General features: G+C 68.9%; 50 protein-coding genes (1 of these 50 running past the window's edge). 27 read left to right on the forward strand and 23 right to left on the reverse strand.

The genetic code is table 11. The features are described from left to right. Positions 1 to 116 precede the first annotated feature (116 nt). The 4 genes from EV193_RS19205 (at position 117) to EV193_RS19220 (ending at position 5,190) form a co-directional block, all read left to right on the forward strand. The gene (locus tag EV193_RS19205) at positions 117 to 923 is read left to right on the forward strand and encodes a hypothetical protein (protein ID WP_130345560.1); all 807 of its coding nucleotides are present in this window, start codon (positions 117 to 119) and stop codon (positions 921 to 923) included. Between the two features lie 260 nt (positions 924 to 1,183). Beyond that, a complete protein-coding gene (locus EV193_RS19210; protein ID WP_130345561.1) occupies positions 1,184 to 1,915 on the forward strand; it encodes a hypothetical protein in 732 nt (243 codons plus the stop codon). A 234-nt stretch (positions 1,916 to 2,149) separates the two neighbouring features. Continuing rightward, positions 2,150 to 3,517: a serine/threonine-protein kinase gene (locus EV193_RS19215; protein ID WP_130345562.1), complete on the forward strand. Its 1,368-nt coding sequence runs from the start codon at positions 2,150 to 2,152 to the stop codon at positions 3,515 to 3,517. 83 nt (positions 3,518 to 3,600) lie between these two features. Beyond that, positions 3,601 to 5,190, forward strand: coding sequence for a serine/threonine-protein kinase (locus tag EV193_RS19220; protein WP_130345563.1), 1,590 nt, complete (start codon positions 3,601 to 3,603; stop codon positions 5,188 to 5,190). A gap of 59 nt (positions 5,191 to 5,249) precedes the next feature. On the opposite strand, the gene EV193_RS19225 is transcribed toward EV193_RS19220, so the two are convergent. Together EV193_RS19225 and EV193_RS19230 are read right to left on the reverse strand one after the other, a co-directional pair. Continuing rightward, positions 5,250 to 5,945, reverse strand: a complete 696-nt coding sequence (locus EV193_RS19225; protein ID WP_130345564.1) for a response regulator — start codon at positions 5,943 to 5,945, stop codon at positions 5,250 to 5,252. Further along, the gene (locus tag EV193_RS19230; protein WP_423202188.1) at positions 5,942 to 7,303 is read right to left on the reverse strand and encodes an ATP-binding protein; all 1,362 of its coding nucleotides are present in this window, start codon (positions 7,301 to 7,303) and stop codon (positions 5,942 to 5,944) included. The genes EV193_RS19225 and EV193_RS19230 overlap by 4 nt, the downstream gene beginning before the upstream one ends. A gap of 131 nt (positions 7,304 to 7,434) precedes the next feature. Here EV193_RS19230 and EV193_RS19235 point away from each other — a divergent pair, with 131 nt between their 5' ends. From EV193_RS19235 to EV193_RS19250, 4 genes are read left to right on the forward strand one after another with little or no spacing between them, the layout of a single operon-like run. Then, positions 7,435 to 8,721, forward strand: coding sequence for a PspC domain-containing protein (locus EV193_RS19235; protein ID WP_242613502.1), 1,287 nt, complete (start codon positions 7,435 to 7,437; stop codon positions 8,719 to 8,721). Further along, positions 8,690 to 8,953 (forward strand): hypothetical protein, encoded by a 264-nt coding sequence (locus tag EV193_RS19240; protein WP_423202189.1) that lies wholly within the window; start codon positions 8,690 to 8,692, stop codon positions 8,951 to 8,953. Before EV193_RS19235 ends, EV193_RS19240 begins: the two co-directional genes overlap by 32 nt. 53 nt (positions 8,954 to 9,006) lie before the next feature. Next, positions 9,007 to 10,035 carry a DUF3558 family protein gene (locus EV193_RS19245; RefSeq protein WP_165401413.1) on the forward strand — a complete coding sequence of 343 codons (1,029 nt, stop codon included), beginning with the start codon at positions 9,007 to 9,009 and terminating at the stop codon, positions 10,033 to 10,035. 51 nt (positions 10,036 to 10,086) lie between these two features. Continuing rightward, complete coding sequence (locus EV193_RS19250; protein ID WP_165401414.1) at positions 10,087 to 11,106, forward strand: DUF3558 family protein; 1,020 nt, start codon at positions 10,087 to 10,089, stop codon at positions 11,104 to 11,106. Between the two features lie 3 nt (positions 11,107 to 11,109). Here the strand turns inward: EV193_RS19250 and guaA are convergent, their stop codons facing one another. Next, the gene (gene guaA, locus EV193_RS19255; RefSeq protein WP_130345569.1) at positions 11,110 to 12,654 is read right to left on the reverse strand and encodes a glutamine-hydrolyzing GMP synthase; all 1,545 of its coding nucleotides are present in this window, start codon (positions 12,652 to 12,654) and stop codon (positions 11,110 to 11,112) included. A gap of 269 nt (positions 12,655 to 12,923) precedes the next feature. Here guaA and EV193_RS19260 point away from each other — a divergent pair, with 269 nt between their 5' ends. Then, the gene (locus EV193_RS19260) at positions 12,924 to 14,369 is read left to right on the forward strand and encodes an aldehyde dehydrogenase family protein (protein ID WP_130345570.1); all 1,446 of its coding nucleotides are present in this window, start codon (positions 12,924 to 12,926) and stop codon (positions 14,367 to 14,369) included. Positions 14,370 to 14,460: 91 nt separating this feature from the next. Here EV193_RS19260 and EV193_RS19265 read toward each other — a convergent pair whose 3' ends face one another. Genes EV193_RS19265 through EV193_RS19275 form a run of 3 tightly spaced genes read right to left on the reverse strand, consistent with a single transcriptional unit; the run spans position 14,461 to position 18,577 of the window. Beyond that, positions 14,461 to 16,014 carry an FAD-binding oxidoreductase gene (locus tag EV193_RS19265; RefSeq protein WP_130345571.1) on the reverse strand — a complete coding sequence of 518 codons (1,554 nt, stop codon included), beginning with the start codon at positions 16,012 to 16,014 and terminating at the stop codon, positions 14,461 to 14,463. Next, entirely contained in the window at positions 16,011 to 17,579 is a 1,569-nt protein-coding gene (locus tag EV193_RS19270) for an FAD-dependent monooxygenase (RefSeq protein WP_242613503.1), read from the reverse strand. The genes EV193_RS19265 and EV193_RS19270 overlap by 4 nt, the downstream gene beginning before the upstream one ends. Before the next feature lie 23 nt (positions 17,580 to 17,602). Beyond that, positions 17,603 to 18,577: an MBL fold metallo-hydrolase gene (locus tag EV193_RS19275; protein WP_130345572.1), complete on the reverse strand. Its 975-nt coding sequence runs from the start codon at positions 18,575 to 18,577 to the stop codon at positions 17,603 to 17,605. Between the two features lie 95 nt (positions 18,578 to 18,672). Here EV193_RS19275 and EV193_RS19280 point away from each other — a divergent pair, with 95 nt between their 5' ends. Further along, positions 18,673 to 18,939, forward strand: a complete 267-nt coding sequence (locus EV193_RS19280; RefSeq protein ID WP_165401415.1) for a hypothetical protein — start codon at positions 18,673 to 18,675, stop codon at positions 18,937 to 18,939. Positions 18,940 to 19,022: 83 nt separating this feature from the next. Here the strand turns inward: EV193_RS19280 and EV193_RS19285 are convergent, their stop codons facing one another. From EV193_RS19285 to EV193_RS19305, 5 genes are all read right to left on the reverse strand, one after another. Beyond that, positions 19,023 to 20,174: a cystathionine gamma-synthase gene (locus EV193_RS19285; RefSeq protein WP_130345573.1), complete on the reverse strand. Its 1,152-nt coding sequence runs from the start codon at positions 20,172 to 20,174 to the stop codon at positions 19,023 to 19,025. A gap of 82 nt (positions 20,175 to 20,256) precedes the next feature. Next, positions 20,257 to 20,859 (reverse strand): hypothetical protein, encoded by a 603-nt coding sequence (locus EV193_RS19290; protein WP_130345574.1) that lies wholly within the window; start codon positions 20,857 to 20,859, stop codon positions 20,257 to 20,259. 700 nt (positions 20,860 to 21,559) lie between these two features. Then, a complete protein-coding gene (locus EV193_RS19295; RefSeq protein ID WP_242613535.1) occupies positions 21,560 to 22,837 on the reverse strand; it encodes a hypothetical protein in 1,278 nt (425 codons plus the stop codon). 96 nt (positions 22,838 to 22,933) lie between these two features. Further along, a complete protein-coding gene (locus EV193_RS19300) occupies positions 22,934 to 24,304 on the reverse strand; it encodes a cystathionine beta-synthase (RefSeq protein ID WP_130345575.1) in 1,371 nt (456 codons plus the stop codon). 9 nt (positions 24,305 to 24,313) lie between these two features. Next, positions 24,314 to 24,994: a TIGR00266 family protein gene (locus EV193_RS19305; protein ID WP_130345576.1), complete on the reverse strand. Its 681-nt coding sequence runs from the start codon at positions 24,992 to 24,994 to the stop codon at positions 24,314 to 24,316. A 118-nt stretch (positions 24,995 to 25,112) separates the two neighbouring features. Between EV193_RS19305 and EV193_RS19310 the strand changes: the two genes are divergently transcribed. Further along, a complete protein-coding gene (locus EV193_RS19310; RefSeq protein WP_165401416.1) occupies positions 25,113 to 26,777 on the forward strand; it encodes a DUF6119 family protein in 1,665 nt (554 codons plus the stop codon). Here the strand turns inward: EV193_RS19310 and EV193_RS19315 are convergent. Continuing rightward, complete coding sequence (locus EV193_RS19315; protein WP_130345578.1) at positions 26,765 to 27,016, reverse strand: hypothetical protein; 252 nt, start codon at positions 27,014 to 27,016, stop codon at positions 26,765 to 26,767. The genes EV193_RS19310 and EV193_RS19315 overlap by 13 nt on opposite strands. Before the next feature lie 605 nt (positions 27,017 to 27,621). Between EV193_RS19315 and EV193_RS19320 the strand changes: the two genes are divergently transcribed. The 5 genes from EV193_RS19320 (at position 27,622) to EV193_RS19340 (ending at position 33,098) form a co-directional block, all read left to right on the forward strand. Beyond that, entirely contained in the window at positions 27,622 to 28,167 is a 546-nt protein-coding gene (locus tag EV193_RS19320; protein WP_130345579.1) for a hypothetical protein, read from the forward strand. Next, positions 28,164 to 29,078 carry a class E sortase gene (locus tag EV193_RS19325; protein WP_130345580.1) on the forward strand — a complete coding sequence of 305 codons (915 nt, stop codon included), beginning with the start codon at positions 28,164 to 28,166 and terminating at the stop codon, positions 29,076 to 29,078. Before EV193_RS19320 ends, EV193_RS19325 begins: the two co-directional genes overlap by 4 nt. 335 nt (positions 29,079 to 29,413) lie before the next feature. After that, positions 29,414 to 29,863, forward strand: a complete 450-nt coding sequence (locus EV193_RS19330; RefSeq protein WP_130345581.1) for a hypothetical protein — start codon at positions 29,414 to 29,416, stop codon at positions 29,861 to 29,863. 1,121 nt (positions 29,864 to 30,984) lie between these two features. Continuing rightward, entirely contained in the window at positions 30,985 to 31,812 is an 828-nt protein-coding gene (locus EV193_RS19335) for an SGNH/GDSL hydrolase family protein (protein ID WP_242613504.1), read from the forward strand. 65 nt (positions 31,813 to 31,877) lie between these two features. Then, a complete protein-coding gene (locus tag EV193_RS19340; RefSeq protein WP_130345582.1) occupies positions 31,878 to 33,098 on the forward strand; it encodes an acetyl-CoA C-acetyltransferase in 1,221 nt (406 codons plus the stop codon). On the opposite strand, the gene EV193_RS19345 is transcribed toward EV193_RS19340, so the two are convergent. Genes EV193_RS19345 through EV193_RS19355 form a run of 3 tightly spaced genes read right to left on the reverse strand, consistent with a single transcriptional unit; the run spans position 33,091 to position 34,827 of the window. Beyond that, the gene (locus EV193_RS19345; RefSeq protein WP_278044190.1) at positions 33,091 to 33,627 is read right to left on the reverse strand and encodes an MFS transporter; all 537 of its coding nucleotides are present in this window, start codon (positions 33,625 to 33,627) and stop codon (positions 33,091 to 33,093) included. The genes EV193_RS19340 and EV193_RS19345 overlap by 8 nt on opposite strands. 37 nt (positions 33,628 to 33,664) lie before the next feature. Next, complete coding sequence (locus tag EV193_RS19350; protein WP_130345584.1) at positions 33,665 to 33,925, reverse strand: DUF397 domain-containing protein; 261 nt, start codon at positions 33,923 to 33,925, stop codon at positions 33,665 to 33,667. A gap of 32 nt (positions 33,926 to 33,957) precedes the next feature. Then, positions 33,958 to 34,827, reverse strand: a complete 870-nt coding sequence (locus tag EV193_RS19355) for a helix-turn-helix domain-containing protein (RefSeq protein ID WP_165401418.1) — start codon at positions 34,825 to 34,827, stop codon at positions 33,958 to 33,960. Positions 34,828 to 35,138: 311 nt separating this feature from the next. Between EV193_RS19355 and EV193_RS19360 the strand changes: the two genes are divergently transcribed. Further along, complete coding sequence (locus EV193_RS19360; protein ID WP_130345586.1) at positions 35,139 to 35,504, forward strand: hypothetical protein; 366 nt, start codon at positions 35,139 to 35,141, stop codon at positions 35,502 to 35,504. Positions 35,505 to 35,516: 12 nt separating this feature from the next. On the opposite strand, the gene EV193_RS19365 is transcribed toward EV193_RS19360, so the two are convergent. From EV193_RS19365 to EV193_RS19395, 7 genes are all read right to left on the reverse strand, one after another. Beyond that, a complete protein-coding gene (locus EV193_RS19365; protein ID WP_130345587.1) occupies positions 35,517 to 36,122 on the reverse strand; it encodes a hypothetical protein in 606 nt (201 codons plus the stop codon). 12 nt (positions 36,123 to 36,134) lie between these two features. After that, entirely contained in the window at positions 36,135 to 37,265 is a 1,131-nt protein-coding gene (locus EV193_RS19370) for a hypothetical protein (protein ID WP_130345588.1), read from the reverse strand. A 147-nt stretch (positions 37,266 to 37,412) separates the two neighbouring features. Continuing rightward, positions 37,413 to 37,691, reverse strand: coding sequence for a hypothetical protein (locus EV193_RS19375; RefSeq protein WP_130345589.1), 279 nt, complete (start codon positions 37,689 to 37,691; stop codon positions 37,413 to 37,415). Continuing rightward, positions 37,684 to 38,052 (reverse strand): SAV_915 family protein, encoded by a 369-nt coding sequence (locus EV193_RS19380; RefSeq protein WP_165401420.1) that lies wholly within the window; start codon positions 38,050 to 38,052, stop codon positions 37,684 to 37,686. Before EV193_RS19380 ends, EV193_RS19375 begins: the two co-directional genes overlap by 8 nt. A 161-nt stretch (positions 38,053 to 38,213) precedes the next feature. After that, entirely contained in the window at positions 38,214 to 40,031 is a 1,818-nt protein-coding gene (locus tag EV193_RS19385; protein WP_242613505.1) for an alpha/beta hydrolase, read from the reverse strand. A gap of 156 nt (positions 40,032 to 40,187) precedes the next feature. After that, on the reverse strand, positions 40,188 to 40,661 hold the full coding sequence (locus EV193_RS19390; RefSeq protein WP_479723866.1) for a DUF5956 family protein: 474 nt from the start codon (positions 40,659 to 40,661) through the stop codon (positions 40,188 to 40,190). 251 nt (positions 40,662 to 40,912) lie between these two features. Further along, positions 40,913 to 41,839, reverse strand: coding sequence for a helix-turn-helix domain-containing protein (locus tag EV193_RS19395; RefSeq protein ID WP_242613506.1), 927 nt, complete (start codon positions 41,837 to 41,839; stop codon positions 40,913 to 40,915). 148 nt (positions 41,840 to 41,987) lie between these two features. Here EV193_RS19395 and EV193_RS19400 point away from each other — a divergent pair, with 148 nt between their 5' ends. The 8 genes from EV193_RS19400 to EV193_RS19435 all read left to right on the forward strand — a co-directional run bounded on the left by EV193_RS19400 (position 41,988) and on the right by EV193_RS19435 (position 55,105). After that, on the forward strand, positions 41,988 to 46,316 hold the full coding sequence (locus tag EV193_RS19400) for a tetratricopeptide repeat protein (RefSeq protein WP_130345591.1): 4,329 nt from the start codon (positions 41,988 to 41,990) through the stop codon (positions 46,314 to 46,316). A 208-nt stretch (positions 46,317 to 46,524) separates the two neighbouring features. Next, positions 46,525 to 48,069 (forward strand): PLL family lectin, encoded by a 1,545-nt coding sequence (locus EV193_RS19405; protein ID WP_207222714.1) that lies wholly within the window; start codon positions 46,525 to 46,527, stop codon positions 48,067 to 48,069. A 23-nt stretch (positions 48,070 to 48,092) separates the two neighbouring features. Continuing rightward, positions 48,093 to 49,745, forward strand: a complete 1,653-nt coding sequence (locus tag EV193_RS19410; protein ID WP_207222715.1) for a PLL family lectin — start codon at positions 48,093 to 48,095, stop codon at positions 49,743 to 49,745. A 260-nt stretch (positions 49,746 to 50,005) separates the two neighbouring features. Beyond that, entirely contained in the window at positions 50,006 to 51,958 is a 1,953-nt protein-coding gene (locus tag EV193_RS19415) for a DUF8189 domain-containing protein (protein ID WP_130345592.1), read from the forward strand. Between the two features lie 89 nt (positions 51,959 to 52,047). Then, positions 52,048 to 52,593, forward strand: a complete 546-nt coding sequence (locus EV193_RS19420; RefSeq protein WP_130345593.1) for a YbaB/EbfC family nucleoid-associated protein — start codon at positions 52,048 to 52,050, stop codon at positions 52,591 to 52,593. Further along, the gene (locus tag EV193_RS19425) at positions 52,586 to 52,891 is read left to right on the forward strand and encodes a type VII secretion target (protein ID WP_130345594.1); all 306 of its coding nucleotides are present in this window, start codon (positions 52,586 to 52,588) and stop codon (positions 52,889 to 52,891) included. The genes EV193_RS19420 and EV193_RS19425 overlap by 8 nt, the downstream gene beginning before the upstream one ends. Next, positions 52,888 to 54,471: an ICP22 family protein gene (locus tag EV193_RS19430; RefSeq protein WP_165401421.1), complete on the forward strand. Its 1,584-nt coding sequence runs from the start codon at positions 52,888 to 52,890 to the stop codon at positions 54,469 to 54,471. Before EV193_RS19425 ends, EV193_RS19430 begins: the two co-directional genes overlap by 4 nt. Beyond that, positions 54,452 to 55,105 (forward strand): pentapeptide repeat-containing protein, encoded by a 654-nt coding sequence (locus EV193_RS19435; RefSeq protein WP_242613529.1) that lies wholly within the window; start codon positions 54,452 to 54,454, stop codon positions 55,103 to 55,105. The genes EV193_RS19430 and EV193_RS19435 overlap by 20 nt, the downstream gene beginning before the upstream one ends. Positions 55,106 to 55,387: 282 nt before the next feature. Here EV193_RS19435 and EV193_RS19440 read toward each other — a convergent pair whose 3' ends face one another. Continuing rightward, a complete protein-coding gene (locus tag EV193_RS19440; RefSeq protein WP_130345597.1) occupies positions 55,388 to 56,197 on the reverse strand; it encodes a Bax inhibitor-1/YccA family protein in 810 nt (269 codons plus the stop codon). A 282-nt stretch (positions 56,198 to 56,479) separates the two neighbouring features. On the opposite strand from EV193_RS19440, the gene EV193_RS19445 reads away from it, so the two are divergent. Both EV193_RS19445 and EV193_RS19450 read left to right on the forward strand, forming a co-directional pair. Further along, a complete protein-coding gene (locus tag EV193_RS19445) occupies positions 56,480 to 57,607 on the forward strand; it encodes a polysaccharide deacetylase family protein (protein WP_130345598.1) in 1,128 nt (375 codons plus the stop codon). A 56-nt stretch (positions 57,608 to 57,663) separates the two neighbouring features. Continuing rightward, on the forward strand, positions 57,664 to 57,671 hold the start of the coding sequence (locus tag EV193_RS19450) for an ATP-binding protein (protein WP_130345599.1). It continues 961 nt past the right edge of the window; the window shows 8 of its 969 coding nt (coding positions 1-8); the start codon lies at positions 57,664 to 57,666; its stop codon lies beyond the right edge, outside the window.

Consider the following 57,671-nt stretch of genomic DNA (forward strand, 5'->3'; position numbering starts at 1 on the left):
GCCGTCCCGCGCACGCCAGACAGGTGGTGATGCCGCCGCCTCGGCCGCCGTCGGACCAGCCACCCCGGAACCCTCCCCCCCAGAACCCTCCACCCCGGAATCCGCTGATCGACTCCATGTCGCACACGTCGCCCGGCGGGCTGCGCGGGTTCGATCTCGGCACGGTGCCGGCGTCGGTGACCCCACCGCCGAGCTGGCGGCGGGCCGCGTGGTTCGCGGTGTCGGCCTCGGTGGCCGTGGTGATCGGCCTGGCCGTGGCGGCCGCCGCACTGGTCGGCAAGCAGCGTGAGCCACAGGTGCTCGACGCGCTGCCGGGCCTGCCGACACCCCAGATGCTGAACCCGATTCCGACCGACGGCGTGCTCGAGGGCAGCTCCACCGGCCGGGGTTCGTCCAGCCGGTCGTCGTCGGGTTCGACCACGACGTCGTCGCCGACGGACGACCCGTCCCTGCTGACCAGCGGCTCACCGGGGTCGATCGTGCACCTGCCGGGTGGCGGCACCACGATCATCACCTCCGGGTCACGCCCGACCGGCGGCACCTCATCCACAACGGGCAGCCCCACAAGGCCGGCAACGCCGCCGAGCAGGTCGACCACCAACGCCTACCCGTTCGAGGTCACCGATGCCAAGAAGGTCGGCGACAAGACCGAGCAGTACTACATGGCGGTGACCGACAACCCGGACGCCGCGTACGCCATGACCACCGGCCAGATGCGCAGCGAGGGCAAGGAGGCGCTGCGGAAGAAGTACGCGAACGTGTCCCGGGTCGAGGTGAAGAAAATCATCATCGATCCGAGCACCTCGACCTCGCGCAGCGTGGTGCGGATCGTGAAGAAGGACGGCACGGCCCACACCGAGGAGCGGGAGCTGCGGTTCTCCACCGGTAACGATCCCAAGATCAGCTCCGAAACCGCCCACTGATCGCTCGATAAGCGGTCGATGGGTGATCGGACGCGCTTCGTAAGCACTACTCCTATCGAGTGACACCCCCTGCCGTTCGTCTCCACGATCAGGTGAACTGGCGCGTAAGACTGGCGGCTCGGGTGCCTTTCACGGTTACGTAGTCCCCCGATCGCGCAACGCACGGAGGAAGTTTTCCTGTGGACCGTCCCACTGTCGGACGACGTCATGCCCGCGACGGCTCAGTACATGTCACTGAACTGATCAAGTCGCGGTCGGCCATGACGCGCCCACGCGGCTACCGCACCGGCACGGTGCTGGACGAGTTCGTGGGCGAGGACGGCCTTCCGGCCAGCCATCGCAGGCAGCCGACGACGCACGCCCAGATCGCCAAGCTGGCCGGCATCACCTTGGCGGCCTGCATGCTGTGCGGCTCGGTCGCCGCCGCGTCGGTGATCTCCAGCGACCGGCAGGCCGAGCGGGTCGACGACGTCCGCCAGGCCGCCCAGATCACCGGCGAGCAGGCGCTGCGCCCGGACCTGCTCCAACTCGGCCTGCTCGGCGACGTCGAACGACCGACCTCGTCCGGCCACTCGCACGACCACGACCACGACCACGCGCAGGAAGGCGACCTGCCGGCGCTGCCCGTGCCGCAGAAGCCCAGTACGTCCAGCGCGCCGCCGACCGGTCGTACGGCCTCGCCCCCGCCGTCGACCGTCGAGGTGGCCCGCGACTTCTACGACCGGCTGCGCCGCCGCCCGCACGACGCGATCGGGCTGCTGGCCGGCAACCTGCTCGGCGCGAACCTCGGGCCGTTCGTCCAGTCCTGGCAGGGCGTCCAGCAGGTCGACGTGCTCGACGTGCGCCAGCGGCAGGGCAACTCGGCGATCGCGACCGTGCTGATGCACATGGCCGACGGCTCGCACCTGCGCGTCCAGCAGCTGCTGACCACCTCGGGCGGCAGTTCGCCGAGGATCGTCGGCGCCGAGATCCTGTCCGCCCAGCGCAGCTGAGGCTTGCCAGGGGGCCGAACCACGGGCTTCGTGACGGTGTGTACAGTCGCCTCCGCGTGCACCCACATGGTGGACTGCGTTCGTGTGCGCAGAGTGAGCACCTAGCCTGATGAGGTCGGTGTGCCTGGGGGAAATCGGCGAACGCAGTACGGCTAGTGCGAGCGCCACGGTAAAGGTCTCTGGAGGACCCGTGACCGAGCTTGCGAAACGAACGAATCACGGCGGTGGTTGTCGGTGAGTGAACAGGGGAGGCTCATCGCCGGCCGGTACCGGCTGCTGCACAAGATCGGCAGCGGTGCCATGGGCGTGGTGTGGCAGGCGCAGGACGAGCGCCTGAACCGCACGGTCGCCGTCAAGAAGCTGCTGCTCGCGCCGGACCTGCCCGCCGAGGAGCGGGAAGAGGCCGTCCAGCGCTGCATGCGCGAGGGCCGGATCGCCGCGCGCCTGCACCACCCGAACGCGATCACCGTGTTCGACGTCGTGGACACCGACGGCGTGCCCTGCCTGATCATGGAGTACCTGCCGTCGTCGAGCCTGGCCGCGGTGCTGGCCGAGCACGGCCCGCTGCAGCCGCGCGAGGTCGCCAGGATCGGCAGCCAGGTCGCCGCCGCGCTGGCGGCCGCGCACGCCGCCGGGATCGTGCACCGCGACGTCAAGCCGGCCAACATCCTGCTCGGCGACAACGGCGTCGTGAAGATCACCGACTTCGGCATCTCGCGGGCCACCGACGACGTCACGGTCACCAAGACCGGCCTGATCGCCGGCACGCCCGCCTACCTCGCACCCGAGGTGGCCTGCGGCCGGGATCCGGCACCGCCGTCCGACGTGTTCTCGCTCGGCTCGACGCTGTACGCGGCGACCGAGGGCGAGCCGCCGTTCGGCCTGTCGGAGAACACGCTGGGCCTGCTGCACGCGGTCGCCGCCGGCAGGATCAACCCGCCGTCCCGCTCGGGCGAGCTGGGGCCGGTGCTGGCCGTGCTGCTGGCCACCGAGCCGGAGGACCGGCCGGACACCGCGCAGGCGCGCGACATGCTGTCCGACGTCTCCTACGGCGACCAGCCGAACCTCAGCGGCTTCGCGGCGATCGCGGACGCGCCCACCGCGCTGGCCGACCCGGCCGGCGAGCAGGCCACGCAACTGGTCGACCACGACGCGGCGACCCGGATGGTCGGCCCGGCCGACGCCGGCACCCGTCACGGCGAGCCGGTCCCCTCGGCCGCCGCCGGTGACGAGCCGCGCCGCCGTGCGCGCGGGCCGCTGGTCCTCGCGGGTGTCGCGCTGCTCGTGGTGCTCGGATTCGGCGCGTGGTTCCTCACCACGCGGAACACGGACGCGACACCGGGCGGCACCACGCCGATCAACGGCACGTCGGCCTATCAGCCGCCGGGCGCCGGTCCCCCGCCGGGGCCGACGGAGGAGACGACCACCAAGTCTCAGAAGCCGACCGCGACGACGTCCAAGCGGCCGACGACCAGCTCGGTGCCGACCACCACGTCGAGCGAGCCGGTCCCGACCACCACCACTCCGGACGACCGTCCGACCACGACGACGACCCGGCCGACCACCACGTCGAGGCCGGCAACTACCAGCGGCGGGAACTGACACCGATTGGTGCCCGCGTGCGGCCCAGCTCACCTACGGTGGTGTAATCTCGCGCCGCCTGATCGACCTAACCGGGGTGGACCGTGACTGACGAAGGCTCCCTGGTCGCCGGCCGATACCGGTTGGGCCAGCGCATCGGCAGCGGTGCCATGGGAGTCGTCTGGCAGGCGCACGACGAGCGGCTGCACCGGACGGTGGCGGTCAAGCAACTGCTGCACCGCCCCGGCCTGAGCACCGCGCAGTCCGAGGAGGCGCGGGCGCGCTCGATGCGCGAGGGCCGGATCGCCGCGCGCCTGCAGCACTCCAACGCGATCACCGTCTACGACGTCGCTCAGCACGACGGCGACCCGTGGCTGATCATGGAGTACCTGCCGTCGCAGAGCCTGGCCGCGGTGATCGACGAGCGCGGTGTGCTCAGCCCGGAGGAGACCGCGCGGATCGGCGCCGAGGTGGCCAGCGCGCTGGAGGCGGCGCACGCGGCCGGGATCGTGCACCGGGACGTGAAGCCGGCCAACGTGCTGCTCGGCGACGACGGCAGCGTGAAGATCACCGACTTCGGCATCTCCCGCGCGACCGGCGACGTCACGGTGACCGCCACCGGAATGCTCGCCGGCACGCCCGCGTACCTGGCGCCCGAGGTGGCCAAGGGGCACGATCCGACCCCGGCGTCCGACGTGTTCTCGCTCGGCTCGACGCTGTACACGGCGGTCGAGGGGCGCTCCCCGTTCGGCCTGTCCGAGAACACCTTCGCGCTGCTGCACGCGGTGGCCGCCGGTGCGGTGACGCCGCCGAGGCAGGCCGGGCCGCTCACCGCGCTGCTGATGCAGCTGCTGCGTTCCGAACCCACCGAGCGCCCCACGATGACCGCGGCCCAGGAGGCGCTCGCCGCCGTGGCCACCGGCCGGTCGGTCACCCCGGGCCTGCTCAGCCCCGCCGGCCCGACACAGGCGATACCGCTGGTGCCGCCGACACCCATCCCGCCGCCGACCCAGCCGGCGCACAGCGGGACCAGGATCGACCCGCACCCGTTCGCCGAGCCGCACCCGACGCCTCCCCCGACCCAGCCGCCACACCAGTCGCAGCAGGCGCACGTGCCCTACCACGGGCCGCCGCCCGCCAAGAAGACGAACACCCGCGCGATCGTGCTGACGGTGCTGGCGATCCTGCTCGCCGCCGCGATCGGGGTGCTGGTCGCCGTGCTGCTGACCAACCGCGAGAACGACGCGTCCCCGCCGCCCGCGTCGAGCAGCGCGCCGCCACCGCCGGCCACCACCGAGAAGCGGACCACGACGTCCAAGCCGCCGACCACCACGGCCACGACGACGACTCCGACCACGACGTCGTACAAGCCGACCGCCGCGGACCTGGAGAAGGCCGTCCGCGAGTACTACAGCCTGCTTCTGACGCAGCGCGACGAGGCGTGGAGCCGGCTCAGCCCGAGGGCGCAGCAGAAGACACGCGGCCGGGAGACCTGGGAGAAGTTCGTCGACGGGCTGGAGTCCGCCGAGGCGGGCAACACGCGTGCGGTGGGCAGCACCGTGTTCGCCCAGATCAAGTTCGAGACCAAGAAGGACAAGGAGTCCCGCGAGGGCTACGTGTTCACGATGATCGAGAAGGACGGCAAGATCCTGATCGACGACTACATCCAGATCCCCGGCGGCGGCGAGCGGTAGGTCGTGCCTGATGGATCTCGGTCGATGGGCGACCATGGATCCGTCAGACGCGGCCTGGCTCACACCAGCCGGCGGTCCGACGCCCAGCGGGACAGCTCGTACCGGTTGGACAGCTGGGTCTTGCGCAGCACGCTGGACACGTGCGTCTCGACCGTCTTCACCGAGATGAACAGCTCCGAGGCGATCTCCTTGTACGCGTACCCGCGCGCGAGTAGCCGCAGCACGTCCCGCTCGCGCGGGGTGAGCAGGTCCAGCTCCGGGTCGCTGATCGGCGCGGCGCCGGGCCGGTCGGCGAACGCGTCCAGCACGAAGCCGGCCAGCCGCGGCGAGAACACCGCGTCGCCGTCGGACACCCGCACCACCGCGCGCACCAGTTCCTGGCTGGAGATCGTCTTGGTGACGTAGCCGCGCGCGCCGGCCCGGATCACCGCGATCACGTCCTCGGCGGCGTCGGACACCGACAGCGCCAGGAAGGTGATCTCGGGGTGGTCGGGCCGGGAGCGGCGCAGCACCTCGGCGCCGCCGCCGTCGGGCATGTGCACGTCCAGCAGCACCACGTCCGGCTTGTGGTGGCCGATCCCGGCGACCGCCTCGCCGACCGTGCCGGCCTCGCCGACGACCTCCACCTCGTCGGTCAGCGAGTCCAGCTCGGTGCGCACGCCCGCACGGAACAACGCGTGGTCGTCGACGAGGAACACCCGCACCGGGCGCCGTGCTCCAGACTGTGGCCCTGACTGGGTCTCGCTGTCGCTCACGCCTGCTCCTTCGTCCGTCGTGTCACGCTGGCCCTCGGCATGGTGAGGCCGACCTCGGTGCCCTCGCCGAGCGCGGTGCGCAGCCGCACCTCGCCGCCGTTGCGCTCCATCCTGCCCCTGATCGAGCCGGCGAGCCCATGCCGGTCCGGGGAAACCCCGTCCGGATCGAATCCCCTGCCCCGGTCCCGCACGAACACGCTCACCTGCTCCGGCTCCACCTCGGCGTACACGCTCACCTCGCCGACGCCGGCGTGCTTGGCCGCGTTGACCGTGGCCTCGCGGGTGGCCTGCACGAGTGCCGCCAGCTTCTCGTCCACCTCGCAGTCGCCGACCACCACGTGCTGCACCTTGATCGCGAAGGAGTCCTCGACCTCGCCGCTGACCCTTGCCACCGCCTCGGACAGCGTGCTGGTGACGATCACCTGGGGTTGTCCGGGCGCCGGCTTCACCCCGCCGGAGGACACGCGCGCGCCGTAGCCGGCCGGCCCGTACAGCCAGCCACGAAGCTGCCGCTCCTGGCCGCGGGCCAGCCGCTGCACCTCGCGCGGCGTCTCGGACTGCTTCTGGATCAGCGCGAGCGTCTGCAGTACGGAGTCGTGCAGGTGCGCGGCGATCTCGGCGCGCTCCTCGGTGCGGATGCGGGCGCGCCGCTCCTCGCCGAGGTCGCGCACCATGCGCAGCCACCACGGGACGGTCAGCACCGCGACGCCGACCAGCGCGGCGAGCACCGCGAGCAGGGCGAACTGGATCTGGTCCAGCTTCACGCCGGGTGCCAGGAACACGGCGATACCGGTGGTGACCAGCGCCGCGCCGGTGAGCACGCGGACCAGCGCGCCCCGGCCGCCTCCGCCGAGCACGCCGGACCGCGCACCCGCGCGCCAGCGCCGCCGCTGCGACTCGTCGGCCTCGCGCCACACCACGACGGCGCCGACCATGGTCACCGCGAGTCCGCCGGCGACCCAGCCGCTGACGTAGCCGGACAGCGTGCCGACCGCGACCGCGAGCCCGATGCCCAGCGCGACCAGACCGAACGCCTGCTGGCGCTCCTTGGTCGAGACTGGTTCGCCCGCATCGGCCGGCGCCTGCGGCACGAACACCCAGAGCAGGCCGTAGGCGACCGCGCCGGCGCCACCGAGTGCGGCGAGCACCGCGAACGCGGCGCGCACCCACAGCACGTCCACGCCGAGGTGGTCGGCCACACCGCCGGCCACACCGGCGATCGTGCGCCCTGACCTCCGGCGGAAGACCTTCGGTTCGGCCACCGCCGGCGAGTTGTCGCGACTTGGGGCCACCACGCCGGTGCCCTCCTCGGTCTGCCCGGCCGTTCGCTGGGCCGCTTCGTCTACCTGCACTGTCACACCCAGAATGGTCACACGCACGCGCGCGCGTTTCATCAGGGAAGCACCCGGACGTCCAGACCGTACGATTCGGGGCAACCTCAGGGGCGTCCCCGATGCCTCACGCTCTCCGACGACGGATGCTCGGTAATGTGAACGGTACGCATAGATCCCAGTCCGGCCCCAGTGCCTCGGGCGCCGAGGACTCGCTCAACGACTTCTGGGCGAACAGGCCACGGCGTCCCCGGCGCGGCCGCAAGATCGCCGGTGTGGCGGCCGGCATCGGCCACCGGTACGGCATCGATCCGGTGCTCGTGCGGGTGGCGTTCCTGGTCGGCGCGCTCTACGGCGGCGCGGGCATCGTGCTGTACCTGCTCGGCTGGCTGCTGCTGCCGGAGGAGTCCGACGAGACCTCGCCACTGGAGTCGCTCGTCGGCCGGGGGCGCAGCTCCACATCGGCGATCTTCACGCTGCTGCTGTGCGGCCTGCTGATCCCGGCGTTCGGCTGGGTGTTCGACGGGTTCTTCCCGGGTTACATCGGGTTGATCGTGTGCGCCGGCGCGCTGTATCTGTTGCACCGCAACCGAAGCCACGTTCGGCAGGTGGCAGCGCAGCCGGTGGCGAGCCCCATGCCGGCTGACACGTTCGCGACCACCGCCCCGCGGCCGCAACCGTCCACTGTGGACACTCCGGCGGACGGCACGCGGGAGTTGCCGGTCGAGGAGCGCACCACGCCGCCGGCCTGGGATCCGCTTGGCGCGGCACCGTTCGCGTGGGATCTCCCGGAGCCGAGCCAGCCGCCGGTCGAGGAGCCGCCGGAGCCGGCGCAGCAGCGCTCCAAGATCGGCATGATGACCATCGCGGCGCTGCTGATCGTCGGTGGCGGGGCGGCCCTGATGACGCTGGTCTCGCCGGGCACCAGCGGCTGGTTCACGCCGCCGCACATCGTCGGCGTCTCGCTCGCGGTGATCGGCCTCGGACTGGTCGGCGGCGCGTTCGTGCGGGGCGGCCGGGGGCTGATCGGGCTGGCGGTTCCGCTGTCCATGGTCGGCATCCTGATGACCGCGAGCGACTTCGACGGGCAAGGCGGCGTCGGCGACATCACCGAGGCGCCGACCACCATCGACGCCGTGCAGTCCTCCTACGAGCGGTCGGTCGGCTCGGTGTCACTGGACCTGACCAGGCTGCCCGCGATCGGCGACGTGAACACGCGGGTCGACGTGGACGCCGGCGACGCGACGGTGATCCTGCCGAAGAACGCCGACGTCGACCTGAAGTGCGAGACCGACGTCGGCGAGGTCACCTGCCTGGACCGCACGATCAACGGCCTGGGCGGCCAGCTCAAGGTGAACAACGACGGAGACGACGGCCCTGGCGGGTTGAAGATCGACCTGACGGTGAAGACCGATGTGGGCAGCGTGGAGGTGCGCCGTGGCTGACGAGACGGATGACCTGGCCGGCAAGCAGGTCGGCAAGCGCGGCATCGACCCGCTGGCACTGCTGGCCGGGATCGCCACCCTGCTGGTCTCCGCCTACGTGCTGACCGACGGCGACATCTGGGTGCCGTCCGTGGACGGGCGGTGGGTGCTCGCCGGCGGCGCGGTGCTGGTCGGCCTGCTGCTGCTCGCCGCGTCGATGCGCGGCGACAAGCGGAAGAAGAAGTCCCGCTAGTCGACGTGGGCTCGGAAATACGGCGGTCGGTGTCGCGTGCGATGCTGACCGCCGTGTCCCGTTCCCTGCTTACCGCCGTGTTCGCGGCGACCGTCCTGCTGACAACCGCGTGCGCCACCACCGTCATCGGAACCGGGCGCGGCCCCGGCGAGGGCGACGACAAGGGCACGGCCCAGATTCCGGCCTACACACCGCCACCGAACGGAGGCGGGTTCACCGGCCAGCCGATGGATCAGCCGCTGCCGATCCCTGCCGCGGGCGCCGACCTCTGTGCCTGGACGCCCACGGCACTGCCCGAGATGGCGGCGGCTCTCGGCGCGACCGGCGTGCAGAACTCGTCCAGCGGCTGCCAGTACGTGCTGCCGAACAACAAGATCGTCCAGATCCACGCGACCAGCCCGTACAACGAATTGTCCCAGCGGACCTTTCTGCTGGAGTCGTTCGAGACCGGCGGGCTGCGCGGCCGGGTCTACGCGTTCGTGGGGCCGCCGAACACGATCTGCTCGGTGAACCTCGACGTGCGGGCGCTGGCCGGCTTCGCGGTCGACACCTACGACCGTGACCGGCAGGGCGGCAACCAGCGCGAGCACTGTGAGACCGCGAAGAAGGCGGTCACGGTCCTGGCGAAGAAGTTCGTGCCGGCGCTCGGCGGCACGCCGTTCCCCGGTGCGCGGCAGCAGCCGCCGGCTCTGCAAGGCGTGACGCCGTGCAAGGCGGTCACCCACAGCGCCGCCTACTACGCCGGCGTCTCCGACAAGGAGGGTGCCGAGCAGGCCACCGGCTTCGGCGGCACCTGCACCTACGAGGACGACAACGGGACGGTCACCGGCGTGGTCGTCTCGGGCGATCCGTCCACCGTGCCCCGCCAGGTTCCGGGCGGACAGGTCCGAGAGGGCAGGTTCGGCTCGATGCCGGCGCGGTTCGAGCAGGCCGCGGACACGTGCTTTGTCCTGGCGACCGTCGGCGCCGGCCAGGCCCTCGGCGTGAGCTACAAGGACGCCGAGGGTGCGGCCGGCAACACCTGCCTGCGCGCACAGGTCGTGCTCGCCGTCTCGGTCATCAAACTGATGCAGGGCAGCTGATTCGTCCCATTTGTCCCGCGCCGCGCACACGATCGTGCGATGCTCCCGCGCATGGCTCGCACTGCCCTCGCCGCGATCAGTGTGCTCATCGTCCTGCTGACCACCGCGTGCACGCAGGCCGTCATCGGCACCGGCACCGACGACGGGACGAGTAGCGGCCCGATACCGACCTACCGGCCGTCCAAGGACGGCAGCGGCTTCACCGGTCAGCCGCGCGACCAGCCGCTGGCACTGCCCGCGGGCGGCCCCCGCATCTGCGAGTGGCTGCAGCCGACGATGCCGGACATGGCCGTCGTCGGCGCGATCGGGTTCGGCGTCACCGCGTACGGGTGCAACCTGGCGGCCAACAAGGTCGCCCAGATCCGCGTCGACGGCCCGTACAACATGATCACGCAGCGGACCTACCTGCTCGAGCACTACGAGTTCGCCGGGCTGCACGGGCGGATCTACTCGTTCGCGCCGCCGCCCAACCAGATGTGCACGGTCCAACTGGACGTCCGCGCGTTCACCAGCATCGCGGTGGACGTGTACGAGCCCGACAACAACCGCGGCGACCGGCGTCAGCACTGCGAGACGGCCGGCAAGGTGATCCAGGTACTGGCGCGCAAGTTCGTCCCGGCGGCGGGCGGCACGCCGTGGCGGGAAACGGTCCAGGCGCCGGCGGCACTGACCGAGACGGCGCCGTGCAAGGTGGTTCGCTCCACCGACGCGGCCTTCGCGACCGTCTACGCGAAGACCGGCGGCGAGCAGCGCACCGACTCCGGCGGGACGTGCACCTACCACGACAGCCGGGGCACGGTCATCGGTCTGGTCAGCACGAAGACCGGCGGGCTTGCCGATGTGCCGCGACAGGTTCCGAGCGGGGAGGTGCGCGAGGGCAGGTTCGGCTCGCTGCCCGCGCGCTACGAGCAGTCGGCGACCCGGTGCTTCGTCACCGCCGCGTTGCCCAGCGGCCAGGCCATGGGCGCGGGCTTCACCGCCGACGGCGAGGCGCCGGCGCGCAACTCCTGTCAACTGGCCCAGACCGTGCTCGCGGTCTCCCTCGTGCGGCCGATCCAGCCGCTGCGCTGACGATCACTCCCACTCGATGGTGCCCGGCGGCTTGCTGGTCACGTCCAGCACGACCCGGTTCACGTCGTCCACCTCGTTGGTGATCCGGGTGGAGATCCGCTCCAGCACGTCGTAGGGCAGCCGGGTCCAGTCCGCGGTCATGGCGTCCTCGCTGGACACCGGGCGCAGCACGACCGGGTGCCCGTAGGTGCGCCCATCCCCTTGCACGCCAACGGATCGCACGTCGGCGAGCAGCACGACCGGGCACTGCCAGATGTCGCGGTCCAGGCCGGCGGCGGTCAACTCCTCACGGGCGATCGCGTCGGCGGCGCGCAGCAGGTCCAGCCGCTCGGCGGTGACCTCGCCGATGATCCGGATGCCCAGCCCCGGCCCGGGGAACGGCTGCCGGTGCACGATCGTCTCGGGCAGCCCGAGTTCGACGCCGACCCGGCGCACCTCGTCCTTGAACAGCGACCGCAGCGGCTCGACCAGCTCGAAGGCCAGGTCGTCGGGCAGTCCGCCGACGTTGTGGTGACTCTTGATGTTGGCCGCACCCGTGCCGCCGCCGGACTCGACCACGTCCGGGTAGAGCGTGCCCTGCACGAGGAAGCGGTAGTCGCCCTCGGCCTTGAGATCGCGCTCGGCCTGCTCGAACACCCGGATGAACTCGCGTCCGATGATCTTGCGCTTCTGCTCCGGGTCGGACACGCCGGCCAGTGCCGCGAGGAACCGCTCGCGCGCGTCCACGGTCACCAGGTTGACCCCGGTGGCCGCGACGAAGTCCCGCTCGACCTGGGTGCGCTCACCGGAGCGCAGCAGCCCGTGGTCGACGAACACACAGGTCAGCCGGTCGCCGATGGCGCGCTGCACGAGTGCCGCCGCCACCGCCGAGTCCACCCCGCCGGACAGGCCGCAGATCGCCCGCCCGTCACCGACCTGCTCGCGGATCGCGGCCACCTGATCGTCCACAATGGACGCAACCGTCCACTGTGGACGGACACCGGCGATGTCGTGCAGGAACCGGCGCAGCACCTCCTGGCCGTGCGGCGAATGCGCCACCTCCGGGTGGTACTGCACACCGGCCAGTCGCCGCTCGACGTTCTCGAACGCGGCGACCGTGGCACGCGGGCTGGCCGCGGTGACCGTGAAGCCCTCGGGCGCCTTGTTCACCTCGTCGCCGTGGCTCATCCACACCGGGTGCCGGCCGGGCAGATCGGCGTGCAGCACGCCCGGCTCGGCGACCTCCAGATCGGTGCGCCCGTACTCGCGGTTACCGGTGTGCTCGACGGTGCCGCCGAGCGCGCGCGCCATCGCCTGGAAGCCGTAGCAGATGCCGAACACCGGCACCCCGGCGTCGAACAGCGCCGGGTCGACGCTCGGCGCGTCCTGCTCGTAGACGCTGGACGGCCCGCCGGACAGCACGATCGCCGCCGGGTCCTTGGCCAACAGTTCCGCCACGCTCGCGGTGTGCGGCACGACCTCGGAGTACACCTGCGCCTCGCGCACCCGCCGCGCGATCAGCTGCGCGTACTGGGCGCCGAAGTCAACCACCAGAACGGGTTTGCTCACCGGCTCGACCTCTTCCTCACGGGGTGCCGAACTGGCCCTGAGTGTCCATAGTGGACGGAACCATCTCGGCACACGGCTTTCACAGTGTGCCGACCGGTCCCTCCCTGGGCTTCTGTCCCGGAGATGCCTGCCGACGCGCGGGCGTCGGTTTTCCGTGGCGCTCGAACCAGACCCGCGCCCGGACTTGCTTTGGCGCGGCGGAACCCTAGCCACCAACATCGGTCAGCCGCGCCAATGCTAACCCACCGCGCGACGCATACCGTGGAGGCATGGAGCCGATCACGCCACAACCCCGTCCGTGCTGGATCGCCGGTCGCGCCGAGCACGGTGTCGCCGAGCTGACCGTGCGGCACCCGTTCGACGGCAGCGAGGTCGCCACCGTCGCGGTGCCGGGCGCCGAACAGGTCGAGCGGGCCGTCGCGGCGGCGGCCGGAGTGGCCAAGGAGTTCCGCGGAACACCGGCGCACCAGCGCGCCGCCGCGCTGGACCACGTGTCCCGCGTGCTGGCCGCGCGGGCCGAGGAGGTCGCTGAGCAGATCACCGCGGAGAACGGCAAGCCGCTCAAGTGGGCCAAGGTCGAGGTCACCCGCGCGGTGTCCACGTTCCGGTTCGCCGCCGAGGAGGCGCGCCGGTTCACCGGAGACCTCCAGCGGCTGGACACCGACCCGGCCGCGGAGGGCCGGCTCGCGCTCGTGCGCCGAGTGCCGCGCGGGCCGGTGCTCGGTATCTCGCCGTTCAACTTCCCGCTGAACCTGGTCGCGCACAAGGTCGCCCCCGCGATCGCGGTGGGCGCGCCGATCGTGGTCAAGCCGGCTCCGCGCACCCCGCTGTCGGCGCTCCTGCTCGGTGAGTTGCTCAATGAGACCGATCTGCCCGAGGGCGCTTTCTCCGTGCTCCCGGTGGACAACGAGGCCACCATCGGACTGGTTCGCGACGAGCGGCTGCCGGTCGTGTCGTTCACCGGTTCCGGGCCGGTCGGCTGGTCGCTGATGGACGCCGCGCCACGCAAGCAGGTGGTGCTCGAACTGGGCGGCAACGCGGCGGCCGTGGTCTGCGACGACTGGCCGGACCTCGACTTCGCGGCGAGCCGGATCGCCACGTTCGGCAACTACCAGGCCGGCCAGTCGTGCATCGCCGTGCAGCGGGTGATCGTGGACGCCGCGGTCGCCGGGGAGTTCGTGCCCAAGCTGGTCGAGGCGGTGCGGCGGCTGCGCACCGGCAACCCGCACGATCCCGACGTCGAGGTCGGACCACTGGTGGACGAGGGTGCCGCCGAGCGGGTCGAGCAGTGGGTGGCCGAGGCGGTGGACGGCGGCGCGACCGTGCTCACCGGCGGCAAGCGGGACGGCGCGACCGTCGAGCCGGCCGTGCTGTCCGACGTGCCGCGCGGCGCGAAGGCGTGGGCCGAGGAGATCTTCGGGCCGGTGCTCGCGGTGACCGTGGTGGACGGATTCGACGACGCACTGTCCACAGTGGACGATTCGGCGTACGGGTTGCAGGCGGGCCTGTTCACCACGGACGTGCGCAAGGCGTTCCGCGCCCGCGCCGAACTCGACGTCGGCGGCCTGATCGTCGGCGACGTGCCGGCCTACCGCGCCGACCAGATGCCCTACGGCGGCGTGAAAGGCTCGGGCGTCGGCCGCGAGGGCGTGCGCTCCGCCATGGCCGACCTCACCGAGGAACGCGTCATGGTCCTCACCGGCGTGGATCTCTAGGCGCGCGGTGCCGAGGCGGGTTTGCCGTCGTTGCGGACATCTCGAACCGGGGTCTGTGGGTCTTGAAGACCGACAAACGTGGCGACGGCGATCAGGCGCGCGCGAAGCCTTGGGCGAAGGTGAACAGGCCGGACGGGTCGTACTTGCGGGCAAGATCGCGGATCACGCCCAGGTTGTCGCCGTAGTACGCGGCGGCCCAGTCCGGCAGGGACGGGTCGATGTAGTTCACGTACGCCGCCTGGCCCACGAGTTGGCCGAGCCCGTCACGCACCTCGGAGACGGCCTGGGTCGCGCGCTGCGCACCGGCGCCGCCCGTGCCCTGGTAGATCTGCGCCGAGGCGAACGCCGACCGGTGCGGGAACGCCGTGGCCCGCGAGTCGACCCGGGACACCGCGCCGCCCAGCGAATCGACCAGCAGGTCCATGCCGGTGCGCCCGTTCATCAGCTCGACGAGCCGGCCGGCGTCGGCCGGCCGGGTGAGGATCCGGGACGACGCGACGAACGCGTCCCGCCCGAGCGCGCCACCCTCGGACTGCGGCCGGCACTGCGCCGCCGGCCGGGTGGAGCACCCGCCGTAGTAGCGCATCGCGTCCAGGAATCCCTTGTCCTGCACCAGTTTCGACGACGGTGACCGTCCGATCCGGCCGATCAGCCGCGCCAGATGATCGTTCAGCGCGGCGGACGGGCCGACGAACGAGCCGCTGATCCGCGCGGACGGCGGGTTGCCGCCGGAGATCACCAGGCTCGACCACAGCTCGTCCGGCGCACCCCCCATCCACTCCTGCCACGCGCCGGCCACCTCCACCGCGGAGCCGGCCGGGAACCGCAATCCGAACACCGCGATGCCGGGCGCCGGCTCGGTGGCGAAGGTGAACGACGTGACGATGCCGAGGTTGCCGCCGCCCCCGCCGCGCAGCGCCCAGAACAGGTCGCGCTCGGATTCCGCGGACGCCGTGCGCAGCCGCCCGTCGGCCGTCACCACCTGCGCCGACACGAGCTTGTCGCAGGTCAGCCCATACTTGCGGGACAGCACGCCGATGCCGCCGCCGAGCGTCAGCCCGGCGATGCCGACCGTCGGGCAGGAGCCGGCCGGCAGGCAGCGCCCCGCCTCGGCCAGCGCCGTGTACACACCCATCAGCCGCGCGCCGGCACCGATCGTCGCGGTGCCGTCCGCGTTCACCTTCACGTCCGACATCCCGCCGAGGTCCACGACGAGCCCCCGGTCGGGCACCGAGTACCCGGCATAGCTGTGCCCGCCGCCGCGTGCCGCGATCGGGATCCTCGCGTTCCGCGCGGTCTCCACGCACGCCCGCACGTGCTCGGCACTGGAGCATCGGGCGACGGCGGCGGGCGCTCGCGAGTCGAACACCGGGTTGAACGACTGCTTGGCCACCGCGTACGAGCGATCGTCCGGCAGCACGAGCGCGCCACCGAGCCGGTCGCGCAGCGCCTGCCAGTCCGGCGGTCCGCCGCTGGGCGGGGTGGACGCCGTGGTGCCCGGCGGCACGGTCGTCGTGGGGCGCGGCGGCAGGGTCGGGAACGGGGTTCCCTGGCCCGGCGGGGTCTTGTCGCTGCACGCGCCGAGCGCCAGCGCGGCGGTGGACAGGCCGGCCGCCCGGAGCAGGTCACGCCTCGTGGTGCTCACCGGTCACACCACCCCGTCGCGCGGCGCAGCGCCGTGTCCAGCTCGTCGCGAAGATCGTCGCCAGCCAGCACGGCCGTAAGGTACCCGTCCGGCCGCACCAGCGCAGCCGTTTCCGGTTGCAGATCGAGCACGGTCCGCAACGGTCCGTCCCAGTCGGCGTGCTCCAGCGGCACCGGCTGCGCCAGCAGCTCGGACGGCGCGGAGTCCAGTGGACACTGGTGAGTCAGCAGCACGAACTTCGGGCCGACGTACTCGCGCAGCCGCATTCCCCAGTCCAGCCGCACGTCCGGGCACAGCACGCCGGGCACCGCCGGCCGCGGCACGCCCGGCTCCCTCGGGAACGCCGAGTAGTCCACAGTGGACGGTCGGGTGGTGAGCGGCGAGTCGACGTACCAGAACGGCTCGGACAGCTTCCCCGAGTCGATCAGCGGGCGCGCGGACTCGTCGTGCACGCTCCGCTCGAGCACCTCCAGCCGGCGCCCGCGGTCCTCCTCGGTACTCGGCACCAGGAAGCGCATCGTGGTGCCGGTGATCCGCAGGTTCTCCGCCGCGGCGGCCCGGCGCTCGATGTCGTAGGACTCCAGCAGCCCTGGCCCGGCGAGGCCGTCCCGGTCCAGCGCGATCTTCCACGCCGCGTTCTCCGCGTCGGCGATCCCCGAGTTCAGCCCGCGCGCGCCGAACGGGCTCATCAGGTGCGCGGCGTCGCCGGCGAGCAGCACCCGCCCCACCCGCATGGTCGGCACGCAGCGCTGGTGGAACGTGTACGAGGACATCCACACGATCTCGTACTCGGCGTCGCCGGCCACCTTGCGGATGCGCGCGTCCAACACCCCGCTCGCGTGCTCGGCGTCCAGGTCGAACTCCTCGGGCACCTGCCAGTCGATGCGCACCACGCCGTCCGGCTGCGGGTGCACCAGCACCTGGCGGCCGGGGTTCCACGGCGGGTCGAAGTAGAACCGGCGCTCCGGGCGCTCCAGCCCGAGGTCCACCCGAACGTCGGCGATGAGGAACTTGTCCGGGAAGGAGTGGCCCTCGAACGACAGCCCGAGCGCGCGCCGCACAGTGGATCGCGAACCGTCGGCGACCACGCAATGCGTGCCACGCAAGGGTTTTCGGCCGTCGACGATCGCGGTGACACCGTCGTCGTCCTGCTCGACGCCGGTCACCCGGTGGTCGTAGCGCAGGTCGACCAGCGGCTCACCGGCGATGCGCTGTTCGAGCAGCATCTCCACGACCGACTGCGGCGTGTTCACGAACGGCGGCCACGCGCTGCCCGGCACCTCGGGGAACGTGAGGTCGAGGACCTCGTGCTCGCGGTAGAACGTGCGGCCGCGGTACCAGGTCACCCCGGCGTCGGCCACCGCGTCGCCCACACCCGCGCGCTGCAGGATGTCCAACACATCGCGTTGCACGCAGATCGACTTGCTGCCAATCGGCGTCCGGTTCGGCTCCGCCTCCAGCACCACGGTCGGCACGGAGGCCCTGGCCAGCAGCAGCGCCGCGGTCATACCGACGGGTCCGCCGCCCACGATGATCACCGGATCACGGTTGCTCAACGTTGACACGCGCGCACGCTACCGTGATCGACTCACCTTTCAGTAGAGCCGCGAAGCTGGTCCCACACCTCGCGATCGCGCTCCGCCGTCCAGACCTTCGGCCAGGCGACACCGTCCAGCTCGTCCCAGTAGCGCTGCACGTCGAACGGCAGACAGTGCTCGAAGATCGGCCAGCCCGCGTACTCGGGCGCGAGTGCCTGGTGCGCGGCGGCGAACGCGTCGGCGATGGTGCCGCCGTCGCCGTGCACCCAGCGCACCGTGCGGCGCAGCTCGTTCAGGAAGTGCCGGCTCTGCTCGATCGCCGCGTCCACCGCGTCCCGCCCGCGCACCACCGCGCCGCGCCCGCCGATCAGCGTCTCCGCGCGGAATTCCGCCACGGTGTCCAGTGTGGTGCTCGCCCACTCGTCGTGGAACGCGTCGCCGGTGTACAGGGCGGCCCGCGCCTCGACCAGGTCACCGGCGAACAGGATCTTGTGCTTCGGCAGCCACGCCACGATGTCGCCCGCGGTGTGCCCGCGTCCACAGTGGACCAACTCGAGTTCGCCCCGGTCGCCGCCGAGCGGAATGGTCAGGCGATCGGTGAAGGTGACCGTGGGGTGGGTCAGCCCGGGGATGCTGTCCGGCTCCTCGAACAGCCTCGGCATCCGGCCGTACTCGGAGTCCCAGTCGGCCTTGCCGCGCTCGTCGATCAGCCGCCGGGTCTGCTCGTGGGTGACGATCTCGCGCGCGTCGAACGCGCTCGCGCCGAGCACCCGAACGGCGTGGTAGTGGCTGAGCACCAGGTGCCTGATCGGCTTGTCGGTGTGCTCGCGCAGCCGGTCCAGCCAGCGGCGCGCGGCAACCGGGGTGGCGCGGGCCTCGAAGCAGACGAGGAAGTCCTCACCCTCGATCGCGCCGACGTTCGGGTCACCCTCGGCGGTCAGGGCGTAGACGCCGTCGGCGAGGGTTTCCAGGGTCTCGGTCTTCGGCGCGGTGTCGGCGGTGGAGGCGAACGGCACGGTGCTCATGCGCCCGAGTCTGCACGACTTCGTGGGCTGCGACACAGTGATGTACCACTGCGGGTACCCTCGACGGCGCAGAGTTCGTCATTCGGGGAGAAGGCATGTCACTGGTGTCCCGTGCCAGCGCGGTGCTCCCGGTCGCCGGGACGGTGATCGCGGCTGGCGCGCTCGCGGGCGTGGCCGTGTTCACGGTCAACGAGGTCGGGTGCTCCGACTCGGGCACCTACGTGCAACACGACGGACACGTCGAGCTGGTCGGCGGCTGCGTCGACCCCGCCGACCTGCCGGCCGCCCCGCCCAACGCGCAGCACCCGGCCAGGCCCGCCGGCCTTCCGGACGGCGGGCCTGAGCGCTACCACGCGCCGTAAGTTCGTAGGTCTTCAAGACCCACAAACCCCGGTCCGAGGGGTCCGCAACGACGGCAAACCGGCGAGAGTCGTTGCCCGAGTGATCAACCCAGCGCGTTCAGCAGATCAGCCACCAGGTCGGTGCCGTCCTCGATGCCGACCGACAGCCGCACCAGGTCGTCGGGCACCTGCAGCATCGAGCCGGCCGTGCTGGCGTGCGTCATCTTCCCCGGGTGCTCGATCAGCGACTCCACGCCGCCGAGCGACTCGCCCAGGATGAACAGCTTCGTGCCGGCCGCGACCCGAAGCGCCTCGTCGACGCCACCCTTGCAGGTGAACGACACCATGCCGCCGAAGCGCCGCATCTGCTTGGCGGCCACCTCGTGACCGGGGTGCTCGGCGAGCCCCGGGTAGTACACGTGGGTCACCTTCTCGTGCCCGCGCAGCGCCTCCACGACCCGCTCGGCGTTGTCGCAGTGCCGCTCCATGCGCACGGCCAGCGTCTTCACGCCGCGCAGGGTGAGGTAGGCGTCGAACGGGCCGGGCACCGCGCCGGCGCCATTGCGCAGGAAGTCGAATCGCTCGTTGAGTTCGCTGTCCGAGGTGAGCAGCGCGCCGCCGACCACGTCGGAGTGCCCGCCGAGGTACTTGGTGGTCGAGTGCAGCACGATGTCCGCGCCGAGGTCGGCCGGCGACTGCAGGTACGGCGTGGCGAACGTGTTGTCCACGACGAACTTCGCGCCGTGTTCGCGGGCGAGCGCGGCCAGCGCCGGGATGTCGGCGATGCCGAGCAGCGGGTTGGTCGGCGTCTCGCACCAGATCACCTTGGTGGTGGGCCGGATCGCCGCGCGCACGCTGTCCACATTGGACAGGTCGACCGGGGTGTGCTCGACACCCCACTGGGCGAGCACCTTGTCGATGAGGCGGAACGTGCCGCCGTAGGCGTCGTTCGGGATCACCACGTGGTCGCCCGGGCGGCACAGCGTGCGCAGCGCGACGTCGGTGGCCGCCATGCCGGAAGCGAAGGCGAGCGCGTGCCGGGTGCCCTCGAGCGAGGCGAGGCACTCCTCCAGGGCGGTGCGAGTCGGGTTCGCCGTGCGGGAGTACTCGTAGCCGCCCTCACGCAGCCCGCCGACGCCGTCCTGGGCGTAGGTGGAGGTCGCGTAGATCGGCACGATCACCGCGCCGGTGCGCGGGTCCGGCTTCTGTCCACTGTGGATCGCTCGGGTCTCGAACCCCAGCCGCTCGTCGCTCATGACGAGAGCCTACGACCGCACACGAAACGGCGGGGCGCGACCACCTCTCGGTCACGCCCCGCCGTCGCGGTTGTCTAGCGGCTCACCACTGCTGCGGCGGCTGCTGCTGCCCGTAGCCGGGCTGCTGGGGGTAGCCGCCGGCGTACGGGTCGGACTTGCCGGCCTTGAGCCAGTTCAGCGTCGGCGGCAGCACGGCGGCGACCAGCGCCGGCAGCGCGGCGAACATCGCCAGCATCCTGCCGATCCAGTGCAACGAGTAGTCACCGGTGATGCGCTTCTGCATGTCGCTGTCGAACAGCACCTCGAAGTAGGTGCCGAACTCGCCGTCGGCGAACAGGACCGGGCTGAGCAGGATCATCGCGAGGCTCACGAAGGCACCGGCCGCGAGCACGAACGCGGCCGCGACCGTGCGCACCGCGATCAGGATCAGGCCGACGAGCAGCAACACCGCCGCCAGGCCGTACAGGATCAGCTCGAACGTCCACTCGCTCGGCGGGTCACCGCGGAGCCGGTCGTCGCCCATCAAGCCGATCATGTCGATGATCACAAACGCGTTGAACGTCAGCAGCGCGAGCCCGAGGACGCCGGCGATGATCACACCGGCGGGGCTCGACTGTCGCTGACCGTAACCACCGTAGGGATCCTGCGGATAGCCCTGCGGGTAGCCCTGCTGCGGGTAAGACATCTGGCCCTACTCCCCCTCGAAGTCGACTAAAGGGATGCGCGTTCGGCGCACTCTAAACCCTTCCGACTCGCTTACCTACCCGCGCGTTCCAACTGGTCTGGACCGTTATCTGGCGGAGACACACGTGGGCCTCGGCCAAGGCCTACACGTGTCCCGCTGCATCAGCCGCGAACTGCTAGTCCTTGGCTAGGGTGCAGGCGTTTCCCGCATTATAGGTATCGACTCCATCACTCAGAAGCCCTGGAAAGCAGACCCAATAGTCATTTTCCCCGGCACTGCAGGCATTCGCCCTCGGCGTATTGGGTGGAAATCCGACCGCATTCAAGTAGTGCAAGCAGTCAGCTCCGTTCATTGGCCCGATCTGCTGACTGCGGTCGCCGGACGGCTACCGACGGCACTAACACCCAGGTTGGGAGCGATATCCGCCGTAGCGTTCGACGCACCAGTCATCAAGGTCGCAACACCGAGCGCGAGCCCACTTACCCCAATAAGAAAAGACCTTGCAAACTTCAAAATAACCCCACCAACGACAACAAATGAGCTACTCAAGGTAGCGGTACGCAATTATCGGCCAGCACAAGGTCCATGTACTGCCAGACGAGTGATCTTGCAACGCCATCTGCCCGACAACGCTCCACTGGTACGAACGTGGGGCCCCGGCCAGTCGGCCGGGGCCCCACGTTTGCTCAGGAAATCGCGATCACCACTGCTGGGGTGGCTGCTGGCCGTACCCCTGCTGCGGCGGTTGCTGGCCGTACCCCTGCTGCGGGGGCTGCTGGCCGTAGCCCTGCTGCGGCTGACCGAAGCCACCCGGCTGACCGCCGCCGAAGCCGCCGCCACCACCGAAACCGCCACCAGGCCCGCCACCGAGCGCCGACCCGCCGAGCCCGAGGAAGGCCTTGGTCTGCGGGAAGAACGCCAGCGCACCGATAGCGCTGATGAAGATCCCCGCGATCAAACCGAAGACGAAGACGCCGATGTTGCTCTCCGAGGCGTCGCCGATCATGCCGAGAATCGAGAAGATCAGCATCGCACCGCCAGCCGACGCGATCACGATGCCGGCCAACTTGTGCTTCAGGTACACCAACACGCCGCCGCCGATCGCGGCGAGGCTGGCGACCAAGACGACGATCACACCCATCCACAGGAGCGCGGGGGTCGGGATGCTGATCCCCTGCTTCTTGACTGACTCGATCTGCGCGTCAGAGGCGTCGCCGACCCACTTCGAGATGTCGCTGATGTCGCCAAAGTCCGTAAGCGCGATGATCGCCGTCACCAGTCCCATGACGGCCGCCAGACCGGCGAGCCCCCAGGAGATGTACTGCGTGTTCATGCCCTGGCCGCCGAAGCCCGGGCCGGCGCCGAAGCCCTGCTGGGCACCGAAGCCCTGCGGCTGCTGGCCGTAGCCCTGCTGCGGCTGCTGCCCGTAGCCCTGCTGGGGCTGCTGCTGCTGACCAAAACCCTGGGGCTGCTGGCCAAAGCCCTGCTGCGGCTGCTGCTGGCCGAAACCTTGCTGCGGCTGCTGAGGCTGCTGACCGAACCCCTGCTGGGGCTGGCCCTGCTGGGGCTGGCCCTGCTGGGGGAAACCACCGGGCGGGCTGTCCGACGCGCTCGGCGGCGGGGCGTAGGGCGGCGGGGCCTCGGGCACGGACCCCGGCGGCACCATCTGCGTGGCGTCGCCCTGGTCACCACCCTGCTGACCGCCTACCGGCTGCGCTCCCTGCGGCTGCTGACCGGGCTGCACGACCTGCGTGCGCTCCGGCTCGCCCTGACCGGGCTGCTGACCGGGACGCACGACCTCGGTGCGCTCAGGGCCGCCACCTTGCTGGCCGGGACCACCAACGACCTGGGTCGGACCCGGCTCGTTGATCGCGGGATTCGGGCCGCTCGGGGGACCCTGTTGGCCACCCTGCGGCTGGTTCGGGGGCTGCTGGCCGCCCTGCCACTGTGGGTTCTGCGGCGGCTGCGGACCACTCATCGGGTTCCAACTCCTTGACTCTGACAGGTGCTCCCAGTCAGGGGCAACGGTAGTGGACCATGACCGGCCACTCGCCGCCATCCCCGACACATGCTCTTATCGTCCCGCGAGGTACCCAAGCAGGTCCTGGCGGGTCACCACTCCGGCCGGCTTGCCGTCCAGAAGGACCAGCGCGCCGTCCGCGTCGGACAGTGCCTTCATCGCGGCGGCCACCTGCTCGCCGGCCCCGATCGTGGGCAGCGGCGGCGACATGTGCCGGTCGAGCCGGTCGGCCAGCGCCGCCTTTCCGGTGAACAGCGCGTCGAGCAGTTCACGCTCGTTGACCGCGCCGACCACCTCCGCGGCCATCAGCGGCGGCTCGGCGCTGACCACCGGCATCTGGCTCACGCCGTACTCGCGCAGGATCGCCACCGCGTCCGCGACGGTCTCCGTCGGGTGCGTGTGCACCAGGTCGGGCAGCGTGCCGTCCTTGCGCCGCAACACATCCCCGACCGTCGCGCTCGCGTCCTCCGGCGGCAGGAACCCGTAGGAGGCCATCCACGGGTCGTTGAACACCTTCGACAGGTAGCCGCGCCCACCGTCGGGCAGCAGCACCACGATCACCGCGTCCTTGTCGGCCCGCTTGGCCACCTCGAGCGCGGCCGCGACCGCCATCCCGCACGAGCCGCCGACCAGCAGCCCCTCCTCGCGCGCGAGCCTGCGCGTGGTGATGAACGAGTCGGCGTCGGTGATCGCGACGATCTCGTCGCAGATGTCGCGGTCGTAGGCGTCCGGCCAGAAGTCCTCGCCGACACCTTCCACGAGGTACGGCCGCCCGGTGCCACCGGAGTACACCGAGCCCTCGGGGTCACCGCCGACCACCCGCACGCGGCCGTCGGACACCTGTTTGAGGTACTTGCCGGTGCCGCTGATCGTGCCGCCGGTGCCGATGCCCGCCACGAAGTGCGTGATCTTGCCCTCGGTCTGCCGCCAAAGCTCGGGGCCGGTCGAGTGGAAGTGGCTCTCCGGGTTGTTGACGTTGGAGTACTGGTTCGGCTTCCACGCCCCGTCGATGTCCGCGACGAGCCGGTCGGACACGTTGTAGTACGAGTCCGGGTGCTCGGGCGCCACCGCGGTCGGGCACACGACGACCTCGGCGCCGTAGGCCTTGAGCACGTTACGCTTGTCCTCGCTGACCTTGTCCGGGCAGACGAACACGCACTTGTAGCCCTTGCGCTGGGCGACCATGGCGAGCCCGACGCCGGTGTTGCCCGAGGTTGGCTCGATGATCGTGCCACCCGGCCTGAGTTCGCCGGACGCCTCGGCCGCCTCGATCATGCGCAGCGCGATGCGGTCCTTCACGCTGCCGCCGGGGTTGAAGTACTCCACCTTCGCCAACACCAGCGGGCCGTCGGCCGGCGCCAGGGCGTTCAGCTTGACCAGCGGCGTGTTCCCGACCAGGTCAACGATGTGCTCGACGTATTCCACGTGCTCAGCCTATCGGCGTGCGGGGACGACCGAGATGACCCACGCGGCCAACGCGGAGAGGTTTCGCGTCTGGGTCAGGACCTGGCCCGGACCCTGGAAGTCGAACACCAGGCCCTCACCGCTCTTGAGCGACTGGATCACGCCGCTGGCCATCTTGCGGGTCTGGTACTGCACGGTGTCGGCGAACGCGACGACGTGCCCGGTGTCGATCGTGACCAGTTCGCCCGGCTGCAGGTTCACCGGCTCCAGCGCGCCGTAGCAGGACACGACGAGCTGGCCCTGGCCGACACAGTGGGTGAGGAAGCCGCCCTCGCCGCCGAACAGGTTCTTGAAGCCGCCCCACTTGGTCTCGGTCTGCACGCCGTAGCTGGACGCGAGCCAGTTGCCCCTGGTGACGACCCACCCGGTGCGCCCGTCCATCTCGATGGTCGAGATGTCGCCGGGCAGGCTCGGCGCGACGTCCACCCAGCCGCCGTTGGGCGGCGCCGTGTACGTCGACAGGAACAGCGACTCGCCGGCCAGGATGGCGCGGCCGAGCCCCTTCATCACGCCGCCCTGGGTCTGCGACTGCATCTGCATGCCGTAGCTGTGCGCCAGCATCGCGCCGGACTCGACCGTGGTCGGCTCACCCGGCTGCAAACTCAGCCGAGCCACCGCGAACGACGGTCGTTGACGAATGTTCACCTGCACCTTGCCGCTCCTTGCCCGTGAAATCCCGTGCTGGTTGCCGACGTCACCCGAATGGCCCTGGACCTGTGAAAACTACAGCCCGCACCATAGTGAGTACGGACAGCAATCGGGGTGCGCCATGGAACTCAGCGTCCACCTGTTCAGCGAGCATGCCAGCACGCGAGATGACCTGCTCGACCCGCCTGACGATGCCACCATCCGGCCGGCGAACAAGCTCGCCGACCTGGATTTCGACTGCGAGCTGGCGTACGTCCACCGCCGCTCGAGCGACCTGCCGGAATGGTCGCGATACGTGCGCCCATATTTCGACGTCATGTGGGGCACCAGGGGCACGACCGTTTCCGCCGCCCTGCTACCCCGGCTGGGCGACCGGTTCTTCGCCGTCACGTTCGGGCACGGGCGGCACATTCTCAACAATTCTCTTCTGGTACCTGATTTCGGGTTGCGCGTGACCGCGAACTCGATCGCGCCAGACGCGGTCACCGCGATGGGAACCAGCACGGTCGGCACAGTTTCCCGACGCACCAACCAGATCGTGAACATGCCGTCGACGCTGGACGCATTCCGTCTGGACATCGGCGATGAATGGGTGCGCAGTCTCGCCGGTTCGACCGACGAGGAACTGGCGCACGCGATGTCCGGATCGCAGTCGCTCCGGGTGCGCGTCCGCGACGAACACGCCGAACTCAAAAGGCTCGGCGAACTGCTCGACTATCTGCTCCGGCAGTACGAGAGCACGCGTTATCAGAACACCTTCCGGTTCATCGACGCGCTGCGCCCACTCCCGCTGCACGACGACCGGATCGAGCGGTTGGACACCATTCTGCTGAACCGTTTCCTGGACCCGGCGAAACATCCCACGATCGCGGTCGCGGTGCCGGAGGACCGGCCGCCGGAGCCGACGTTCTTCAGGCTCACCAAGGGAATCGGGCACAAGGCGCGGGAGCGCGAGGAGATCGACCTTGCCTGGCTGCACGCGCAGAAGCACCGCGTGCACCGGCCGTTGGAGCAGATCAGGATCGGCTTGGTGGACGCGGAGGGCGACCGGGTTTCCGCGCCGCGCCCGTTGCGCGAATACCTGACGACGGAGACCGAACTGGACGGCGAGATGTTCGCGCTCGCCGGCGGCCGGTGGTTCCGTGTCGACGCCACCACGCTGGCCAAGGTGGAACGGCAGCTCGACGATTACGTCGTCGAATACAACGACCCGATCGAGCCGCGCAGAATAGGCGAGCACGAGGGTCCGTACAACGACCGGGTGGCCGAGATCGCCGGCTGGATCAATATGGAGCACCATCAGAAACAGGTGAGCGCGACCGGCGCCACGGTCGAGATGTGCGATCTGCTCACCGAGGACCTGCACCTGATATTCGTAAAATCCTTCGGCGATTCGACGCGCCGGTCGCACCTGTTCAGCCAGGGCAGCGTGTCGGCCCGCCTGTTCGCGGAGAACGCGGAGCTGTATCGCGAGAACGAGGGGTACCGCGATTTCGTGTACCGGCTGCACGCCGAGCGGTGGCCGTACACCGTGCGCGGCAATCCGAAGATCGTCTACGCGATCAGCACCGAGCGGAAACAGCCGCTGCGCGAGCTGCTCCCGTTGTTCAGCCGGATCAACCTGGCCAACCACGCGCGCACCATCTCCGCGTTCGGCTACCAGGTGAAACTCGCCAAGATCCCGGTCGTGCCGGCGATTCCGAAGGCGCGGACGGCCGGCCAGCGCGGCGGGCGGCGGCTGCGGGACGACTCGCGGGCGCGGCCGCAGCAGGGTCAGCTCTTCTGAGCGCGCACTTCCGGCCGCAACAGCTCGAGCAGCCGGGCGCTGGGTGAGACCAGGTCCCGGCTGGGGAACACCACGATGTCCTTCATGACCTCGGCGGTGGCCACGCTGGTGCGAAACCGGTCGGCGCCCAGGCGCGCCTCGGTCCGCCGTCCGTAGGCGTGTTGGCTGGTCGCGACCGGGGCGCCGGCCACGGAGAGCTGCCACCGCCAACTCCCGCCCTCGATGGAGAGCGTCTCCATGCTGGCTTCCCCGGCGAGATCGCGAACCCGCAGGGCGGCACCGAGGCACCGGCTCGGCGAACGGGACCGGCGACAGTCCCAGAACCCTGTTGTTCGCCCCGAGTAATCGCCAGGAGAACGCCACCTCGCCCTTTGCCGTGAAGATCTGGAACCGCGCCATTGAGACTCCCGGTGGTCCGGCCCGGGCCGTATGTTTCACGGCCTGCGTCGGGCGCCGTCTACTGGGAAGTCGCCACCAGCGGGTTCGGCGGTAGCCGTTGCGGTGAACACCCGATGAATGCGGAGTCACAAGTCACCCGGTCAGGTATCTCTCCGGAAAGAAACAGACCGTCGACGCAGGTCGACGCCCCCGCAACGACAAACCGGCCGAGCGCCGCGAGGCGCCCGGCCGGTCGGTCCGACCGAGAAAGGTCAGGACAGCGTGCAGCCGCCGGTGAGCGGCTTGAAGCCGTACTGCTGCAGCGTGGTGTTCAGCGAGCCGCCGCGCAGCGGGCTCGGGCCGGTGCCGTCGAAGCCGACCGCACGCAGCGCCTGGCCGTAGGACGACGACTGCGCAGCCGCTGCTCGACGACGCGTGCAAGCCGCGCAAGGGCGATCAGGACCGGTTGAACGACTGGATCCGGTTCGTCGGCGGCCCGGGGCAGAGCGCGATGGGCCCCGGCGTCGTGCCGCTCACCGCGCCGCTGCGCGACCAGGCCAAGCGCGCCGCGGACGGTGTCGGCACGGCGGCGCTGACCGGCAAGTGCGCGCCGATCGTGCCGGGTGCGGGCGGCTCCGGCTTCGGCCAGGCCGGCGGGTTCGGACCGGGCGGCGAGATCCTGCCGATCGGAGCCGGCCTGCCGGGCAGCGGTGGGCTGCCACCGGGTGCGGCCGGTGTCCCCGGCGGCCCGGCCGGGGTGCCGACCAAGCTGCCGACTCCCAACGACCTCAAGAAGGTGCAGCAGGTCGCGCAGAACCTGGACATCCCGTTGTTCCCCGGTGCCGCCGCACTGTGGATCCTGTTGCCGCTGCTGGCACTGGGTCTGGTTTCGACCATGACCTCCGGCTCGGCGTACGCCACGTCGGGGTCGCCGATGCCGGTGTGGCTGCGCCGCGCGGGCGGGTTCGTCGCCGGCCTCGCGCGCCGCCTTCGCCCGGGTGGCAGGGCATGACCGCGGTGCTCGAACCCGACACCGTGACCGAAACCGAGCCGCCCCAACGGAAGCTCCCACTGCCCACGCGGTTCGTCGCGCTGGCCGTGGCGGTCTGGCTCGGCGTGACCGGCGTGTGCCTCGCGCTGATCATCTACGGCCTCGGTCCGCTGTTGCAGAACAGGGAGCAGCGCGGCCAGCTCGACGAGTTCCGGGACAAGATCGACCGTGCGGTGGGCGAGACGCAGAGCCTGTACGGCCCGGCGCCGGTGACCAAGCCAGTCGAGTTCGGCTCGCCGATCGCCATCCTGGAGATCCCCCGGCTCAAAGTGCAGTTGGTGGTGATCGAGGGCGTGGACTCCTCGGACACCGCGGGCGGGCCGGGTCACGTGCCGGGCACCGCCGGGCCGGGCCAGCCGGGCAACAGCGCGATCGTCGGCAGGCGACTCGGCTACGGCGCGTCGTTCCGGCAGCTCGATCAGCTCGCGCCGGGCGACTCGGTCGTCGTCACCACCACGCAGGGCCAGTCGCTGTACGAGGTCACCGAGAGCACGCGAGCGCCGCTGAACGAGGACACCGACTACGGCAAGACGCCCGGCGACCAGTTGACCCTGGTCACCACGTCCTCGCGGGCACCGTGGGCCTCCGGCGAGGCGATCCTGGTGCGGGCCAAGATGCGCGGCCTGCCCTATGTCCCGACCCCGCAGAACGGCCGGGCCGACGCCGAGGACGGCCGCACCGGCGAGGGTGTCGCCGCAGTGGCGCGCCTGCTGCTGGCCGCGCTCGCGTTCGTGATCGTCGGGTTCGGCGCCGTGCTGCTGTACCGGCGGTGGCGCCCGCTGGCCACCTACGTCCTCACCGCGCCGGCACTCGTCGCGACCTGCGTACTGGCCGCCGAGGCGGTGTCGGCCATTCTGCCGGCGTGGATCTAGAGTGTCCCGTGTCGTTAATTCGGCGGCAGTAGGCGGCGAGCGAGTCGAGGATTTGGTCTGCTGTGCGTGCCCAACGCGATCAATGACACAATGCCCTGGTGAACGAGTCACCTCGCGCAGAACGTGTCGATGACATCACAGCGAATAGGATCTGCGGTCCAATCCGCTTCGAAGTCTACGGAGCTGCGTCGCCACCAGGTTGGGGACGCTGGGTCGAATCGGTTTCTGGCGACGGGCCCGCAATGGTTTGGCTGGGACACGCGACAGCCGATGGCGACCACGGATTGCTCGTCGGCACCGCACCCCGAGCTCTGTTTGACCACCTCGAGCATCCCATGCAACTCGATCCTGTCAGATCCGCAGCCCTCGCTGCCGGCGACCGGTTGATGAATGTCATCGGATCAGTGGACAGATCAGATCTTCCTCCTATGAAAGATCTCGGGGAAGCGGTCCGAAATAGGATCAAGAAGCGTGTTATTGATCTTTCGTCATGGGACCGAACGTCCTGGATAGTATCCGGCGCGCCAGTCACGGCGGCCGTGTGGCATTTCGCCGGTGCGTGGATTGGAATAGCGGAGGAGGTCGCGGGGAGTCACCTTGTGTGCATGGGCGTGAACTTCGCGTCAGACAAGCCTGAATTGGCGACCGTTGCAGGCACGGACTACGGCGTTGACTTTGCTGCAGGGTTGACAATTCGAGATCTGCAGCAGAGCAAGGCTGGCCTAGCGATGCCCGAGCCTAACCGGCGAGAACTTCGCATCGACCTCCAGGCCCTCCAGCAGTGACACCACGTTGAACTGCGGGTTGCACACTCGCAACCTGAGCGTGCAACCCGCAATCTGCCCTTCTATGCATACCATTTGTAGAGCCTCAGGGAATAGAGCTGGTCGTTGCAGTTCCAAGTGACGTTCCAATTGCTTGCTGGCCCAACGTACTCACATAGACCCTGAAAGTCTTTGTGTTTGTAGTACGTCTGGCCAGTGCAGCCCGCATACGTCCTGTATGATGATGCGCCACCGATTGCAATGTTCGACGATACGAGATCTCTGAATTGATGACCAGCACTGTCGCAAGTACTGTCAGCAACCAGTTCGACTGATTTCCCTCCCTGAAACGAGTGCTCAAAAAGAGTAGCCACGATGTGCGCGTTTGCAGGGCGAAGCTTCTGCGCCTCCCGTTTAGTGGTGGCGCAACCGAGCAGTGTGACCGTCGACTCCGGGCTGTCGGGGCGCGATTTCTGTGCCGCCGCAACGCAATACTTTTCGTCCGTACCAGTTTCCGCAGACGCAACCACAGGGTTAACCACGGCGGCCGTTGTGGCTACCACAACAAGAACGGCCCGCGTAAACAGAGCTCGAGCACGTCCTACGCGAAGTGTGTTAGACATTTAAAACTACCCTCCGGAATAAATTCCAAGGGAAGTCAATAGCAATTAGACGATTCCCCCAGAATCGCGACTAAAGCCCCAGCACTTGCAACACTAGCAGTCAATATCCACCACCGTACCACCAAAAGAGTGAACTGCTGGAACAAATGGGAGTCAGCAGAACGTTGTACCGCAGACGAGGCGCAGCGACCGTCCACGCTCGGGCTCGGAATGCCGCCTGAGATGCGTCGCCTGGTGGTCGCCAACTGGCCTCGGCTGGTGGCCGACAGGCCCGAAGAGCGGTCGGACGCCGAGGGGTTCCGGCTTGTCGACGCTGCTGACACCGACGCGCGGCTATGGTCGTGATGGCAGCACAACAATGACCCCACCACCCCCCGGCTCGACGATCTTCGACCCCTGAGCGCACCCGTAACGAGCAGCATCCTCGATGTGACTTGGGTTACAAAAAAGTGAAGCGCTCGGGAACTTCGAAGCGCCCCGCTCGTCACACTGGTGCCGCAGACGGTCAGGGAGGACGCCATGGTGGGAATCAGAACGGTGCAAGTGCTGGCGGTAACGGCCGGCTCGATCTGCGGGCTGTCCGGCGCGACGTACAGCTTGCTCAGCGACCAGGCGAAGCGCGCGAAGGCGATCATCGGCCTGCCGGAGGGCGACCCGCACAACGCCGACGGCGTGTACCTGCCGAACGGGCGCGGCCCGCTGCCGGCCGACCACCCGAGGGCCGCTGGCGCGCTGACGTTCGCCGTGCTGGGCGACTCGGCGGCGGCCGGCCTCGGCGCCGAGTCGGCCGACGCGCTGCCGGGCGTGCTGATCGCGCGCGGGCTCGCCGAGGAGGCCAACCGCCCGGTCCGCCTGACCACCTACGCGATCAGCGGCTCCACCACGGCCGATCTCGCCGCGCAGACCGGCCGCGCGCTCAACGGGACACCGCCGGACGTCGTGCTGGTGATCATCGGCGGCAACGACGTGACCGCGCGGATGCGGGTGGGCACGAGTGCCGAGATGCTGGCCACCGAGGTCGCCCGGCTGCGTGCGGCCGGCTGCGCGGTGGTCGTCGGCACGTGTCCCGACCTGGGCGCGATCCGCCCGATCCCGCAGCCGCTGCGCTCGATCGCCAAGAAGTGGAGCCGCGCGCTGGCCAAGGCGCAGCGGGTGGCCGTCCAGCGGGCCGGCGGCAACGCGGTGGCGCTGGCCGATCTGCTCGGCGAGTTCCACGTGCGCACGGACCTGTTCAGCTCCGACCAGTTCCACCCGAACGACGTCGGTTATGAGATGGCGGCCAGTGTTCTGCTCGCGCCGTTGTGCTCGGCGGCGAACGTGTGGGAGGGCACGATGGTCACGTCCTGACATCGGGCGGACGACGGGGCAGGATGGACGTCGACCCGCCACCGGCAGGACAAGGGAGTTCAGCCATGCCAGAAGCCGTCATCGTGTCCGCGGCCCGGTCGCCGATCGGGCGCGCCGGCAAGGGTTCGCTCGTGGACATCCGTCCGGACGAGCTCGCCGTGCAGATGGTGCGGGCGGCGCTGGACAAGGTGCCGCAGCTCGATCCGTCCACTGTGGACGATCTGATGCTCGGCTGCGGCCTGCCCGGCGGCGAGCAGGGCTTCAACATGGGCCGGGTGGTCGCCACCCTGCTCGGCTACGACGACCTGCCCGGCTGCACGGTCACCCGCTACTGCGCGTCCAGCCTGCAGACCACCCGGATGGCGTTCCACGCGATCAAGGCGGGCGAGGGGCACACCTTCATCAGCGCGGGCGTGGAGGCGGTTTCCCGTTTCGTGAAGGGAAGTTCGGACTCCTGGCCGGACACGCACAACCCGGTGTTCGCCGACGCCGAGGCGCGCACCGTGGCCACCGCCGAGCAGGGCGCCGAGGAGTGGCACGACCCGCGCGAGGACGGCGGCGTGCCGGACGTCTACATCGCGATGGGCCAGACCGCGGAGAACCTGGCATTGGCCAAGGGCGTCACCCGCGAGGACATGGACCACTTCGGCGTGCGCTCGCAGAACCTCGCCGAGCAGGCGATCAAGGACGGCTTCTGGGCGCGCGAGATCGTCCCGGTGACACTGCCGGACGGGCGGGTCGTGGACACCGACGACGGCCCGCGCCCTGGCATCACCTACGAGAAGACCGCCACGCTCAAGCCGGTGTTCCGCCCCAACGGCCGGGTCACCGCGGGCAACTGCTGCCCGCTCAACGACGGCGCGGCGGCTCTGGTGATCATGAGCGACGACCGCGCCAAGGAACTCGGCCTCACCCCGCTCGCGCGGATCGTGTCCACCGGCGTGTCCGGGCTGTCGCCGGAGATCATGGGCCTCGGCCCGGTCGAGGCGTCCAAGCGGGCGCTGGCGCTGGCCGGCATGTCGATCGGCGACATCGACCTGGTGGAGATCAACGAGGCGTTCGCCGCGCAGGTCATCCCGTCCTACCGCGATCTCGGCATCGATATCGACAAGCTGAACGTGAACGGCGGCGCGATCGCGGTCGGCCACCCGTTCGGCATGACCGGCGCGCGGATCACCACCACGCTGATCAACTCACTGCAGTACCACGACAAGCAGTTCGGACTGGAGACGATGTGCGTCGGCGGCGGTCAGGGCATGGCGATGGTGCTGGAACGCCTCAGCTGAGCCGGTTCCGCACCGCGCCGCTGAGCCGCAGGGGGTGAGCACGGCGGCGCCGGCTCCGACCACCGCACAGGTCCACCACAGCACGGCGGGCGAGAACGAGCCGTACAGCCACGCGCCGAACGCGGGCGCGCCGAGCCGCGCGGAGGCGTAGCCCCAGCCCATCGCGGCCTGGTACCTCCCGTGCGCCCTCGGGTGCGAGGTCGGCGGCGATGATGGCCGCGATCAGCGCGTCGGAGGCCGGGCGGTACAGGTCGCCGACGATGCCGAGCAGGGCGCCGGACGCGAGCAGCATGCCGACCGAGGTGGACGCGCCGACGAGCAGCAGGCTGCCGCCGGTCGCCAGCATGCCGCCGATCAGTACCGGCTTGGGGCCGAACGTGTCGGTGAGTGCGCCGCCGATCGGCTGGCAGATCATCGAGCCGAGGCCGTCGGCGCCGGCGACCATGCCGGCCTGCGAGGCGGTCAGCCCGCGCCCGCCGAGGTAGAACACCAGCAGCGGGACCACCGTGCTACCGACGCGGTTGACCAACTGGCCGGAGAACAGGAGCCAGAAGCTCCTGGGCCGGCTACCGGATGTGCTCGGTCAACGCGGCCAGCGCGGACGGCGGGAGCACCAGCGCGCCGTGGGCTGGGCTCTTGCTGTCGCGGACGCCGACGGCGTCCGCGCTGTGCGCGATCTCGACGCAGTCGTTGTTGTTCGGTTCACTGAAGCTGGACTTGCGCCACGCGAACGCGATCTCAACGCACTCGTTGTTGTTGCCTTCGCTGAAGCTGGACTTGCGCCACGCGGAAAACTCAAGCGGCACAAGGGTTCCCGGGTTGGTCATCGTCGTTCCTCCGGCGCGTGCGTGCGTGCAGGTTACGACGACCGCAACATCTCGCGCAGGAACGGGCGGGTTTGCTCCGGCCCAAGAGCGTGCACCCGCTGGTGCTCCCACGAAGTGCGGAACCTCGCAAGGCGCCGCTGGTCGTGCAGGATGTCACCGCCGTCGTGCTTCTCAACGTACGTCACCTGTACCTCCGGGTTCGAATCGAACCCGAAGATCGCGTAGGTCTCCTGCTGGCCCGGGTAGTAGCCGTGCCGGAACGGCGCCACCTGCACCTCGATGTTGGGACGGTCGATCGCGTCCAACAGGCGGGTGATCTGTCCTTTGAGGACGGAGGTACCGCCGTCGATGCCCTCCAGCGAGCGCAGCGCGGCCTCGTGGATCACGAACCAGTACTGCTGATCGTCATTGTCCAGAAATCGTTGGCGCGCAAGACGATTCTCGGTGTACTGATCGATCTGATCCGTGCTGAGCGATGGGCGGTAAGCGCGGAACGTGTAGCGCATGTAGTCCTCGGTCTGCAGCAGTCCGGGAATCACCATGCTGTTGTGCCGCCAAATCGTGGCAGCGCTGGACTCCATGTCGATCACGAGCCGCATGTTGCCCTTGAAATGGTTGCGCAGCACGGAAGGACGGCGCGGCGCCTGCTTCTTGCCGAGACTGGCCAGCTCGCGACACTCCTCGCGGGTGGCCTCCTCAGCCTTGTACAGCTCGAGGAACACCTCCAGGTCATGGTGATCGACACCGGAGCCGGCGCCTTCCACGTGAACGATCTTGGACTGCGACCAGCCGGTCGCCTCGGCCACCTCTTCCTGCGACATGTCGGCGGCGAGCCGCAACTCGGCGAGCTTGCGCCCGCAGATGATCCTGTGCACCAGCGGCGGGAGGGAACCTCGAGACATGCCAGCAACCCTATCCGGAATCCATTCACCCGATCGGTGGACTATCAAGTATGGGTATTCAATATTACTGTTCAACCCGTGGCCAGAAAGCTGATCGACCGCGACACCTCCCTCGCGCATACCCCGGTGCGCGGGTCGCGGATCAGCCGGCCGGCCCACTCGCCTGTTCGTGGTCGTCCCGGCGAAGATGGAGCGTGCATCGTCTTCGCCGTGGGCACGCGCGTGTCCACGGGCCCAACGCAGGCGAGCGACGGCGCCACCACGCGGCTCACGCGCGGCCGCGGGTGGCGTCACTCGCTCAGGGAACCGTCGTGACCGACTGGGACGACGTCGACCGCTGGCTGGAGGAACTCCGCCGCCGGCACTGGACGCTCTACCTGTTTGGCGAGCGGCACGCGCCGACCATGATCGCCGCCGAGTACGGCTGGCCCACCTGCACCGATGTGTTGGTCATGAGCGGCCACGACCGCGCCGTCGCCTACCGCGCCCCCGTGACCCAGGACGTGCACTCCCCGAGTTGGGTGCACTGGTGGTACGCCAGCTCGGCGGCCTGGACCCTGCGCGCCGTCCTCACCCTCGACCCGCCGAACGGCCGGCTGCTCACGCACATCGAGGCGGCGCCCCCGATCTGCCACGTCCCCGACGACCGGCGCCCACTCATCATCCGTCCCACCTGAGCCGAAGAACGGTCAGTAGAGACCGATCTTGTCCAGCCGCAGCTTGATCACGGCGTCGCGGTTCACACTCGCCCCATCGCAAATCGAATGAAGAATCCCGTTGTAAACCAGATCCCACAGTCGCGGGTTCGACTGTAGCCGCGCATAGTGCGTGGTCGCCTCTCGACCGTCCTTGTCCTTCAAAATGAGATTCCAACCGCCCGCATAACCGCTTATCCGGACAGACGTCAATTCGTACGTCTTGATGAACTGTCCATCTCTGAACCAGTCCGCACCAGCCGACATCACGTGGTAGTGCCCCGATGCGTATCCAAGCCATCCTGCTCCCGCAAGCAGAAGCCAAAGTAGCCAATGGCCTGTCCAGCCAAAGCCGCCGTCCTCGAACGTATAGATCGCGACTCCGAAGCTTACAAATACCATCGCGACAATCCACTTTGTCGTACTTGGCGCGACGTACCATTCGAGGATTGGCCCCTCGCCATCCGGTGGACTACGCACTCTGTGCCGATCTCGATCCACTCGGCGGGACGGAGTGCGCGAAAGATCGTGGGGCGCCGCCGGCGGCCTCGGCTCGCCGGTCTGCTTGTCCGGCATCGGCGGCAACTCAACGTAGTCCACGTTACTCGATTCCTACCACAGTGGCCGCATGTACCACGGCAGACTATCGCGAACCTCCGGCTTGTGCATCAAGTCCACGACCGCCTTAACGTCGTTACTCATAAGCTGTTCAATCATCCAGCCCGTCCCAGTGGACATGACGAAGCCAGCAACCGCACCAAGCGGTCCACCCACGCCGAACCCAACGACAGCACCCGCAGTGAACCCGCCGACATTAGAGGCTAGGTTTGTCCCCAGCGGCTTACCCCTAACCAGGTCATAACCAATACTAAACCCGGTGGCCACCAAGCCGGCTACTTGAACGTTCCGCAGGACTGGAACTGCCTTGTCGAGGCCGGGAACCCTGTACAAACCAGAGCGGCGGGATTCGAGATCGCCCAATCCGGCCAGAGAACCAAGAACGTTCTTTTGGATCGACTCAGGCAGCTTGGTGAGCCACTTTCCGGCCATCTCGGCTTCGACGCGATGTGCCGCTGTGTGGGCCTTCGCAAGTGCCTCGGATTTTCCGAGGATCGCTCGTGCGCGTACGTTCGCTGGAAGAGTCGCGTTGGCCGCGATCTTGCCTTGATCGGTGGCATAGTCGATGGCTTCCTGGGCGTACTTGCCGAACTGCGCTCCTCGACTGGCCTTGAATTCGTGTTGTTTGGCAAGCGCCGCACCGGTGAGCCCAGCACCGAAGTCCGCAGCGTTGATGTGCCACTTCTCGGCGACGTTGCCCAAGTAGCTGAACAGCACGTCTTGGGACTTGCTTTCGATGTCGCGCCCTTGCGCAACAGTGAGGGTCGCCTCGGCGTAAGCTCTGACCTTCTTGTGGTAATCCGCGATCGCAGTCTGATATCCCTGCTGGGCGGCGATGTCCTCCTTGTACTCCCGCATGGTCGTTCCGCTGGCAGCGCCCGTTCGGGGCGGCGGCGGTTGTTTGGGCGGCTCACCCGGCTCGTGAATCTCGGTCTCCGTCACGGTCAACCCGGCCTGGATGGCGATCTCTCGAGCCTGGGTCATCCGCGCGACGACGGTATCCAGATTGGTGCCGTAGTCGAACAGCGCTTGCGCGGACCGCCGTAGTTCACGCTCAGGTCGTCCATCTTCGGGCGCACCCGGCCGATGACGTCCCGAAATCCTTCGGCGGCCTTCCCGGTCCATCCATCGGTACTGGCCGCGCTGGCACTGTTGGTCACCGTCGCGGCCTCGTGCGTGCTGTCCCTCATCGTGTTCAACCACGCGGCGAGCCCTCGGGCGCCCTCCGGATCACCATCGACGAACGTGTTCAGTGGCATCGGAATCCCCGGATCACCTCGGTCGCGGCAGCCGTTCACGGGCGAACACGTCACTGGCGCGGTAGGTCTTCCGGCTCTTGGCCACCGCATCCGATGCCGCGCCAAGACCTCCGACCGCGATGCCGGTTTGCTTGCCCAACCGGGCCACCAGATCAGCCACCGCGGCCGTTGCCACGCCCAACGGCGGCGGCTCTGGTGGCGACGGCGCCTTCCCCAATCCGTCAGCGGCACCGCGCAACCGCCCCGCCGCCGCATCCAACGCGGCAAGCCGCGCCGAGTAGCCGTCAGGCATCGGATTCCTCCCCAAAGCTCCCGTACTGCCGGACCGCCGGGTCCAACAGCGCATCCCAGTAGACGTCCGACGCGCCCGCGGTGTGCTGCAAGGTGTGCAACGCTTCGGCGCGGAAGGCCATCCACGGCTGCTCGTCGCCACACCCGGCGACCAACTTCTCCAGCGACGTGTAGACCAGCATCGCGCGACGACCGTCCTCCAACTCGCGCAACACCAACGTCACGTCGTCTCCCGCGACCGCCGTCGCGGTGGGCGTGAACAACTGGTCAGGGACATCGTCAGCGTCCACGCCGGCCATCTCGCCGCCCAACACCGACGGCGCGACGCTGAACCCATCCGGCGCGCTGCTATCCCCTGGCACACGTCCCCCTACGCATCGTGACCAACAACGTTAATCGATGACGTGCGACAACGTCACTCGGACAAACGAGTGAGACCCACCATCAGGCCAACCTGACACGCGAAGGCCGCCTTCCCTTGTGCCACAAGGGAAGGCGGCCTTCGTGCACCCCCGTCGGTTGGTCAGCGGCTGGCCGGCAGACCCTTCTCGTCGGCCTCCGGAGTGGTGGCGTCGTCGAGCAGGTCCTTGACGATCTCGTTCGCCTTGCGCACCTCATCGGTGATCATCTTGATCTTGATCTTGCCGTCGTGTCCGAGGTGGCCGCCGACCTCGTGCGTCGCGGTCTCGTTCGGCAGCGGCATGCCCTGGCAGCCGGTGAATTTCTGCTTCGGCGTCACCCCGACCTGGAAGAACGCGATGATCGGGTCGTCCACGCAGTCGGTGTTGTACGGGAACAGGCCGTGGCTGCCCTCGTTGTCGACGCTGATCATCTTCGCGCCGGGCAGGCCCTTCGCGGTGGCCAGCGCGCCCTCGTACGGCGTGGCCGCGTCCAACTCGGACTGCGCGATCAGCACCTTCGGGAAGGTCTTCTTGTCCGGCTTCGGCATCGAGTTCACGGTCGGCCAGTACGCGCACAGCGGCGTGTCCATGAACGGCGCGATGAACGGCGCGTTGATCGTCAGATCGGCCAGCCAGTACTTCCAGTAGTGCGGGTTCTGGTTCCACTGGCCGTCCTGGCAGCGGATCGCCTCGAACGTGGCGTCCCACTTCTCCGTCTCCGCCACTCCCTTGGTCGACTTCTTCACGTCGACCGAGGTCTTCTTCGCGATCGCCTTGAGCGCGTTGGCCTTCGCCTTCGCCACGAACGCCCGGTTCTCGGCGGTCAGGTGCGGCAGCGCGAGGATCTTCGCGACGAGCTGCTCCACCTTCTGCGCGTCCCCGTTGGTGTCACTGCCGGTCTCGGTGTCCGGGTTGACGATCGAGGCGACCGCGGACGCGGCCACCGGGTACTGCGCGGTGTCGTACATCGCCGGGATGACGAACCACGCGGTCATCAGCATGCCGGCGAACTCGCGGGTGCCACCGGCCTTCTCGAACGCGCGCCGGATCTCCAGCGGATCGGTGCCGGCCTTGTACGTCGCGCCGTTGCGCGCCATGTACGGCAGCAGCGCCTCCTGGAACTGGCGGTCACGGCTGCGCGGCTGCAGGTCCCAGGTGCGCTCCAGGGTCGACTGGGACGCGTCGGTCGAGGAGTCCAGCAGGAACCGGTGCGTCTTGCCGGGGAACGTGGCGGCGTACCAGGTGCCGAGCCACGTGCCGTAGGAGTAGCCGATGTAGCTGGTCTTCTTCTCGCCCAGCAGGACGCGGATGAAGTCCATGTCGTAGGCGGTCTGCTCGGTGGTGATGAACTTGGTGAGCGGGTTGGCCAGGCAGCCGGCCACCTTCGCGCGGTTGATCGCGTCCTGGCCCCCGCTGTCCGGCACGGTGTACTCGCAGGTCAGCGGCGTGCTGAGACCGACACCGCGCGGGTCGAAGCCGACGAAGTCGTACTGCGTGGCGAGCACCGGCGTGCGCAGCGCCATCGCGGCACCCCACGGCAGGCCACTTCCGCCCGGCCCGCCCGGGTTGACCAGCGCGATCCCCTGCCGCGTCGCACCCGGCGCGGCGGTGCCGGTCTTGGAGACCCTGATCCCGATCGTGTTGCCGTCGCCGGGATTGTGCCAGTCGCGCGGCACCTGGACGGTGGCGCACGCGACGCCCTTGACGGACAGCAGTTCCTTGGCCTTCTCCGGGGCGACTCCGGGGAAGACGCACGTCTCCCAGTTGATCTTCTGGGTGGTCAGCGCGCCGGCCAGAGCCGCGGTGTCCGGCTCGTCGGCGCGCGGCGGCGCGGCAGCCGCGGCCGGGGCGAGCACGATGCCGGCTGCCGCGAGCGCACCGGTCAGCGCGGCGATTCCGGCGCGGCGTCTGCCACCGCTGGAAAGGGATCTCTTCGTCACGTGCGGGTCCTTTCACCACGAGGCCGCGGCAGGAGGTGCGGCCTTGTACTGAGAATGGAGGCGGAGATCGGACGTCTGACACTCCGGACGGCTGTCAGAAACCCGCCATGTCCGGTTCCCGCCACAACTCGACTCGGCACGTCAACCGTGTTGTTCTCAGAAATCGTCGCCGTAGAGTTCACTGACAGCATCCCTCATCGCGGCGGAAGTCAGTAACGGATCAAGGATCACGCCCGGCCGGCAATCCAGCCGTACCGCGCACCAAACGTCATCGGGTGTCAGCTTGTCTGGTAGCTCTACATACCAGACGTAGCCACAGGGTCGCGGTGGCAAACCATGCCGACTTAGCGAGCTGTTCACGATGTCGTCGACAAGCCGCAGGTCTTCACGGCGTTCACGAAAACGTGTCATCGTCACCATGGCGGCATGAACGCTGTCGTCGACCGTGCGACAGGCGTGTCGCGGACCTGCGAACCAGGCGAACAGCAGCTGGTAGCTGTTGTCCGGCAGCTCGATGTACCGTTTACCGTTGATCGAAACAATTCGGTCGCCTGGGGTGTCGTCTTCAATGACAGGCTTCTCGTCGATCAAGGGGATTTCGTGCCAACCATAGACTGTCACTATTTTCACCGCCCTACCATCTCCTTATCTGAAAGAACACGTCAGACAGAGAGTGACTGGGCTCGCAAATCGAAATGCGGCTACCCGGGGCGACAATGACCCGAAGTCAGTCTCGATCGGACTAACCCCAGTTCACCTCACGGTCGAGTACGACAGATTGCGACACTAACAGCCGGTGCGGTGGCCGTTTACCGCCAACAGAGTGATTGGAGCGAACCTCGTGTTTTGCGATTAGTCGGCGAACATCCGGACTTTGCGGCCTAGACCAACCAGTCGCGGCGGGCGGCTTGGACGCCGAGTTGGAACCGTGTCTGCGCGCCGAGCAGGTCCAGCAACCTGCTGACCCGCCGGTGCACCGTCCGCTCACTGACGCCCAGCTCGCGGGCGATCGACTCGTCGGTCAGGCCGGCGCTGAGCAGCGCGAGCAGCCTGCGGGTGGCCACCGTCGGCTCCTGCCCGTGCTCCGGGCCGCCGCTGTCGACCGGTGAGGCCATCCGCCAGAACGCCTCGAACAGCTCGACCAGCGCGGTGAGCAGCACGGACCGGTGCACCAGCAGCGCGACGACGTCACCGCCGGTCGCCGTGGGCACCGCGATCAGCGCGCGGTCGGCGTCGGCGATCACCAGTTTCAGCGGCACGCCGGAGAACACCCTGGCCCGCTCGCCGGCCGCGACGCTCGCCCGCACCGAGTCGAGCCCGGCCTTCGTCTGCAGCACCGACGCGTCGTAGACCACCCGGTAGCCCACGCCTCTGGCCAGCGTCGGCGGCTGCACCGGGCTCAGCCCCGGCTCGGGGCTCAGGTACGAGCCGCGGTCCAGTGCTCGGATGTCCGTCGTCGCCTGGAGCTGCATCGCCTCGAACGTGGCCACGACCTGGTCGCCGCCGCGCAGCACCTCGACGAACCCGGCGGCGTCGGCGTCCCGCTCGGCGTAGGCGATGGCGAGGACTTCGGCGCTCTCCCGCAGCCGGACCGCGGCGACCTCGTGCTGGGCGGCCAGCCGTGCCAGTGCCGATCGCGGTGGGGTGGCCCGCCACTCGCCGTCGTCGTCGCGGCGCACCAGTCCGAGCCGCAGTAGGTCCGCCAGCGCATCGGCGTCCGGCTCGGCCACGGCGTCGCCGCGCAGTATTCGCAGGTAGTGATCCTCCGCCTCGGGCGACAGGCCCGGCGCGTCTGGTTCAGCCGGCACGCGAATTCCCTTGGCCCGTGGACGATCCCAACCGGTCGAGCATATTCGACGCCTCGCGATTGAGCCGTGTCACGCCGATGAGACGGCCGTGAGATTTCCGCCTGGAACGGTCCGCCCGACGAACTTTGGGGCTGGATGGGAGATCCACATGGCTGGGTTGAGATCGGCGACGTTCTCAGTAGTACTCGCCGGCGCGCTGGTCGCCGGGCTGGTCGGCGTCACGCCACAAGCGGCGGCACAGGAACAGCTCGACTCGCCGGCCTTCGCCAACGTGATGTTGGGCGGCTATCTGCGGGTCGCGGGAACCGAACGCGACTACGTCAGGCGAATGGTGACCAGCGCGGAGCTGCTCGACTGGCGCGACGCGCACCCGAACGCGAGTGAGGGTGAGCAGGCCGAGCACGCGAAGGCGGTGCAGCAGGCGATCGCACTGGGGGTGCCCGAGCAGACCTGGCTGGCACAGCAGCACGAGATGGTCGGGGCGTCGATCTCGGCGATCAAGCCGGTGCCGGGCGTCTCGCTGGCCGGCGCGCGGGTGGACGGAATCGTGTCGAAACTGGTCGGGCGGAACGCGGTCGCGCCGGATGGGGACATCACACACCGGTTGAAGAACTCCTTCGGTACCCCGGCGTGGATCGCCAGCTTCGAGGACGCGCAGGCGTCGGTATTCGCCGGTGTCGGCGACAAGGCGCGCGCGGACGCCGGATTCGCGAATGCCTGGAATGCGGCGGTCGGCACACCCGCCGGAATCAGCGCCACCGCGTCGGCTACCGAAATCGCCGAGAAGCCGCAGGTGCTGCCGTTCTTCAATATCGAGGAGTTCAAGCTCGTCCAGCACAAGCCCAACGAGTTGAAGCTGGTCACCGAGCAGAAGACGGCGCAGTTCGTCAAGGACCTGAAAGAGCAGCGGACAAGCATTACCGGCGACATCAAGGTCGTCGCCGACGCGCATCCGCCAGGCAAGAACACCGAACCGACCGAGGAGGAGAAGAAGGCCGCGCAGGCCAAGCACGACGAGCGCCAGAAGTACATCGACGGCGGCAAGACCGCGCTTGACGCCGTGGCGTTCGTCTGGGGATTCCTCGGCGACAAGAAGGGCGCCAACGACATCCGCAAGTTCGCCAACGGACTCGCGCAGATCGCCACCGCGGCGAACAAACTGTGGACGGCCTTCAAGCTGATCAACTCGGTGTTCTCCATGGCGACCGTGGCATTCACCGGAAACATCGTCGGGGCGATCAGCACGATCATCGGATTGTTCGGTGCGGCGGCGCCGTCCGTGGAGGAAATGATCCTCGCCGAGATCAAGGAACTGCGTAAGGAGGTGGAGAAACTACGCAAGGAGATGCACGAGCAGTTCGACCGGATGGACAAGCGGCTGACGGAGATCTACACGCTCCTCGACGCCCATCTCTACAAGCTCGAAGGCAGCGTTTCCGAGGTCAAACACCTGGCGTTGGGCGTTTCCAACCAGGTCGGGGTGATGGACGCCCGGGTCCAGTTGATCAGCAGGACCATGGTCGAGTCGATCGGCAACATGCTCAAGGACAGCACGATCCAGCAGGCCAGCAACCTGATCGACTTCTCCGCCTACCACCCGGGTGAGCGGATCACCAAGGATCAGTATCGGGGCGCGGAGAACACCTTCAAGGTGCTCGGCGTGACCACGGCGCACGCACCACCGTTCGTGGCACCGACGAGTACGGGGCACACCTACGACGACGCGCGGTCGGTGCTGGACACGTTCGGACCGGGCGGCGCGATCAGTTACCTGGCCTCCTACGCGCGCGGCTCGCACCTGGACGACGACTTCCCGGCGGCCCCGGATACCGGGAACCCGGACGCGTGGATGATCGCGGCGAAGGCGTTCACCCTGTTGTCCGACCAGAACGCCGACCATGCGACCGAACCGCCGAACGCCAAGCTCAAGGCGGTCGAGGTGCTCGACGCCGGGCGCAAGATCGTCGAAGACGCCAAGCGGTTCAGCACACCCGACCCGGGCCCAGGCAAGATCAACAAGCTGTTCTCGAATCTGATGAACCGCTACCTCGTCGAGCACTTCAATCTCTACAACAACCAGTATCACCGGGAACGGCAGATCAACAACCAGGGGAAGTTCGACCTGTGGGGTGGGGCGGGGCAGCCCGTACCGGTCCAGCCGGACGAGGAAGGACCGGCCGACGTCGATCGCTGCGGCATTGCCGATCAGAAGCTCCCTCGGGCGAGCAACGTGCTGGGCTGGGACCTGCCGCAGTCGCACCGGTTCGCCATCCGCAACCTGCCGATCCTGCCGAAGTACGAGGTCTGCTGGAACGCCTACTGGACCGACGAGGCGACCACGGTCGCGGATGACAGGTGTGATCCGGGTACCGGTGGCGTGACCGTCCCGTGCAAGCGGTTCGACACGGTGGCCCGGCCGGACATCTCCTTCAGGCAGAGGGTGAGCCGGTCCGACGCGATGGGCGGGAGCATCCAGGCACGCGACGTCCTGGGCCCGACGAGCGATCCGGTGTTGGTCAGGCAGTGCTGGGATATCCCCATCCACAACTGCAACGAGTACATCAGAGATGTCGCTGGGCACGTCCGGAACAACTGGGGCCGAGGGAAGGCGGTGTTCGAGCGATTCGCGACCGACAAGGTCGACATCCTCGGGTCGGCGTGGACCACGGTGGGTAACGGCCGATTCCTCACCGGAAAGAAGGCCGATTACTACCAGGGCACGGCCGAGCACCTCAGCGCGAGCAAGGACCAGCAGTGGATCAAGCTGCAGGTGGATCTGTTGCAGGCCTACACCGAACTCGGGTTCCCTCGTGCGTTGCGCTCCGACCAGAACATGCGGGCCCTGCTCTACGGCACGCACGCGCTGCACGGGGCGACGATGGACGACCTGGTCTACTACTACGCCAAGGCGGCGGAGAACACGCGCAACCACCGCCCGGCGTGGGAGAACGGACACCAGGAACCGGAGAACGGCGACTGCGGCCCCACCCCGGAACTGGTGAGCGCGGACCCGCTGGCCAAGTGCATGGCCTGGTCCGCGAGGCAGCGGGTGGTGCGGCTGTCCGACCGGTACTTCCGTCAGTTCTCACAGCGGGCCGCGGCTCCGTCGAGCGAGACGCTGCCCGAGGTGCAGGACCACCTGCGGGAGCTGTACCTGGTCACCGCGCGCATCCACCCCGGCCGCACCGACCTCGGTCCGGTCGTCGACCCGGTGCCGCCGGTCACGAAGGTGGACGCCGCCTACGACGGTGACGGCACGGTGGACGTCGGGTACTGGCGGCCGTCCGACGGCCAGTGGTACGTGGAGCCGTCGTCCGGCGGCGACGCGCGGACGTTCCTGTTCGGACAGTTCGGGGACCTTCCGGTGCCCGCCGACTACGACCGGGACGGGCGCGCCGAGCTGGCCGTCGTCCGGCCGGAGGACAACGGGATGTTCGCCAGGACCTTGACCTCCGACGAGCAGACGCGCAGGAACTGGGCCAGGCCCGACTACCAGCCGACCGGTGCGGAGCTGAACGGCATGTCCACGCTCGCCGGCTCACTCACCGCTCTCGGGCACCAGTTCTGGAACACCGGGCGCGGCGGCGAGACCGTGCGGCCGCTGCGGTACGCCCGCGACATCCGGCGCAGGATGGCGCAGGTCGATCCGGGCCGGCGCGCCGAGTCCGCTGAGTCCTCGGTCGTACTGAGCCAGTACCTGTCGTTCACCGGCCAGCACGCCGAGGCGGTGACGATCGGGCAGGAAGGTGTGTCGGGGTACCGGGAGATCGGCGACCGGGCGGGCACCGCACGAGCGCTGGGCAACCTCACGCACGTGCTGTGGCAGGCCGGCCGGCACGCCGACGCGGTCGTCACGCAGCGCGAGTCCCGCGACATCTGGCGGGAGGTCGCGGCCACCGACCCGAGGCACAAGGCCGGCCTGGCCTACGCGTCGGTGGTATTCGGGTCGTACGCGTCGATGGCCGGCGTGCACGACGAGGCGCTGCCGGCGGCCGCGGAGGGTGTGGCGCTGTACCGGGAACTGGGCGAGCGTCCGGCACAGGCGAACGCGCTGCACAGCCAGGCCAACGTGGCGTGGGCAGCCGGCAAGCACGAGCTGGCGATCACCGCGCAGCGGGAGGCCCGCGATCTCTACCGGGAGCTGGCGTCATCCGATCCGGCGCACAAGGTCAACCTGGCCACGGCGTCGGCGCACCTCGGATCGTTCCTGTCGATGGCCGGCCAGCACGACGAGGCGATCACGGTCGCACGAGAGTCGGTCGCCCTGTTCCGCGAGCTGAACGATCAGCCGGGGCTGGCGTTCGCACTCGTCGGTCTCGCCCACCGTCTGGTGCCGGTCGGGCAGCGGGAATCGGCACGGGCGGCGGCGCAGGAGGCGGTCGAGATCTACGAACGGCTCGTGGCCGCGCATCCGGGCACCTACTACTCCGGGTTGCTGGCCGACGCCACGCGACTGCGTGACTCGCTGAACCCCTAGCACCGCAGGGCCTTTCCGGCGTGTCGTGAGCCCCCTAACGGGTCGAGCCCGCTGAACCCTTTAGCCGCGCTAACGGGTTCAGCGGGCTCGACCCGGTCGCCTCTTGATTCGGCCGTACCCGAGTGCTACGAACATCGTTGTTCATCATGTTGGCTCACCACGCCGACTCCCCGCTCCTCGTGAACCGTTCACCCCGGAGAGGTGCCCCGTGATCCCTGCTCGATCGAGGCTCACCAGAACACTCCTGACCCTGCTCGCCGGCGTGCTCGTCGCCGTCGGCGTCACCGTCGCCCTGTCCACCCGCGACGCCGAAGCCGCGCCGTCCGAGCGCGGCGGACCGATCAGCCGCGCCGAAGTCATCTGGCGCGCCCAGTACTGGGTCGACAACCAGCCAGGCCCGTACGACCAGAACGGCTATTCCCCCGGACCCGGCGACGGGTACAACTACCGCCGGGACTGCTCCGGATACGTCGCGATGGCCTGGCACCTTGACGACAATCCGTGGACCGGCACGCTGCCCAACTATTCACACGAGATCCCGCGCGCCGACCTCAAGGCCGGCGACATTCTCAATTCGTACTGGGATCACGTCTTCATATTCCACAAGTGGACCGATGATCGCGGCGGTTTCGCCTACTACTCGTTCGGCTCGACACCGGTCAGCTACCGGCACGCGAACATCAACGACGCGTATCTCGACAGTCACCCGAACGGCGATTACAAAGCGCTCCGGTACAACAAGATAATCGAGGACGCGCCACCTATCTCACACCCGTACCAAAGTGGCCGAACGGTGTCCGGACGGTCCGCCGACGGCCGGCTGGAGACGTTCGCGGCGGGCGCGGACGGCATTCACCACGCATACCAGACAAGGCCCAACGGTGACTGGTCGCCGTGGCGCCCGCTCGGCGGCCCGCGCGACGCACAGCTCGCGATCGCGCCCAACGCGGACGGCCGGCTGGAACTGTTCGCCCTGTCCAAGGACACCTTCGAGCACCTGTACCAAACGCAGCCCAGCGGCGAGTGGTCCGGCTGGGAGAACTTCGGCACCGGCGGGTATCGCGTGGCCGCCGGCAGCAACCTGGACGGGAGGCTGGAAGTGTTCGCCTCCAACGGAACCGGCGTGTTCCACCGGTGGCAGACCCGCCCGAGTGGCGACTGGTCCGGCTGGGAGGGCACGAACGGCGGCCCGGCCAACTCCAGGCTTGCCATGGAGAACGCCCCGGACGGCCGGCTCGAGGTGTTCGCCCTGTCCAAGGACACCTTCGAGCACCTCTACCAGAACCAGCCGAGCGGCGAGTGGTCCGCGTGGGAGAACTTCGGCACCGGCGGCCGCGACCTCGCCGTCACCCACAACCAGGACGGCCGGATCGAGGTATTCGCCTCCAACGACACCGGCGTGTTCCACCGATGGCAGCCCAACCCCACCTCGTGGTCGGCATGGGAGAAATCCGGTGACATACCGGACGCCGAACTCACCGCGGCCAGGACGACCGACGGCCGGGTCGAGTTGTTTGCCATCAATGCGAACACCTCCAGTCACACCTGGCAAACGCGCCCGAATTCCGCGTACGGCGCCTGGGACACATTCGGCACTGGCGGCGCGGAAATCGTCGCGACGAACAACGCGGACGGCCGTATCGAGGTGCTCGGCAGCAGTCACGCCGGCGTCTACCACAAATGGCAGACCGGATTCTCGAGCTGGTCGGAATGGGCGTGGCTGAGCGATTCCGCCGGCCCGGCCATCAAGTGAGACTTTCAGTGAGGACGAAACCCATGACATCGAAACGTGCAAGGCGCGCTGGATTAGCGGTCGCCGTCGCGGCCGTCGGCGCGATCGTCGGACTCGCCGTGACCCCGTCGTTCGCCGACCCGGCCACCCCGGTCCCCGGCCCGATCGGCGATCAGCCCGGCGATCCGGCTCCACAGCACCAGCCCCGAATCCCCACCGCACCATGCGACCCGGGCGGCGAGCGGCCGGCCGACGGCACCATGGCCGATCAGCTCAACCCGCAGCTCAACAACACCATGCGCGGACACATGAACTCCTACAAGGTGTCCTGCGTGCGGGTGATCGCGCAGACCGTGCGCGACCGCGGCCTGAACCCGAGGGCGGCGGCCATCGCGATCGCCACGGTGATCGTGGAGACGACGATCAACAACTACTCCGAGGCGGTCGACCACGACTCGCTCGGGCTGTACCAGCAGCGGCCTTCCCAAGGTTGGTGCCAGCCGGTGCAGTGCATCGACCCGGTGTTCGCGACCAACGCGTTCCTCAACGTGATGGAGCAGTTCTATCCGAACGGCTCGTGGAACACCGCGCCCATCGGCGATGTCGCGGCCGACGTGCAGCGCCCCGCCGACGAGTTCCGCTACCGGTACGCGCGGGAGGCGGCCGACGCCACGGTGATCGCCGACGCGATGTGGAACAACTCGGGCGCGTCCCGGCACCCGTACGCCAGCGGGCGGGTGGTGTCCGCGCGGTCGGCCGACGGCCGGCTGGAGACGTTCACGGCCGGCGCTGACGGTGTGCACCACGCGTACCAGACCAGGGTGAACGGCGACTGGTCGGCGTGGCGCCCGCTGGGCGGCCCGCGCAACGCGCACCTCGCGATCGCGCCCAACGCTGACGGGCGGCTGGAGCTGTTCGCGGTGTCCGGTCAGACGCTGGACCACATCTGGCAGACACGGCCGGCCGGCGAATGGTCCGGCTGGGCCAACTTCGGCGGGCCGGGCTACCGGATCGCGGCGGGCACCAACGCCGACGGCCGCGTCGAGGTGTTCGCGTCCAACGAGACGGGCGTATTCCACAAGTGGCAGACCGGGCCGACGACGTGGTCGGAGTGGGAGGGCACGCACGGCGGGCCGGCCAACTCCCGGCTCGCCATGGAGAACGCGCCGGACGGGCGACTGGAGGTGTTCGCGTTGTCGGACAACACCTTCGAGCACCTGTACCAGATGCGGCCGAACGGCGGCTGGTCCGCGTGGGAGAACTTCGGCACCGGCGGCCGGGACGTGGCGCTCAGCCACAACCAGGACGGGCGGCTGGAAGTGTTCGCCTCCAACGGAAACGGCGTGTTCCACCGCTGGCAGACCAGCCACACCACGTGGTCGGAATGGGAGGGCGCGGGCGGGATCGCGAACGCCGAGCTTGCCGCGTCCCGGTCGATCGACGGGCGGGTGGAGATCTTCGCGATCAACGCCGACACCGCGAGCCACATCTGGCAGAGGCGCCCGAACGCGCCGTACACGGCGTGGGAGTCATTTGGCACCGGTGGCACGGAGATTGTCGCCAGTAACAACGCCGACGGCCGGATGGAGGTGTTCGGCACCAGCCGTGCCGGGATCTTCCACAAGTGGCAGACCGGGTTCTCCACGTGGTCGGCATGGGCCTGGCTGGCCGACAGCGCCGGCCCGTCCATCGAGTAGGCCTGCCAGGCAAACCCTCCACATCAAGCGGGCTGTCCACAGATCGCGCGCACCCTCTTGACAAACCCGAAAAGGTGATTCAGCGGGCTCAATCCCGCCGAGGGACCCGGGATTCAGCGGGCTCGAGCACGTCTAGCTGGAGAAAGGCCGGCCGCAAGGAGGCTAACGCGAGCGGGATTCAGCGGGCTCAATCCTGCCCAAGGGCGCGGGATTCAGCGGGCTCGATCCCGCCCAAGGACACACGGATGGACGGAATCAACATGAGACGCAAGCTCATCGCGGCCGCCTTCGCCGCGGCCACCGTCGCGACGGCGATCACCCTGACCACTCAGCCCGCGAACGGCCAGCCGGCCGAGCGGGCCGCGTCACCGACCGTCGGCGCCCGGCCGTTCACCCATCTGTACGACCCGAGCGTGGGTGAGCGGGAACCCTGGTACATCAACGATCACACGTTCATCCGAGACGACGCCGGCACCTGGCACATGTTCGGCATCACGCACGCCGAACCGGCCAACGACGACGATGAGGACACCTTCGCGCACGCGACCGCGCCGAGCCTCCAGGGGCCGTGGACCAAGCAGCCGCCCGCGCTGCACGTCGATCCGGCTTACGGCGAGACCCACCTGTGGGCGCCACACGTGATCAAGCACGGGTCGACGTACTACATGTTCTACAACGGCGGTGGCCCGGACGCGACGAAGTACGCGATCAGCCTGGCCACCTCCACCGACCTGCGAACCTGGACCCGCCGCCCCGGCGGCCCGCTGTTCCGGGACGGCGCGGTGGCACGCGATCCGTACGTCGTGCGGATCGGCGAGCGATGGGTCATGTACTACACCGCGACCAGCGCGCCGACCGGCGGCAACCACGTGGTGGCGTACCGGACCAGCACCGACCTGATCAACTGGAGTGACCGGGCGATCGCGTTCACCGACCCGACGTCCGGCTTCGGCGCCGGCAACACCGAGTCGCCGTTCGTGGTCTACGGCAACGGCGCGTGGCACCTGTTCCTCGGCCCGCGCGGCGGGTACGCGGGGACCGACGTGTTCCGCAGCGCGGACCCGTTCCACTTCTCCCTCGACCAACTCTCCGGGCACGTGTTCTCGCACGCGGCCGAGGTGATCTCCGACGGCGGCCAGTGGTGGGTCAGCCACGCCGGCTGGGGGCAGCGCGGCGTGTGGCTCGCACCGCTCGACTTCGGCGGCGGTTCCGGCCGCTACGCAGACGAGGCGGGCACCGACCCGTCCGACCGGGTGCTGCTCGTGTCCGGTGTGGACGGTCGGCAGGAGGCGTTCGCCGGTGCCGCCGACCAGGTGTGGACGCGGTATCAGACCGTGCCGAGCGGGCCGTGGTCTCCGTGGGCGCCGATCGGCGGGCCGAGGTCGGCCACACTGTCCGCCGGGCGAAACGCGGACGGCCGGCTCGAGGTGTTCGCCAGTGGCGACGGACGGGTGGACCGCAGGCTCCAGGTGGCGCCCGGCGGCGGGTGGCACGCCTGGGAGAACTTCGGCACCGGGGCGCACGACCTGACCGTCGCGCAGAACGCGGACGGGCGGCTGGAGATCCTGGCCAGCGGCCCGGTCGGCGTCTTCCACCGATGGCAGACCTCGCCGAACGGCGCGTGGTCGGAGTGGACGAGGTTCGGCGGACCGGCCAACGCGCTGATCGCCACCGGCCGGGACGCCGCCGGGCGGATCGAGGTGTACGCGGCGGCGGACGGGAAGGTCGAACGCCGCCGGCAGGCCGCGCCGAGCAGCGGTTGGCAGCCCGCGTTCGAACCGTTCGGCACGATCGACGGGCTCACGCACATCGCCGCGGGCCGGCGGCCGGACGGCGGGCTCGAACTGCTCGCCGGCGGCTCGGCCGGGGTGTCCCGGCGCGCTCAGGACGGGCCGTCCGGCGCGTGGTCGGCGTGGCAGCCGTTCGACGGCCCGGCCGGTGCGCGGGTGCACGTCGGCCGCAACGCCGATGGGCGGCTGGAGCTGTTCGCCAGCACCGCCGGCACCGTGCGCAACCGCTGGCAGGACGGTGCCGGCTGGTCGCCGTGGACGGCGTTCGGCACCGGTGCGATCGGCATCGGCTTCGGCACCAACACCGACGGCCGGCAGGAGGTCGCCGCCGGTTCGCCGAATGGCCTCTTCGGCCGCTATCAGCGCGTGCCGAGCGGACCGTGGTCGGACTGGTCCGGCATTGGCGGTCCGGGCATGCGGTGACGCCTCTTTCGACCAGGATCAAACCCCGGAACGAGTGACCTGTCCCCCACGTCGCCATAGGTGCAACCGCTCCTAGCGAAGGGGATCAGATGACTCAGATGCCGCCTGACATGCAGGCTGTCGTCGACGGTCTGCGACGCAAGGTCGACGCGACCGAGCGACTCGGCGCCGAGCTCGCCGACCTGCGGCGGCTGGTCGGCATGGTCAACATCACCGAGTCGGCCGCCGGTGGCGCGGTGCGGGTCACGGTCGGGGAGAACGGGTCGCTCACCGACGTGTCGATGACCGACGGAATCAAGAAGCTGAGCCCGGATCAGGTGGCCGGCGCGGTGATGACGGCGTTGCGCAAGGCGCAGGCCGAGTACCCGAGGCGGCTCGCCGAGATCATGGCCGCGTCGGTCGACGACGAGCGGGTGACCGACTACATCGTGGGCGCCGCGGAGAAGCGGTTCCCGCCGGTGCCCGACGAACCGGAGCCGCACACCGCGCCGACCCTGACGCGGTGGCGCGCTCCCGAGCAGCCCACCGAACGGCCCGCCCGGCGGCGCGCCGCCGGGCGGGCCGATGTGGACGACGACTTCGGTGACGAGCCGATCCTGCGCGGAGCGCTGACCGAGAGGCGGGACGATGCCTGAGGGATACGAGGTCGTCGCGAGCGCGCTGGAAGACCATGCGTCCGCATTGGACGGTTTCGCCGAGGACGCGTTCGAGGCGTTCGACGCGACGATGCAGACGATGCGGCCGGAGACCTACGGCCTGTTCTGTCAGCCGATCGCGACCGCGGCGATCGTCCTGGAGGCAATCGGGTTCAAGATCGTCGGTGACTGTGCGAAGGCGTTGGAGGACACGGCCAAGCTGGTCAAGAAGACCGCGAAGGTGTACTCCGAACTCGAGGACAACGCCGAGTCCACGTTCGACGGAGGCCTGCGGTGACCGGGGACAATCCGCTGGTCACCAAGGAGAAGGAGACCGACGGCGACTGGTACGACGAGCGCGACGAATGGCAGGAAGGAATCGGCCTGATCGATTCCGGCCGCGACATCTACGACGGGCTGAGCAACGGCGACTGGGTCGAGGCCGGCGTCGGTGTGCTCGGCGTCGGACTCGAGGGCTTGTGCCTGGCCATCGACCCGGTCGGCACGCTGGTGTCCTACGGCATTTCCTGGGCCATCGAGCACATCCAGCCACTCAGCGACGCGCTGGACGCCGTCGCCGGCGATCCCGACGCCATCCAGGCCTCCTCGGATACCTGGCACAACATCGCCGAACGACAGCTCAAGATCGCCGAGGACTACAAGACCGAAGTCGACACCGCCACAGCCGACTGGACCGGCGACGCCGCGGACAACTACCGCACCCACGCCGGCAAACTGATCGACCTGACCACGGTCTCCGGCGTCCTGTCCGAAGCGATCTCCATCTCCGTGATGATCATGGGCGAGGTCGTGTCCGTCGTCCGCGAGACGATCCGCGACATCATCGCCGACGTCATCGCCGAAATCCTGGTCATCGTCGCCGAGGAAGCGTGCACCATGGGCGCGGCCACTCCACTGGCCATCTCCCAACTCGTCGCGCTGATGGTGCGCGTGGGCAAGCGGCTCCTGACACTGTTCACCACGCTCGGCAAGACCGTGATGAACTTGCTGCCCCTGATGAAGAAAGCGGTCAAGCTCTTCGACGACGTCGCCGCCGCACTCAAGAAGCTCACCAAGAACAAGAACAAGAACGACGACTTCACCCCCGACAAAGACACCGACATCGACGACCACAAGGACACCAGCGACCTCGACACCAACGACCCCGGCGGCACCGACCCGTCATCCACCGCACCCGGAGACGATAAACCGGCGGACCCGCCTCCCGGTTCGTCCAAACCCGACGGCGGCAGCTCCCCCGACGGCAGCGGCAAGCCCGACGGCGGCACGTCGCCCGAGGGTGACAGGACGAAACCGGGTACCTCCGAGGACGGTCGCCCGTCAGACGACGGTGACAAGCCTGGCGGGAACAAGGACGAACCGCACCCACCGCTGTCAAAGCAGGAACAGGACGCGCTGGAACAGCGTCGCAAGGACCTCGAGGCTCAGAACAAGGAGCTGTTCGACGAGCTGAAGAAGGACCCCGACCACAACAAGAACGACAACGCGAACTCCAAGCAGGAGGCCAGGACCGCACTCGACCTCGAGGCACGTGGCCAGGACGGATTCGAACCCGGTCAGTATCAGCGGCCGGACGGTCCCGGGCAGGGCGATTTCATCGACTCGAACGGCAAGCACTGGGACATCAAGGGCATCCACTCCGACTGGCCGCCGGGCGTGCCCGATCATGTGAAGAACAGTAGGCCGTTCCCGAATGCCTACACTGAGGCCGATTTCAGGGACACCCTTGTCGACCAGTTCGGCAAAGGCCGAGGCGTAATCGTCGATACCCGCAACGCCGACCAGGCCGCCATTGACAACATGCGAGACGTAGTCGAGAAGGAGGGCTGGGGTGACGATGTCATCTGGTACCCGTAGCGCCTGGACCCCGGTCGTCTGGCCGCCCGACGAGGCTGCCGCGGCGACGCTGCGGGAGTGGATCGAGGGCGACGTCGAGCAGGACTTCTACGGCCTGGACCTGGACTTCTCCCGGTCCGACCTGTCCGGCGGCGACCTGCTCGAGACGTGGCTGTCCCGGTCGAGGTTCACCAACACGGTCCTGCGCGACACCACACTGGTGCGCACGCACCTGGAGGAAGCGGACTTCACCGGCGCAGACCTCGACGGGGCGAACCTCGCCAGGGCCGAAGGCCGCGAGGCGGTTTTCCGAAACGCCCGACTGCACGGCGCGAACCTCACAGCGAGCAAGTTTCGCCACGCCGACTTCACCGGTGCCGACCTCACCGCCGCGACTTTCGGCGATGCGACGTTCTCGAATGCGACCTTCGCCGGAGCGAAGCTGACCGATGTCACCGCTGACAAAGTCACTTTGCGTGCGGCCGTGCTCGACTCGGCCGAGGTCACCGGGTTCACCGGATCGGTCATCGGCCCCATTTCGGTGATCTACCGAGGCGAACGCACGCTCCTCGACGACGAGGACCTCGAGCAGTGGTTCGCCGCGCGTGGCGCGTCGGTCACCCGCTTCCACGCGGAGCGAGAAACGCGCCGATGAAGCCGGCCGCAGGATTCGCGAGCGGTCGATCTTGGACAGAGTGACAAACGGGCGGTTCCGCGCAGATGGCGGAACCGCCCGTTTCTTGTCGCACGGATTGGGATAGACGTCGCAGCAGAGGGCGAGCCGGACGCTCTTTGCCGTGCAGAACGCGGAACTCACCGGTGCACAGCGCGGAACTCGCCGGTGCACAGCGCGGGACTCGCGGGTGCAGGGCGCGGGACTCGCGGGCATGAAGAAGGGCCCCGACCGCGGCCGGGGCCCTTCTCCTTTGAGATCAGCTTATTCGGAGTTGAGCTGCCACAGCAGGCGCAGCATCTCCAGGTACAGCCAGACCAGCGTGGTCATGAGCCCGAACGCGGCGAACCACGCCCACTTGGACGGCATGCCTTCGCGGATCATGGTGTCCGCCATGTCGAAGTCGAGCAGCAGGTTGAACGCCGCGATACCGATCAGCAACAGGCTGATGCCGATGCCGAGCGGGCCGCCGTTGAACATCGAGCCGCCGCCGAACCCCGACACGAGCAGGTTCACCAGAAGCAGCAGCGCGGCACCGACGGTGGCGCCGATGATCCACTTGGTCAGCTTCGGCGTGACCTTGACCGCGCCCGTCTTGTAGAGCACGAGCATCACGACGAATACCAAGCCGGTGCCGAGGATCGCCTGCAAAGCGATGCCGGTGTTCGGCGTCAACGCTTCGAACACGCCCGTGATCGCGCCGAGGAACACGCCCTCGGCCGCCGAGTAGGTCAGCGTGAGCGCAGCGCTCGGCTTCTGCTTGAAGATGATGTAGAGCGACAGCCCGAGGCCGACCAGCATGCCGATGATCATCGGCGGGTAGGGGCTGAGCGATCCGCTGAGCACCGCGATGGCGGTGGCGATGCCCGTGGCGAACGCGACGCCGAGCGACGCCGCGGTCTTCAGCACCACGTCGTCCACGGTCATCGGCCGCTCGCCGGCGGTCGGCGGCGCCTGCTGGTAGCCCGGCTGGCTGCGCATGGCGCCCGCCTGAGCTGCGTTGAAGCCCGCGTAGCCGCCGCCTCCGACACCTGCCGGCAGCTTGCGGAACGCGGGGTTGCCTGAGGTACGCACCTATGTCCTCCTGGGCCTGAGGGTGGCCTTCATCGGTTGAACGACCGCGGGTCCCCATCGGTTCCCCCGTCGGGTAAAACCGACTTTACCCGCACCGACTGTAGCGCCCGCCACCCCTTGTCGAGCGGCGGGCACCCGGACGCCGTGTCGCTACACGAACGAGTGAATTCTTCCCCTTACGGTTGCACCAAAGTCAAGATCGACCGTCTTGTCCCGCGTGACCCGCGTTCCCCGTGTGCCGTCCCAGGCCCGACCGGGTCGCCTGGACGAGCAGGGGAGCACATGCGGGACGACGCGCCGAACGGCCAATTAGGCGGGCCGCGGCGAAGATGGGGCGACATCAGCCTGGCCGCCGCGTTGACGATCACCTTCACCGTGCTCGTGGTCATCGGCACCTACCAGCCGGAACCGCCGCCCGCCACCGCCGCCGCACAGGCGGCCAAGAAGGACGAGAAGCCGTGGCTGCGCAAGCTCGCGCCCGGCGAGAAGCCACCGCAGTTCGTGCTGTTCTCCTTCGACGGCGCCGGCTCGCACTCGCACTGGCAGCGCGTGCTCCCGCTGGCCGACCGGGTGAACGCCAAGATCACCGGCTTCCTGTCGGGCACCTACCTGCTGACCGATCTGCAGCGCACCGCCTACACCGGCCCCGGCCATCCGCAGGGCCACACGGAGATCGGGTTCGGCGGCACCGAGCAGGAGGTGCGCACCCGGGTCGCCGACATCAACGAGGCCCTTGAACGTGGCCACGAGATCGGCACGCACTACAACGGGCACTTCTGCAAGGGCTCCGAGCCGAGCGTCGGCCGCTGGACCACCGAACAGTGGACCGTCGAGCTGGACCAGTTCTACGAGTACGTGCGCGAGGCGCCGGGTCTGCAGCTGACCCAGGATCGGATCAAGGGCGGCCGCACACCCTGCCTGGAGGGCAAGTTCGACCAACTGTTCCCCGCGCTGCTGGCACGTGGCATGACCTACGACTCCAGCCGGTTGACCAACGGGATCGCCTGGCCCTCACTGGAGAACGGCGTCTGGGAGTTCTGGATGCCGATCGTGCGGGTGCCCGCGATGGAGAAGCGGGTCGTGCTCATGGACTACAACCTCTGGTACGCGCTGAACAAGGCCAAGGAGGCGCCCAACCGCACGGCCGAGTTCACCAAGGTCACACTGGACACCTACCGGGCGGCCTACGACGCGGCACTGGCCGGGAACCGTGCGCCGCTGGTGATCGGGAACCACTTCAACGAGTGGGCCGGCGGCGCGTTCTCCTCGGCGACCGAGCAGTTCATGGCCGAGACGTGTGTGAAGCCGGACACGGTGTGCGCCACGTACTCCGACGTCATTCAGTGGATGGAACTGCAGGATCCGGTGGTACTCGACACCTACCGGAAGCTGCCGAACGCGCAGACATAGCCACGTTCGCATGACACGATTTGCCGTCGGTAATGAAAACCGGTACCACTAACCGGGTGAAGCT

The organism is Herbihabitans rhizosphaerae (assembly GCF_004216555.1).
Classification (GTDB): domain Bacteria; phylum Actinomycetota; class Actinomycetes; order Mycobacteriales; family Pseudonocardiaceae; genus Herbihabitans; species Herbihabitans rhizosphaerae.

Bases quoted from the DNA above. Each gene is read 5' to 3' on its own strand.
- EV193_RS19205 (WP_130345560.1), top strand. From the start codon at position 117: ATGTCGCACACGTCGCCCGGCGGGCTGCGCGGGTTCGATCTCGGCACG.
- EV193_RS19210 (WP_130345561.1), top strand. From the start codon at position 1,184: ATGACGCGCCCACGCGGCTACCGCACCGGCACGGTGCTGGACGAGTTC.
- EV193_RS19240 (WP_423202189.1), top strand. From the start codon at position 8,690: ATGTGGGCAGCGTGGAGGTGCGCCGTGGCTGACGAGACGGATGACCTG.
- EV193_RS19250 (WP_165401414.1), top strand. From the start codon at position 10,087: ATGGCTCGCACTGCCCTCGCCGCGATCAGTGTGCTCATCGTCCTGCTG.
- EV193_RS19260 (WP_130345570.1), top strand. From the start codon at position 12,924: ATGGAGCCGATCACGCCACAACCCCGTCCGTGCTGGATCGCCGGTCGC.
- EV193_RS19275 (WP_130345572.1), bottom strand. From the start codon at position 18,577: ATGAGCACCGTGCCGTTCGCCTCCACCGCCGACACCGCGCCGAAGACC.
- EV193_RS19280 (WP_165401415.1), top strand. From the start codon at position 18,673: ATGTCACTGGTGTCCCGTGCCAGCGCGGTGCTCCCGGTCGCCGGGACG.
- EV193_RS19285 (WP_130345573.1), bottom strand. From the start codon at position 20,174: ATGAGCGACGAGCGGCTGGGGTTCGAGACCCGAGCGATCCACAGTGGA.
- EV193_RS19290 (WP_130345574.1), bottom strand. From the start codon at position 20,859: ATGTCTTACCCGCAGCAGGGCTACCCGCAGGGCTATCCGCAGGATCCC.
- EV193_RS19295 (WP_242613535.1), bottom strand. From the start codon at position 22,837: ATGAGTGGTCCGCAGCCGCCGCAGAACCCACAGTGGCAGGGCGGCCAG.
- EV193_RS19310 (WP_165401416.1), top strand. From the start codon at position 25,113: ATGGAACTCAGCGTCCACCTGTTCAGCGAGCATGCCAGCACGCGAGAT.
- EV193_RS19315 (WP_130345578.1), bottom strand. From the start codon at position 27,016: ATGGAGACGCTCTCCATCGAGGGCGGGAGTTGGCGGTGGCAGCTCTCC.
- EV193_RS19325 (WP_130345580.1), top strand. From the start codon at position 28,164: ATGACCGCGGTGCTCGAACCCGACACCGTGACCGAAACCGAGCCGCCC.
- EV193_RS19330 (WP_130345581.1), top strand. From the start codon at position 29,414: ATGCAACTCGATCCTGTCAGATCCGCAGCCCTCGCTGCCGGCGACCGG.
- EV193_RS19335 (WP_242613504.1), top strand. From the start codon at position 30,985: ATGGTGGGAATCAGAACGGTGCAAGTGCTGGCGGTAACGGCCGGCTCG.
- EV193_RS19340 (WP_130345582.1), top strand. From the start codon at position 31,878: ATGCCAGAAGCCGTCATCGTGTCCGCGGCCCGGTCGCCGATCGGGCGC.
- EV193_RS19350 (WP_130345584.1), bottom strand. From the start codon at position 33,925: ATGACCAACCCGGGAACCCTTGTGCCGCTTGAGTTTTCCGCGTGGCGC.
- EV193_RS19355 (WP_165401418.1), bottom strand. From the start codon at position 34,827: ATGTCTCGAGGTTCCCTCCCGCCGCTGGTGCACAGGATCATCTGCGGG.
- EV193_RS19370 (WP_130345588.1), bottom strand. From the start codon at position 37,265: ATGGACCGGGAAGGCCGCCGAAGGATTTCGGGACGTCATCGGCCGGGT.
- EV193_RS19375 (WP_130345589.1), bottom strand. From the start codon at position 37,691: ATGCCTGACGGCTACTCGGCGCGGCTTGCCGCGTTGGATGCGGCGGCG.
- EV193_RS19400 (WP_130345591.1), top strand. From the start codon at position 41,988: ATGGCTGGGTTGAGATCGGCGACGTTCTCAGTAGTACTCGCCGGCGCG.
- EV193_RS19410 (WP_207222715.1), top strand. From the start codon at position 48,093: ATGACATCGAAACGTGCAAGGCGCGCTGGATTAGCGGTCGCCGTCGCG.
- EV193_RS19415 (WP_130345592.1), top strand. From the start codon at position 50,006: ATGAGACGCAAGCTCATCGCGGCCGCCTTCGCCGCGGCCACCGTCGCG.
- EV193_RS19420 (WP_130345593.1), top strand. From the start codon at position 52,048: ATGACTCAGATGCCGCCTGACATGCAGGCTGTCGTCGACGGTCTGCGA.
- EV193_RS19425 (WP_130345594.1), top strand. From the start codon at position 52,586: ATGCCTGAGGGATACGAGGTCGTCGCGAGCGCGCTGGAAGACCATGCG.
- EV193_RS19435 (WP_242613529.1), top strand. From the start codon at position 54,452: ATGTCATCTGGTACCCGTAGCGCCTGGACCCCGGTCGTCTGGCCGCCC.
- EV193_RS19445 (WP_130345598.1), top strand. From the start codon at position 56,480: ATGCGGGACGACGCGCCGAACGGCCAATTAGGCGGGCCGCGGCGAAGA.